Annotated in this window: 47 protein-coding genes (2 of these 47 only partly in view); 42 read left to right on the top strand and 5 right to left on the bottom strand. The window is 68.3% G+C overall.

Annotation, left to right across the window (positions count from 1 at the left end; translation table 11 throughout):
* The 5 genes from KUG41_RS03990 to glf all read left to right on the top strand — a co-directional run.
* Positions 1–94 carry the end of a cobyric acid synthase gene (locus tag KUG41_RS03990; protein ID WP_216901338.1) on the top strand. It extends 1,418 nt beyond the left edge of the window, so only the last 94 of its 1,512 coding nucleotides appear in the window; the start codon falls outside the window, past its left edge; the stop codon is at positions 92–94.
* 87 nt (positions 95–181) lie between these two features.
* The gene (locus KUG41_RS03985) at positions 182–373 is read left to right on the top strand and encodes a 2Fe-2S iron-sulfur cluster binding domain-containing protein (RefSeq protein WP_371734021.1); all 192 of its coding nucleotides are present in this window, start codon (positions 182–184) and stop codon (positions 371–373) included.
* Between the two features lie 5 nt (positions 374–378).
* Complete coding sequence (locus KUG41_RS03980; RefSeq protein WP_216901310.1) at positions 379–1,410, top strand: hypothetical protein; 1,032 nt, start codon at positions 379–381, stop codon at positions 1,408–1,410.
* 71 nt (positions 1,411–1,481) lie between these two features.
* Complete coding sequence (locus tag KUG41_RS03975; protein ID WP_216901308.1) at positions 1,482–2,603, top strand: radical SAM protein; 1,122 nt, start codon at positions 1,482–1,484, stop codon at positions 2,601–2,603.
* 77 nt (positions 2,604–2,680) lie between these two features.
* The gene (gene glf / locus KUG41_RS03970; protein ID WP_254216803.1) at positions 2,681–3,856 is read left to right on the top strand and encodes a UDP-galactopyranose mutase; all 1,176 of its coding nucleotides are present in this window, start codon (positions 2,681–2,683) and stop codon (positions 3,854–3,856) included.
* Here glf and mnmA read toward each other — a convergent pair.
* A complete protein-coding gene (gene mnmA, locus KUG41_RS03965) occupies positions 3,841–4,974 on the bottom strand; it encodes a tRNA 2-thiouridine(34) synthase MnmA (RefSeq protein WP_254216818.1) in 1,134 nt (377 codons plus the stop codon). The two genes, glf and mnmA, sit on opposite strands and share 16 nt — an antisense overlap.
* A gap of 161 nt (positions 4,975–5,135) precedes the next feature.
* On the opposite strand from mnmA, the gene KUG41_RS03960 reads away from it, so the two are divergent.
* The gene (locus tag KUG41_RS03960; RefSeq protein WP_216901304.1) at positions 5,136–6,761 is read left to right on the top strand and encodes an NAD(P)H-hydrate epimerase; all 1,626 of its coding nucleotides are present in this window, start codon (positions 5,136–5,138) and stop codon (positions 6,759–6,761) included.
* Between the two features lie 296 nt (positions 6,762–7,057).
* On the top strand, positions 7,058–7,984 hold the full coding sequence (locus KUG41_RS03955) for a sigma-70 family RNA polymerase sigma factor (protein WP_216901302.1): 927 nt from the start codon (positions 7,058–7,060) through the stop codon (positions 7,982–7,984).
* Between the two features lie 12 nt (positions 7,985–7,996).
* Here the strand turns inward: KUG41_RS03955 and KUG41_RS03950 are convergent, their stop codons facing one another.
* Both KUG41_RS03950 and pdhA read right to left on the bottom strand, forming a co-directional pair.
* Positions 7,997–8,875: a hypothetical protein gene (locus KUG41_RS03950; protein ID WP_216901300.1), complete on the bottom strand. Its 879-nt coding sequence runs from the start codon at positions 8,873–8,875 to the stop codon at positions 7,997–7,999.
* A 158-nt stretch (positions 8,876–9,033) separates the two neighbouring features.
* On the bottom strand, positions 9,034–10,119 hold the full coding sequence (pdhA, locus tag KUG41_RS03945) for a pyruvate dehydrogenase (acetyl-transferring) E1 component subunit alpha (RefSeq protein WP_216901299.1): 1,086 nt from the start codon (positions 10,117–10,119) through the stop codon (positions 9,034–9,036).
* A 108-nt stretch (positions 10,120–10,227) separates the two neighbouring features.
* Between pdhA and KUG41_RS03940 the strand changes: the two genes are divergently transcribed.
* From KUG41_RS03940 to galE, 8 genes are all read left to right on the top strand, one after another.
* On the top strand, positions 10,228–12,195 hold the full coding sequence (locus KUG41_RS03940; RefSeq protein ID WP_216901298.1) for an IMS domain-containing protein: 1,968 nt from the start codon (positions 10,228–10,230) through the stop codon (positions 12,193–12,195).
* On the top strand, positions 12,195–13,682 hold the full coding sequence (gene ffh, locus KUG41_RS03935) for a signal recognition particle protein (protein WP_216901297.1): 1,488 nt from the start codon (positions 12,195–12,197) through the stop codon (positions 13,680–13,682). Before KUG41_RS03940 ends, ffh begins: the two co-directional genes overlap by 1 nt.
* An 81-nt stretch (positions 13,683–13,763) precedes the next feature.
* Positions 13,764–14,183: a 30S ribosomal protein S16 gene (gene rpsP, locus KUG41_RS03930; protein ID WP_216901296.1), complete on the top strand. Its 420-nt coding sequence runs from the start codon at positions 13,764–13,766 to the stop codon at positions 14,181–14,183.
* The gene (locus KUG41_RS03925; RefSeq protein ID WP_216901332.1) at positions 14,180–15,154 is read left to right on the top strand and encodes a PhoH family protein; all 975 of its coding nucleotides are present in this window, start codon (positions 14,180–14,182) and stop codon (positions 15,152–15,154) included. The genes rpsP and KUG41_RS03925 overlap by 4 nt, the downstream gene beginning before the upstream one ends.
* 99 nt (positions 15,155–15,253) lie before the next feature.
* Positions 15,254–15,991 (top strand): Bax inhibitor-1 family protein, encoded by a 738-nt coding sequence (locus tag KUG41_RS03920; RefSeq protein ID WP_216901295.1) that lies wholly within the window; start codon positions 15,254–15,256, stop codon positions 15,989–15,991.
* A gap of 294 nt (positions 15,992–16,285) precedes the next feature.
* Positions 16,286–17,410, top strand: a complete 1,125-nt coding sequence (gmd, locus tag KUG41_RS03915; protein WP_216901294.1) for a GDP-mannose 4,6-dehydratase — start codon at positions 16,286–16,288, stop codon at positions 17,408–17,410.
* Positions 17,411–17,459: 49 nt separating this feature from the next.
* On the top strand, positions 17,460–18,428 hold the full coding sequence (locus KUG41_RS03910) for a GDP-L-fucose synthase (protein WP_216901292.1): 969 nt from the start codon (positions 17,460–17,462) through the stop codon (positions 18,426–18,428).
* Entirely contained in the window at positions 18,425–19,471 is a 1,047-nt protein-coding gene (gene galE, locus KUG41_RS03905) for a UDP-glucose 4-epimerase GalE (protein WP_216901290.1), read from the top strand. The genes KUG41_RS03910 and galE overlap by 4 nt, the downstream gene beginning before the upstream one ends.
* On the opposite strand, the gene KUG41_RS03900 is transcribed toward galE, so the two are convergent.
* Entirely contained in the window at positions 19,425–20,546 is a 1,122-nt protein-coding gene (locus KUG41_RS03900; protein WP_254216802.1) for a TIGR03790 family protein, read from the bottom strand. The two genes, galE and KUG41_RS03900, sit on opposite strands and share 47 nt — an antisense overlap.
* Positions 20,547–20,867: 321 nt before the next feature.
* Between KUG41_RS03900 and KUG41_RS03895 the strand changes: the two genes are divergently transcribed.
* From KUG41_RS03895 to KUG41_RS03765, 27 genes are all read left to right on the top strand, one after another.
* Positions 20,868–22,787, top strand: a complete 1,920-nt coding sequence (locus tag KUG41_RS03895; protein ID WP_216901286.1) for an ABC transporter ATP-binding protein — start codon at positions 20,868–20,870, stop codon at positions 22,785–22,787.
* Between the two features lie 100 nt (positions 22,788–22,887).
* On the top strand, positions 22,888–23,808 hold the full coding sequence (locus tag KUG41_RS03890) for a glycosyltransferase family 8 protein (RefSeq protein WP_216901284.1): 921 nt from the start codon (positions 22,888–22,890) through the stop codon (positions 23,806–23,808).
* A gap of 6 nt (positions 23,809–23,814) precedes the next feature.
* Positions 23,815–25,365 carry an asparagine synthase C-terminal domain-containing protein gene (locus KUG41_RS03885; RefSeq protein ID WP_216901282.1) on the top strand — a complete coding sequence of 517 codons (1,551 nt, stop codon included), beginning with the start codon at positions 23,815–23,817 and terminating at the stop codon, positions 25,363–25,365.
* Positions 25,362–26,570 carry a glycosyltransferase gene (locus tag KUG41_RS03880; protein WP_216901280.1) on the top strand — a complete coding sequence of 403 codons (1,209 nt, stop codon included), beginning with the start codon at positions 25,362–25,364 and terminating at the stop codon, positions 26,568–26,570. Before KUG41_RS03885 ends, KUG41_RS03880 begins: the two co-directional genes overlap by 4 nt.
* Positions 26,563–27,471, top strand: coding sequence for a glycosyltransferase family 2 protein (locus KUG41_RS03875; RefSeq protein WP_216901278.1), 909 nt, complete (start codon positions 26,563–26,565; stop codon positions 27,469–27,471). The genes KUG41_RS03880 and KUG41_RS03875 overlap by 8 nt, the downstream gene beginning before the upstream one ends.
* A complete protein-coding gene (locus KUG41_RS03870; RefSeq protein WP_216901276.1) occupies positions 27,468–28,352 on the top strand; it encodes a glycosyltransferase in 885 nt (294 codons plus the stop codon). Before KUG41_RS03875 ends, KUG41_RS03870 begins: the two co-directional genes overlap by 4 nt.
* A gap of 16 nt (positions 28,353–28,368) precedes the next feature.
* On the top strand, positions 28,369–29,490 hold the full coding sequence (locus KUG41_RS03865; RefSeq protein ID WP_216901274.1) for a hypothetical protein: 1,122 nt from the start codon (positions 28,369–28,371) through the stop codon (positions 29,488–29,490).
* Between the two features lie 21 nt (positions 29,491–29,511).
* Complete coding sequence (locus KUG41_RS03860) at positions 29,512–30,396, top strand: glycosyltransferase family 2 protein (protein WP_216901272.1); 885 nt, start codon at positions 29,512–29,514, stop codon at positions 30,394–30,396.
* Complete coding sequence (locus KUG41_RS03855) at positions 30,393–33,737, top strand: glycosyltransferase (RefSeq protein ID WP_216901270.1); 3,345 nt, start codon at positions 30,393–30,395, stop codon at positions 33,735–33,737. The genes KUG41_RS03860 and KUG41_RS03855 overlap by 4 nt, the downstream gene beginning before the upstream one ends.
* Positions 33,734–34,681 carry a glycosyltransferase family A protein gene (locus KUG41_RS03850; RefSeq protein ID WP_216901268.1) on the top strand — a complete coding sequence of 316 codons (948 nt, stop codon included), beginning with the start codon at positions 33,734–33,736 and terminating at the stop codon, positions 34,679–34,681. The genes KUG41_RS03855 and KUG41_RS03850 overlap by 4 nt, the downstream gene beginning before the upstream one ends.
* Positions 34,678–36,741: a glycosyltransferase gene (locus KUG41_RS03845; protein WP_216901267.1), complete on the top strand. Its 2,064-nt coding sequence runs from the start codon at positions 34,678–34,680 to the stop codon at positions 36,739–36,741. Before KUG41_RS03850 ends, KUG41_RS03845 begins: the two co-directional genes overlap by 4 nt.
* A gap of 1 nt (position 36,742) precedes the next feature.
* Positions 36,743–38,032: a hypothetical protein gene (locus KUG41_RS03840; RefSeq protein WP_216901266.1), complete on the top strand. Its 1,290-nt coding sequence runs from the start codon at positions 36,743–36,745 to the stop codon at positions 38,030–38,032.
* On the top strand, positions 38,029–39,213 hold the full coding sequence (locus tag KUG41_RS03835) for a glycosyltransferase (RefSeq protein WP_216901265.1): 1,185 nt from the start codon (positions 38,029–38,031) through the stop codon (positions 39,211–39,213). Before KUG41_RS03840 ends, KUG41_RS03835 begins: the two co-directional genes overlap by 4 nt.
* Entirely contained in the window at positions 39,210–40,661 is a 1,452-nt protein-coding gene (locus tag KUG41_RS03830) for a hypothetical protein (RefSeq protein ID WP_216901264.1), read from the top strand. The genes KUG41_RS03835 and KUG41_RS03830 overlap by 4 nt, the downstream gene beginning before the upstream one ends.
* Positions 40,658–41,476: a glycosyltransferase family 2 protein gene (locus tag KUG41_RS03825; protein ID WP_216901263.1), complete on the top strand. Its 819-nt coding sequence runs from the start codon at positions 40,658–40,660 to the stop codon at positions 41,474–41,476. Before KUG41_RS03830 ends, KUG41_RS03825 begins: the two co-directional genes overlap by 4 nt.
* Before the next feature lie 135 nt (positions 41,477–41,611).
* Positions 41,612–42,706, top strand: coding sequence for an NAD-dependent epimerase/dehydratase family protein (locus tag KUG41_RS03820; RefSeq protein WP_254216801.1), 1,095 nt, complete (start codon positions 41,612–41,614; stop codon positions 42,704–42,706).
* On the top strand, positions 42,703–43,923 hold the full coding sequence (locus tag KUG41_RS03815; protein WP_216901262.1) for a glycosyltransferase family 4 protein: 1,221 nt from the start codon (positions 42,703–42,705) through the stop codon (positions 43,921–43,923). The genes KUG41_RS03820 and KUG41_RS03815 overlap by 4 nt, the downstream gene beginning before the upstream one ends.
* A gap of 4 nt (positions 43,924–43,927) precedes the next feature.
* The gene (gene asnB, locus KUG41_RS03810) at positions 43,928–45,739 is read left to right on the top strand and encodes an asparagine synthase (glutamine-hydrolyzing) (protein ID WP_216901261.1); all 1,812 of its coding nucleotides are present in this window, start codon (positions 43,928–43,930) and stop codon (positions 45,737–45,739) included.
* Between the two features lie 249 nt (positions 45,740–45,988).
* Positions 45,989–47,740 (top strand): carbamoyltransferase C-terminal domain-containing protein, encoded by a 1,752-nt coding sequence (locus KUG41_RS03805; RefSeq protein ID WP_216901260.1) that lies wholly within the window; start codon positions 45,989–45,991, stop codon positions 47,738–47,740.
* Positions 47,737–48,612, top strand: coding sequence for a glycosyltransferase (locus KUG41_RS03800; RefSeq protein WP_216901258.1), 876 nt, complete (start codon positions 47,737–47,739; stop codon positions 48,610–48,612). The genes KUG41_RS03805 and KUG41_RS03800 overlap by 4 nt, the downstream gene beginning before the upstream one ends.
* Before the next feature lie 92 nt (positions 48,613–48,704).
* Positions 48,705–49,370 (top strand): hypothetical protein, encoded by a 666-nt coding sequence (locus KUG41_RS03795; protein ID WP_216901256.1) that lies wholly within the window; start codon positions 48,705–48,707, stop codon positions 49,368–49,370.
* Between the two features lie 16 nt (positions 49,371–49,386).
* On the top strand, positions 49,387–50,331 hold the full coding sequence (locus tag KUG41_RS03790) for a hypothetical protein (protein WP_216901254.1): 945 nt from the start codon (positions 49,387–49,389) through the stop codon (positions 50,329–50,331).
* On the top strand, positions 50,328–51,266 hold the full coding sequence (locus KUG41_RS03785) for a glycosyltransferase family 4 protein (RefSeq protein WP_216901252.1): 939 nt from the start codon (positions 50,328–50,330) through the stop codon (positions 51,264–51,266). Before KUG41_RS03790 ends, KUG41_RS03785 begins: the two co-directional genes overlap by 4 nt.
* Positions 51,267–51,537: 271 nt before the next feature.
* Positions 51,538–53,475 carry a nucleoside-diphosphate sugar epimerase/dehydratase gene (locus KUG41_RS03780; RefSeq protein ID WP_216901250.1) on the top strand — a complete coding sequence of 646 codons (1,938 nt, stop codon included), beginning with the start codon at positions 51,538–51,540 and terminating at the stop codon, positions 53,473–53,475.
* Positions 53,472–54,410, top strand: coding sequence for an archaeosortase/exosortase family protein (locus KUG41_RS03775; protein WP_216901248.1), 939 nt, complete (start codon positions 53,472–53,474; stop codon positions 54,408–54,410). The genes KUG41_RS03780 and KUG41_RS03775 overlap by 4 nt, the downstream gene beginning before the upstream one ends.
* Positions 54,407–55,075 carry a hypothetical protein gene (locus KUG41_RS03770; protein ID WP_216901246.1) on the top strand — a complete coding sequence of 223 codons (669 nt, stop codon included), beginning with the start codon at positions 54,407–54,409 and terminating at the stop codon, positions 55,073–55,075. The genes KUG41_RS03775 and KUG41_RS03770 overlap by 4 nt, the downstream gene beginning before the upstream one ends.
* A 197-nt stretch (positions 55,076–55,272) precedes the next feature.
* On the top strand, positions 55,273–55,824 hold the full coding sequence (locus tag KUG41_RS03765) for a hypothetical protein (protein ID WP_216901244.1): 552 nt from the start codon (positions 55,273–55,275) through the stop codon (positions 55,822–55,824).
* On the opposite strand, the gene KUG41_RS16060 is transcribed toward KUG41_RS03765, so the two are convergent.
* Positions 55,815–57,671: the 3' portion of a polysaccharide biosynthesis tyrosine autokinase gene (locus tag KUG41_RS16060; protein WP_216901242.1), read on the bottom strand. Its footprint extends 558 nt past the window's final position; the window shows 1,857 of its 2,415 coding nt (coding positions 559–2,415); its start codon lies beyond the right edge, outside the window; the stop codon is at positions 55,815–55,817. The genes KUG41_RS03765 and KUG41_RS16060 overlap by 10 nt on opposite strands.

Raw genomic sequence — 57,671 nt, 5'->3', positions numbered from 1 at the left:
CCTGCTGGATCGGCTGGCCGATGCCTTCGAAGCCCACATCGATCTGGCGCCCCTGCTGAGCGGGGATCCCCCTGGAACGGCACCCAGCCCTTAGATTCCGGCCAGCATCAGGAATCAGCTCATCGGACGGCCCCGACCCGCCATCACCATCGCGTGGCCGGACGGGTCGACCACCTCGGCCATTCCTGGGCAGGACTGGCTGGAGGCCGCCCGGCAGGCGGCGGTGTCCATTCCCACCGGCTGCCTGGGGGGCAGCTGTGGCGCCTGTGAGATCGAGGTCAACGGGCGCATGGTGCGGGCCTGCGTGGCGACGGTGCCGGCCTGCCCGGGCGGCCGGCTCACGGTGACCCTGGCCTGTGATCCCCACTGGTAGTTCGCGTGCCACTCCCCCCGCAGTGCCACATCCTGTCGATCGATTTCCAGGATCTCGATGTGATCTGGAATGTGACGCTCTTCTATGAGGCCACCGGTTTCACCGTCAGCCGCCGTCGCCCCCCCTGCGGCAGGCCGCTCGACCTGCTGGTGATCCTGCGGGGAGATCCCGGAGAGACCCATCGCGAGCACCGGGGCGACGTCCACATCTACGACTACGTCAAGGAACTCCAGGTGGACTGGCGGCGATGCTTTCCCCACGCCCGCCGGATCCGGCTGATCTCTCTGTTCAGACCGGCATCCCTGGCACCGGGGGTCCACTGGGTGGAGGGCTATCTGCCCGTGATTCCGGCGTTCTGGCAACGATCGCCCTTCCGCAAGCGGCTGACCAGGCCCCTGCACATCGCCAACTTCAAGCCCATCGGCGATGACCCCTTCCAACGGGATCTGGCCGAGCTCGCCCGCAGGGACCTGATCCAGGTCCACGGCCGCCACTGGGAGCGGCTGGGCCTGCACACCCAGGGTCTCAGTTACCTGGAGGCGAACCGGCTGCTGGCTCGCAGCTGGTGCTGCTACGGACTCATGTACCCCTATCAGCGGGGCACCACCCTCTCCGGCCGCATGTGGCAGGCGCCCCTGCATGGATGCCTGGTGATCAGCGAGCGGGGGACCAATCCCCTCGGGCTTCCCGGTGTCCGGGAGGTGGAGACCTTCGGGCCGGACACGCTGCTCAGCGTCCGCTCCATCCGGGAATGCGCCCAGATCCGCAACGCCGCCACCAGCCACTGGCGCCAGGCCACCGAACGGCTGGCCCAGCAACTGGAACTGCCGCCCTGCGGTGACCCCTCGGCCGCCCGGCTGGCCGCCTGCCGGCGAGCGATGCTGGCCCAGCATCTTCAGGTGGTCTGGAACCGCCGGCTGCAGCGTGCCGCCCGGTGGCTGGCACCTCCGCCCATCAGCTGCTGGCTGCGCCGCCGCCAGCGGACCCTGCAGGGGGTCGGACGGATCCTGCATGGCACGGCCCGGCGGACGAGATAGAAAAGCCCCAGACCAGCAGCCGCGTTCCCTCAGCGCACGTCCCATCCCCCTGTGCATCTGGGGGAACAACCATGGTGACTTCGTTGTCAGCAGACCCGAGCTACGATGCCGAAACGCATGACATCTGGGAACAGATCAAGATGGCCTTACCCACGGTTTTGAAGCGCGCTGTTCCCTCCACCGTGCAAACCGCCGTCAGGAATTTTCTCTGGCCCGACTATTCCCCTGAACCGCCCGGTCAGAAAGTGATCGAATTCTGGGTGGATGTGGTGAGCGGCTGCAATCTTCGCTGCACGGCCTGCCCTGTCGGCATGCCGGAATACACCAACAGCATCGGCCAGAAGCTGACGGAGATGCCGATCGAATTGTTCGAGAAGATCTGTCTGAAAGCGAAGGAAGACACGAATGGAAACTGCCGCTTCGGCCTGTACAACTGGACGGAACCCACCCTTCATTCCCGGCTGCATGAGCTGATCGCCTGCGCCGAAAGCCATGGCGTCCCCTGCGGAATTTCGTCCAACCTCAATTACGACTACGACTGGTCGCTGCTGAAGCCTCTGCGTCTCTGGAATTTCACGATCACCGTTTCAGGCTTCACCCAGCGCACTTACCAGATCAACCATAAGGGTGGTCGCATCGAGCCCGTTCTGGCAAACATGATCCGTATCTCCGAGACCCTGGGCGACTGGGAGTGCTTCAAGAATATCGACGTTCGCTACCTGGTCCACAAACAGAACCAGCATGAAGTCGGTCTGTTCAAGCATTTCTGCGAGAAGCTGGGAATGAAGTTCACCCCCTATCACGCCTACTACATGCCCATCGACAAGATGTTCGATGGACTGGAAGCGATCCCTCCGGAGCTGGAATACATCTACTACAGCCCCCAGCTGGTCCAGCAGGCCATCGGCGAGCACCGTTCCCAGAACTGCTTCATGCGGGAATCCCAGGTCTGCCTCGACCATGAGGGCAATTTCTCCGTCTGCTGCGTCCAGTCTCCAACGGCACCCTCGATCGCCAACTACCTGGACACCCCTTTCCAGGCGATGCAGGCCAAGCGCTACGGCAGTGATCTCTGCAAACAATGCACCAACAGCGGCATCAACATCTTCGCCACCTATGGCATGCAGGAGCCGCAGGAAATCCAGCAAAAGATCGAAGACCTTCTGCCCGTTGACCTGAAGAGCTTCGACTGAGGGGTCATCATTTTTCCAGGATTTCTGCCTGTGCCAGCCATTCACTCCAAGCGTCCTCGCCGTGCGCCTGACTTCCCATGACGGATGACGGTTCAGCTGGCGGCCTCAGGATGGCCGCCATACCCAGCACCGCCAGCCGGCAGGAGGTCCTTGGCTACGACTACCTGATCGTGGGCTGCGGGCTGTTCGGAGCCACCTTTGCCCGCCTGGCCACCGATGCAGGCAAGCGCTGCCTCATCCTCGACCGCAGGCCGCACATCGGCGGGAATTGCTATACCGAGAATCTTGCTGGGATCAACGTCCATCGCTACGGCGCCCATATCTTTCACACCAGCAACAAAGCCGTCTGGAGCTTTGTTCATCGGTTTGCAGAGTTCAATAACTACGTCAACTCGCCCAAGGCCATCTCCGGGGACAGGCTTTATTCCCTTCCCTTCAACATGAACACGTTCTATGAGCTCTGGCGAACACGCACCCCGTCAGAAGCTCGTCAGAAGATTGAATCCCAGCGTTTTCTCGGTGAACCAGCCAATCTGGAGGAACAGGCCCTTTCCCTGGTGGGACAAGACATTTACGACACCCTGATCCGTGACTACACCCGAAAACAATGGGGCAAGAATCCTCGGGAGTTACCAGCCTTCATCATCAAGCGCCTGCCATTGCGCTTCACCTACAACAACAACTACTTCACGGATCGCTATCAGGGTATTCCCATCGGAGGCTATACAGCCCTGTTCGAAGCGATGCTTGAAGGCATCGAAGTACGGTTGAATGTCGATTTTTTCGACAACCGGTCCCAGCTCTCTGGCCTGGCCGGGAAGGTGGTCTACACCGGCTGCATCGATCAGTATTTCGACTACAGCTTCGGCCGTCTGGAGTATCGCTCTCTCGATTTCCACAACGAGGTGCTGGACATCGAGAATTTCCAGGGGAATGCGGTGATCAACTACTGCGATACCAGTGAACCCTTCACGCGCATCATCGAGCACAAGCACTTCGAAGGTTCATCCTCCGATGTCACAGTGATCACCAGGGAGTACCCGAAAGCCTGCACCGGTGAGGCCATTCCCTACTACCCGGTCAACGACCTGCGCAATCAAGCCATCTATCGCCAGTACCAGGCGCGAGCCCAGGCAACGGAGAACGTGATTTTCGGCGGACGTCTCTCCGAATACAAGTACATGGACATGCATGTGGTGATCGAATCGGCGATGAACCGGATCCGCAGCGAACTGCGTCAGGCGTCGGCCTGAATCAGGCCACCCCCGAGCACCGCCTCGCCCGCATAGAACACGGCCGCCTGTCCGGGAGCCACGGAGAACTGGGGTTCGGCGAAATCCAGACGCGCCCGGTGGGGACGCTCCGCGGCACGATCGGCCTCCGTTGCCGGCAGGGGTGTCAGCAGGGCCCGCTCCGGTGTGCTGCGGTAGCGCACCTGAACCTCCACGTCGATCGCCTCCCCAGGGGGGGCCATGGACACCCAGTTGATCGCCCCCACCTCACAGGCCCGCCGCGTGGCCTCCCGCCTGGGCGCCACCACCACCCGGTTCATGGCCCCATCGAGCCGCACCACGTGCAGCGGCTCGTTCCAGGCCACCCCCAGTCCCTTGCGCTGGCCGATGGTGAAATGTTCGAGGCCGTCGTGGTCGCCCAGCACGGTGCCGTCGACCAGCACGATCTCCCCCTGGCGCGGTGGCAGGTAGGCATCCAGGAACTGCCGCATCGAGCCGTGGTGCTCGGCCAGGCAGAGGTCCTGACTTTCCGGCTTCTCGGCGGTGCGCAGGCCGAGGCGGGCCGCCTCGGCGCGGGTGGCCTCCTTGGTGAGTTCCCCCAGCGGGAAGACCAGCCGGCCCAGTACGGCCTGGGGCAGGTCGTAGAGGAAATAGCTCTGATCCTTGTGGCCATCCAGCCCGCGCAGCAGCTGATGGCGCCCTGCCCCGTCTCCGGGCAGCGGCAGGGACTGGGCGGCGTCGGCCGGCCGCACCCGGGCGTAGTGGCCGGTGGCGATGCGGCCGATGCCCCGCTCCGCCTCGGCCCAGTCGAGCATCGGAGCGAACTTCACGGCCCGGTTGCAACGGGAACAGGGCAGCGGCGTGATGCCGTCGCGGTAGCCCTCCACGAGGAAATCGACGATCTGCTCCTGGAAACGGGCCCGGGAATCGACCACATGGTGGGGCACCCCCAGCTGCTCGCAGATGCCGGCCGCATCCACCAGACCCTCGGCGCAGCAGGAGCCCTTGCCGCTCATCAGCCACAGGGTGAGGCCCTCCACCTGCCAGCCGGCGGCCACCAGCAAAGCCGCGGTGAGCGAACTGTCCACACCGCCGGACAGCCCCACCGCCACCCGTCGCTCCCCGGGCCAGTCGCGCAGCCGCTGCACCACCGCCGCGACCGGGGGGGCGACGGGGCTGGCGGGGCCGGCCTGGAGGTGAGTGGCTGGAGCGGGAGCGACCAAGGGAACGGGTGGGACGAGCCGTTGCGGACCTCCATCATGGGAGAACGCTGCTCCGGCCCGCTCCGGGTCTTCGGCCGATGCCCACCCCCAGGCCACCGAAGCCCGTCTGCTGGCCGCCGCTGGATGCCGATCACCTGCTGGTGAACAGCGCCACCATGGCCGCCATCGAGCAGGAGCTGTTCAGCAGCGGCCTGCCGGTGGAGGCCCTGATGGAGAAAGCCGGCCTGGCCGTGAGCCGGCGGCTGCTGACCCGAGCGGGGTCTGCGACCAGCTCTGGGTTGCTGGTGCTGGTGGGGCCGGGACACAACGGCGGCGACGGCCTGGTGGTGGCCCGGGAATGGCATCTGGCCGGACGTCCGGTACGGCTCTGGTGCCCGTTCGAGCGCCGTCGCCCCCTCACCGACGCCCATCTGCGCCATGCCCGCTGGCTGGGCATTCCCCTGCTGGACACGGCCCCCGACCCCGCCGATCCGGCCCTCTGGGTCGACGCCCTCTTCGGCCTCGCTCAGACGCGCCCCGCCGGCGACGCGATCGAGACCCTGCTGGGCGAGCGCCAGCGGCAACGGCCCGGAGCCCTGGTGGCCATCGACGTCCCCACCGGCCTCGGCTCCGATGACGGGGAGCAGCTCGGCACGGTGGCCGCCACCGCCGCCACCACCTACACCATCGGCCTGATCAAGCGCGGCCTTGTGCAGGACAGCGCCCTGCGCTGGGTCGGCCGGCTGGAGCGGATCGACCTCGGCCTGGGCCCCTGCCTGCAGCGCCAGTCCCCCGCCGATCCGCTGCTGGGCCTGTTGGCGGCCGACCAGACCGGAGCCCCCTGGCCCGCCCTGGATCCGGCCGCAGGGAAGTACGCCCGCGGGCGCCTGCTGGTCCTGGCCGGCAGCGCCCGTTTCCGGGGCGCTGCCCATCTGGCCCTGGCCGGGGCCTCGGCCTCCGGCTGCGGCAGCCTGCGAATGGCGCCGGCCCAGGAGCTCGCCGCCGACCTCTGGCAGGTCCATCCCCATGTGGTGCTGGAGCCGGGGCTGGGGGCGACTCCGGCGGGTGGGCTGGCCCTGGCCGGCCTGCCCGAAGGCTGGCTGGAGCGGCTGGATGCGGTGCTGGTGGGACCGGGACTGGGGGGGCTCGGCAGCGGCGATCCACCCACCCAGGCGGCGATCGCAGCAGCGGAAGCCCGGCGATGGGGGGAACTGGTCGATTTCGAGGGGCTGCTGGTGCTCGATGCCGATGGGCTCAACCGGCTGGCGGCGATGGGGGCCGACTGGCTCCAGCGGCGCCGGGGACCCACCTGGATCACCCCCCACGCGGAGGAGTTCCGGCGGCTGTTTCCCGATCTGGCGGCCCTGCCCCGGCCGGAGGCCGCCGCAGCCGCCGCCCGTCGCAGCGGTGCCGGCGTGCTGCTGAAGGGGGCGCGGACCGTGGTGGCCTCACCCGACGGACGCCGCTGGCAACTGCTGACGGCCTGCCCGCAGGCGGCCAGGGCCGGGCTGGGGGACGTGCTGGCCGGCTATGCGGCGGGCCGCGGAGCCATGGCCCAGGCCGCCGTGGGCCCGGAGGGGGGAGCCGCCGGTGATGCGTCCTGGCTGGCCGCCGCCGCCCTCGACCATGCCCTCGCCGGCCTCAGCTGCCGGGAGCGGAGGGGAGCCGGTGGCGTCAGCCCGCTGGCGATCGCCGAGGCCCTGGCCCTCGGGGCGGGCGACTGAGATGGGGCAGGGAAGGCACCGGAGTCGGGAGCCGGAAACCGGGAACAAGGCTGCGGGATTCAGGAGCCGACCGACGGTCACTTTGACAACCGGAAGAAGGATCCAATCCGACAATCAAAACGTAAATTTAGCCCTTTACTCATCGAAAGGAAGTCCTTTACCAAAGAAACCAATCATGTGTGGTTTCGCTAGCAAATCCTTAAAAGTTGTGCCAGGCACTTTCTGCACTTGCCAGTGGGTGGATAATCCGTTAGCTCATGCACTCGCGCCACTTTGCGCGCCCCGATGCCCCTCCTATGACTGTTTCTGCCGTCGCGTCGAGGGAGGGCTCCAGCCGAAGGGGGAGCGATTCCATCACCTGGTATCTGACTTCGATCGGTCGTGAGCCTCTGCTGACCCCTGCCGAAGAGATCGAGCTGGGCAACCAGGTTCAGGCGATGATGCACCTGGTGGAAGCGCCGAAAGACGATCACTCGGTGCACGAGAAGAAGATCATCAAAGTCGGGCGGCGTTCCAAGGAACGCATGATGCGCGCAAACCTCCGGCTGGTGGTGAGCGTGGCGAAGAAATATCAGGGCAAGGGTCTGGAGTTGCTCGATCTGATCCAGGAAGGTTCCCTGGGCCTTGAGCGTGCCGTCGAGAAGTTTGATCCCACCCGGGGTTACAAGTTCTCCACCTATGCCTTCTGGTGGATCCGCCAGAGCATGACCCGGGCCATCGCCTGTCAGTCCCGGGCCATCCGACTGCCGGTCCATCTCAGCGAACGACTCACCACGATCCGCAAGGTGAGCCTCGAGCTGGCCCACAAGCTCGGTGCCATGCCCAGCCGTCAGGAGATCTCCGAGGCCCTGTCCATGCCCGTCGAAGAGCTCGACTCCCTGCTGCGCCAGGCCCTCACCATCTCCAGCCTGGACGCCCCCATCCACGCGGAGGACGGTCGCAGCTTCCTGGGCGATCTGATCGCCGATGTCTCGGCCGAGGAGCCCCTCGACCGGGTGGAGCGGGGCATGCACCAGGAACAGCTGGTCCACCTGCTGGGCCATCTCTCCGCCCAGGAACGGGAGGTGCTGGGTCTGCGTTTCGGATTGGATGGCGTGGAGCGCCACACCCTCGCCGAGATCGGCCGTCAGCTGGATGTCTCCCGGGAAAGGGTGCGCCAGATCGAGCTCAAGGCCCTGCGCAAACTGCGCAGCCTGTCGAGCCGCTCCGCCCCCCTCACCTGAGCCGGGGCCCTTTCAACCCTCTCGCCATCCATCCAGCAGCCGCTTGATCCTGCCTTTGGCCTTCAGGGTGGCGATCTTGAGGCGGCTTTCTCCCTTCAGGCCCCGGTCCCGGCGGATCTGGATCGGCGAATCCCGCACCATCTCCCAGTCCGGCATCCAGCAGTCATTCACCTGGGGGAACCAGAACTCGAACACGGAGATCGTCGAGATGGGCAGCAGCTTGCCGAGAATCGAGTAGATCGACTGGTCATGGCGATGTTCCCGGAAACCCTCGAGATTGGGGGAACGGGACGGACGGTCATCGATCAATGAAAAATCTTCGGAGAACACCCGGATCCAGTGGCGGATGAAGTCCATGGAGGCGGGGCATTTCCTCAGGAAGAAAGTGGTGGCCCCCAGCTGCTGGGTGCCGGTGATCTCCGGCCTGTCGCGGACGCTGAGCTGGTCGAGCAGGTCGCCCTTCGTCCAGTGGGCTTCCCCCTGGTCAGGGAACTGACGGCCGCGATACAGCAGGGATCCGTTGGGAGGCAGGCAGGCGAAACCCTGGATGCCCGAAGGCGCCTCCTCGGCCATGGTGAAGAACTCCCGCAGCCGCTGCCTCCCGACCGGGTTGAGATGGCATCCCGAATCGATCCAGTGCAGCAGGTCACCGTCGTTGAGCCGCTCCAGGGTCTGAAGCACGATCTGGGGTTTCCACGCGTAGTAGCCGAAGCCTCGGTGCTCGGGGGTGAGATAGGCCTGGAAACGCTGACGGAAGGCGAGGTCGAGATCCTTCTGTGATGCTCCGACGATCTCCGTGTAGACCTCCATCTCCTTCGCCTGGCGACACAGCCGGCGGCGCGCCGCCTTCATGCGCTGGTCGGTGAACGTGACGAGAACACGCTGGGCCATCAGGCTTGCTGCTCGGGCATCAGGCTTGCTGCGGGGGCATCGAAGGGTGTGTTCTCGACATCAGTGTGGTCTCGACATCAGAAGGTCCGGCGTGGATCGGGTCCCTCCCACCATGGGCAGCCCTCTTGAGCCGGAACCGCGAACGGGGTTCGGCAGGTTCAGTCGTCCGCCCAGATGTAGCGGGTGAGCTCACTGCCATCGGGCTCGGGAGCCGCCAGGGCGAATTCCACGCAATCGGCCACTTCCGCATCGATCTCCTTCTCGATTCCCCTGAGCTCCTCAGCACTGGCCAGGCCCATCTCGACCAGGCGAGCCGCCAGTTGCTTGATGGGATCCCGCTTGGCCCAGAACTCCTTCTCGGCCGCCTCCCGCAGCTCATCGGGATCTGCCAGGGAATGGCCCCGGAAGCGATAGGTGAGGCACTCCAGCAGGGTCGGCCCTTCGCCGGCCCGGGCCCGCACAAGGGCGCGCTGGGCGGCGGCCCGCACGGCCAGCACATCCATCCCGTCGACTTCCTCCCCGACCATGCCGAAGCCGGCCGCCTTGCGCCAGATCTCCGGCTCGCTGGTGGCCCGGTTGTGATCCATACCGATGGCCCAGCGGTTGTTCTCGACCACGAAGAGGATCGGCAGCTTCCAGAGGGTCGCCATGTTCAGGCATTCGTAGAACTGGCCGATGTTGCAGGTTCCGTCACCGAAGAAGGCGGCGGTGACCGCGTCACTGTCGGCCTGCCCGAGGGCATCGCGCTTGTAGCGGCTGGTGAAGGCCGCGCCCAGGGCCACCGGGATGCCCTCGCCGATGAAGGCATACCCCCCCAGCAGATGGTGTTCCCGGGAGAAGAGGTGCATGGAGCCGCCGCGACCCTTGCTGCAACCGGTGGCTTTCCCGAAGAGCTCGCTCATCACCTCCCGGGCCGGCACTCCGCAGCTCAGGGCATGGACGTGGTCGCGGTAGGTGCTGCAGAACCAGTCGTGCTGCAGACGCATCGCCCGGATCACTCCGGTGGAGACGGCTTCCTGACCGTTGTAGAGGTGCACGAAGCCGAACATCTTGCCGCGGTAGTACATCTCGGCGCACTTGTCCTCAAAGCGGCGCCCCAGGGTCATGTCGCGGTAGAGCATCAGTCCCTCCTCCCGGCTGACACCGGCCCTCTCGGCCGGGTACAGACCCTCGAGCCTCACCGCGTGACTGCCCGCTTCCGTGGCGGGGGCGGCTGCCCGCGGCGCGGTCAGTTCCTGGGTCATGGCAGGAAAACGATGCGATTCTTGGCCCCGACTGTACGGGGTCCGTCCCCTGGAGACAGTCAAAACCACTGCCTCTGACTACAGTCACGCCCCAGAGACAGCGACGGATTGGACCTGCCGATCGATCATTTCCGGCTGCTGGGCGTCTCTCCGTCCACCGATGCCCAGGGGGTGCTGCGCACGCTCCAGCTGCGGCTCGACCGGCTGCCCCATGGGGGCTTCACCGCGGAAACCCTGCAGGCCAGAGCCGAGCTGCTGCGGGCCAGCGCCGATGTCCTCAGCGATGCCGATCGGCGCGCCGCCTACGAGGCGGAGCTCACCAGCCTCACCGACGCCGGGACCAGCCTGGTGCCGGCCCTGGACATCACCAGCAGCCGGCAGTTGGGCGGGCTGCTTCTGCTGCTGGAGGGTGGACAGCCGTTCGAGGCCTTCGAGCTGGCCTGCCGTTGCCTGCAGCAACCCCAGTCCCCCACCCTGGGCAGTGGCCGGGAAGCCGATCTCACCCTGCTGGCGGGCCTGGCCTGCCTGGCCGCCGCCAGGGAACTGGAGGAGCAGCGACGCTTTGAGGCGGCCGCCCGCACCCTGCAGCAGGGGTTGCAACTGCTGCAGCGGCTCGGCAAGCGCCCCGACCTGCGGGAAACCATGCATGGCCAGCTGGAGCGCCTCACCCCCTACCGGGTCCTCGACCTGCTCAGCCGCGATCTGGTGGCCAGCAGCGAACGGCGGGAGGGACTGGCGCTGCTGGAGCAACTGGTGCAACGGCGCGGGGGCCTGGAAGGCGACGACGATCCCCACTTCCCCAGCGAGGACTTCCAGTCCTTCTTCCACCAGATCAGGTGCTTCCTCACCGTTCAGGAACAGGTTGACCTGTTCAGCCGCTGGGCAGATGAAGGCTCCGACGCCGCTGACTTCCTCGCCACCATCGCCCTGACCGCCTCCGGTTTCGCCCAGCGCAAACCCGAGCGGATCGCCGAGGCCCGGGACCGGCTGCTGAGAAGCGGGCGGGAGGGCATCGACCCTCTCCTGGCCAATCTCCACCTGCTGCTGGGGGAAGCGGACACGGCCCGGTCCTGCTTCGATCGGGGCGCCAGCCAGGAGCTGCGCGAGTGGGTGACCGCCAAGAGCGCCGACCCCCTCGGCCAGCTCTGTGCCTACTGCAGCGACTGGCTGGTGCGGGACGTGCTGCCGGGCTACCGGGACCTGGAGGCCGAGCCCGATCTGGTGGCCTACTTCAGCGACCGCGATGTGGTGACCTACGTGGAGCGGGAGGACCTGCGACGCGGCCGGGCCTATCTCTCCGCCTCCCCTGCCCTGGAGGGCCTGGCCACCCCTTCCCTGACCGCTTTCGATGATTTCACCTTCCCTGGTCCCCTGACGCCCTCCTCCCTCGACGCGGGCGGCAGGGGAAGCATTGTGCCCGGCACGGATCCCGCAGCTCAGGCGGACAGCGAGGAAGAGGACGACGAGGAGATCGTCCCGGGCTGGTCATGGCCCCACCGGAACTGGCTGGTGGCAGGTGGCGTCGCCCTGGCGCTGCTGCTGGCCGCCGCCTGGCTGGTGCGACCAAAACAGCCGGCACCGACGCCGGCGACAGCTCCCCCCCCTCCAACGGCGACCCAGGGCCCATCCGGCACCCCCCCCAGCCCTCCGCCGCCGGTGGATGACGGTCTGGCCATCGCTCCACTCACCGTCGCCAATCCCGATGGGGCCCAGATCCGCGCGCTGCTGGCCAACTGGCTCGCCGTGAAGACCGCCGTGCTGGCGGGGAAACCCCTCCCCGGGGACCTGAACCGCATCGCCAGGGAGGGGCCGATGGCCCTGCTCGCCAGAGAGCGGCGCAGCGATGCCGCCCTGGGCCAGACCCAGCTCCTGGAGGTGCGGATCACTGACCTCAGCTTTGCCGAGAGGTCCCCGCGCCGCATCGTGGCGGAGGTCCGCCTGCGCTACAGCGACCGGCGGCTCGATGCCGCCGGCAAGGTGGTGGAGCGCACCGCGCCGATGGAGCTGCGCAATGGTTATGTATTCGGGCGCGACGGCGACAGCTGGCGCCTGGCGGCCACCCGATCCCTCAACTGATGTTCGACGAACTCTCCCAGCGCTTCGAAGACGCCGTCAAGGGCCTGCGCGGCCAGGCGGCCATCTCGGAAACGAATGTCGAGGGGGCCCTCAAGGAGGTGAGGCGGGCCCTGCTGGAGGCCGATGTGAGCCTGCCGGTGGTGAAGGAGTTCGTCGAGGAGGTGCGCCGCAAGGCCGTCGGCGCCGAGGTGGTGCGTGGGGTGAGCCCTGATCAGAAGTTCATCCAGCTGGTGCACGAGCAGCTGGTGGACACCATGGGCGGCGCCAATGCCCCCCTGGCCCGGGCTGCGAACGGTCCCACCGTGATCCTGATGGCCGGTCTGCAGGGGGCCGGCAAGACCACCGCCACCGCGAAGCTGGGCCTCCACCTCAAGGAGCAGGGGCGGCGCCCCCTGCTGGTGGCCGCTGACGTCTACCGGCCGGCGGCCATCGACCAGCTGCAGACCCTGGGCCGCCAGATCGGCGTCGAGGTGTTCAGCCTCGGCAGCGGGGAAACGCCGGAGGCGATCGCTGCGGCGGGCGTGGCCCGGGGCCGGGAGGGGGGCTTCGACACCGTGCTGGTGGACACCGCCGGCCGGCTCCAGATCGACGCTTCGATGATGGAGGAGATGGTGCGGATCCGGGAGGCGGCGACCCCCGACGAGGTGCTGCTGGTGGTGGATTCGATGATCGGCCAGGAGGCGGCCGACCTCACCCGGGCCTTCCATGAGCAGGTGGGCATCACCGGTGCCGTGCTCACCAAGCTGGATGGCGATTCCCGCGGCGGCGCTGCACTGTCGATCCGCAAGGTGAGCGGCGCGCCGATCAAGTTCATCGGCACCGGCGAGAAGGTGGAGGCCCTGCAGCCTTTCCATCCTGAGCGGATGGCCAGCCGCATCCTGGGCATGGGCGACGTGCTCACCCTGGTGGAGAAGGCCACCAGGGAGGTGGAGCTGGCCGATGTGGAGAAGATGCAGCGCAAGCTGCAGGAAGCCAGCTTCGATTTCTCCGATTTCGTGCAGCAGATGCGCCTGATCAAGCGCATGGGCTCCCTGGGCGGGCTGATGAAGCTGATCCCGGGGATGAACAAGATCGACGACGGCATGCTCCGCCAGGGGGAGAGCCAGCTCAAACGCATCGAGGCCATGATCGGCTCGATGACCGAGGCCGAGCGGCGCCAGCCCGAGCTGCTGGCCGCCCAGCCCTCCCGGCGCCGGCGCATCGCCGCCGGCAGCGGCCACAGCCCGGCGGACGTGGACAAGGTGCTGGCCGATTTCCAGAAGATGCGCGGCTTCATGCAGCAGATGAGCCGGGGCGGCATGCCGGGCATGCCCGGGATGCCGGGGATGGGAGGCGGCGGCTTCCCCGGCATGCCGGGGATGGGCGGTGGTCTTCCCGGCATGGGCGGCGGCATGCCGGCGATGGGCGGCCCCGGCGGCCGGGGCAGCGGCCAGCCCCGCAAGCCCCCCAAGCCGGTCAAGAAGCGCAAGGGCTTCGGCCAGCTCTGAGGGGTCCGTGGGGATCCTGCCCCGGGCATCCGGCCCCTTCCCTGTAGGATTGGGGGCTGCATTTCGAAGACCTTTTCCCAGATGATCAAGCTCCGGCTGAAGCGGTTCGGCAAGAAACGGGAAGCGAGTTTCCGTCTGGTGGCCACCAACAGCACCTCCCGCCGCGACGGCCGTCCGCTTGAGGAGCTGGGCTTCTACAACCCACGCACCAAGGAAACCCGGCTCGACACCGAGGCCATCCGGGTGCGCCTCGGCCAGGGGGCCCAGCCCACCGACACGGTGCGCACCCTGCTGGAGAAAGGCGGCCTGATCGAGAAGACCACCCGGCCGGCAGAAACCGTCGGCAAGCTCAAGCAGGCCGCAGCCCGTGACGCTGCCGCCGCTGCCGCTGTCAAGGAAGCGGCGGCGGCCAGCAAGGCCGAAGCTGAAGCCGCGGCTGCCGCTGCAGCAGAGGCCGCCAGCTCAGAAGCTGCCGCCGAACCTGCCGCCGCCGAGGCCTGAGCGAGCTCGCCTCCACGTTCGCCCTGCCGGATCCCTCCGCCGCCCTTGCCCTGGCCGGCGACGGTGGTGCAGCCCTGCGGAGGCTTGAAGCCCTGACGGGCACCAGGATCGTGCTGCGCGGGCTGGATCTGCAGATCAGTGGTCGCGACGCCCAGGTGGAACGCGTTCACGCCCTTGTCCAGCTGCTCGCACCCCTGTGGGAACGGGGCGAGGCGATCGGACAGGTGGACATCCAGTCGGCCCTGACGGCCCTGGACACGGGTCGCGGTGACGAGCACGGCCGCATGGGCCGTCAGGTGCTCGCCACCAGCGTCAGCGGCCGGCCCCTGCGGCCCCGGACCCTGCGCCAGAAGACCTACGTGGAGGCGATCGAGCGCCACGACCTGACCCTGGCGATCGGGCCTGCTGGCACGGGCAAGACCTTCCTGGCCACCATTCAGGCGGTGCGCATGCTCCAGGAGCGCAGGGTGGAGCGCCTGGTGCTCACCCGGCCGGCGGTGGAAGCCGGAGAGCGGCTGGGCTTCCTGCCCGGCGACCTGCAGCAGAAGGTGGATCCCTACCTGCGACCCCTCTACGACGCCCTGCATGGCCTGCTGGGCAACGAACGCACGACCCAGCTGCTGGAAAAGGGCGTGATCGAGGTGGCGCCTCTGGCCTTCATGCGCGGCCGCACTCTGGCCGACGCCTTCGTGATCCTCGATGAGGCCCAGAACACCACCTGCGCCCAGATGCGCATGGTGCTCACCCGGCTGGGGGAGAACTCCCGCATGGTGGTGACCGGGGACACCACCCAGATCGATCTGCCTCCGGGCCAGCTGAGCGGCCTGGTGGAGGCCGCCCAGGTGCTGCAGGGGGTGGAGGGGGTGGCCATCTGCCACTTCTCTGACGCCGACGTGGTGCGCCATCCCATGGTCCAGCGGCTGGTGCAGGCCTATGCCCGCCGCGATGCGGCCCTTCATCAGGGGCGCTGACCAGGGCAGCGTTCAGCCGATAGGGAGATCCGCACAGGCGTTTCGGCCAGCCACTGGCCCCCGCTGGCAGGATGGATGGAGTTCGATACCACCTGAGCCATGCCGGCCAGCAGCAATTTCCAGGAAGCGATCCGCGAGGCCCAGTCCGGCGCTCTCGTCGGGCCCAACGTGGTCAACCGCGCCCTTCCCTATGTCGGCGGTGGCATGGTGCTCACAGCCGCCGGAGTACTGGGCGGCATGTCGCTGATGGTCAGCGCACCTGCCCTGTTCATGCCCCTGTTCTGGGTGGCCCTGATCGGCAACTTCATCCTCTTCTTCGTGGCCCAGAACGCCGCCGTGAAAGGGAACACGGGCACTGCCCTGCCGATCCTGACCGCCTACAGCCTGATCACCGGCTTCACCCTCAGCGGCATCGTCAGCTACGCGATCGCGGCCGCCGGAGTCGGCGCCATCGGCACGGCCGCCCTGGCCACGGGCATCACCTTCGTGGTCGCTTCCTTCTTCGGAAGCCGCATGAGTGACAGCGTCGGCCAGTCGCTCACTGCCGTGGTGGGCCTGGGGATCATCGGCCTGGTGATCGCCATGGTGGTGCAGCTGGTGGGGAGCTTCTTCGCCCCCGGCATGTTCACCACCGGTGGCTTCGAGCTGATGATCGCCGGCTTCGGCACCGTGATCTTCGTGGGGGCTGCCTTCGTCGACTTCTACACCATGCCCCGCACCTATCGGGACGACCAGTACCTGGCTGGTGCCCTGGGCATGTATCTCACCTACATCAACCTGTTCATCTTCATCCTGCGCCTGATCATCGCTCTTCAGGGAGGCGGTCGCCGCGACTGAGCCTGTCGCTGCACCAACAGGGCCTCTGCCTCAACAGGCTTTCCATTCCTCCTTCTTTCCCGGCGTCCCTGAGGTCGCCGGGATTTTTGTCGCCGGCCTGAGCTCCCGCTAGTCTCCTGTGGTCCCCCCAGACGAGGGCATGCATCGGCAAGCTGGGGAACAGCCCGCAGGGAAAGGGAATCGGCGCAGGCCTTCCATTCCGACCCCAGGAGACCTCGCGATGCATCCGTCGCCCTTGCGGCTCCAACGGCAGCGGCCATGGCCGCTCGCCCCTTCGATCCCTGTGCAAACCCCATGACCAAGACGGCGCTGATCACCGGCATCACCGGCCAGGATGGCTCCTATCTCGCGGAACTGCTGCTGGAGAAAGGCTATGTGGTGCACGGCATCAAGCGACGGGCCAGCAGCTTCAACACCGACCGGATCGATCACCTCTACCAGGATCCCCATGAGAAGGATCCTCAGCTCGTTCTCCATTACGGCGATCTGACCGACTCCACGAACCTGATCCGGATCGTGCAGCAGATCCAGCCCGACGAGATCTACAACCTCGGGGCCCAGAGCCATGTGGCGGTGAGTTTCGAGAGTCCTGAATACACCGCCAATTCCGACGCTCTCGGTACCCTGCGGATTCTGGAGGCTGTGCGCATCCTCGGGCTGACGGGCAAGACCCGCATCTACCAGGCCAGCACCAGCGAACTGTATGGCCTGGTGCAGGAAATCCCGCAGAAGGAAACCACTCCTTTTTATCCCCGCAGTCCCTACGGCGTCGCCAAGCTCTACGCCTACTGGATCACGGTCAACTACAGGGAGTCCTACGGGATGTACGCCTGCAACGGAATTCTCTTCAATCACGAGAGTCCCCGGCGTGGCGAAACCTTCGTGACCCGCAAGATCACCCGGGGGCTGGCGCGAATCGATGCCGGTCTGGATCAGAGCCTGTTCATGGGCAATCTCGATTCCCTGCGCGACTGGGGTCACGCCAGGGATTATGTGGAGATGCAGTGGCGGATGCTGCAGCAGGAGAAGCCGGAGGATTTCGTGATCGCCACCGGCCGGCAGGAGTCGGTGCGGCGCTTCATTGAACTCACGGCCGAGCAACTGGGCTGGGGCGGCATCGTCTGGAGCGGCACCGGGATCGAGGAAACGGGCGCGCGCCGCGACACCGGCGCCACCGTGGTGCGCATCGATCGGCGTTACTTCCGGCCGGCGGAAGTGGAAACCCTGCTCGGCGACCCGACCCGCGCCCGGGAACGGCTGGGGTGGACCCCCACCACCACCCTCGAGGAGCTGGTGGCGGAGATGGTCAGCGCCGATAAGCAGGAGGCCGCCAAGGAGGCGATGCTGCGCCGGGAGGGATTTGCCGTGGTGGGCTCCATGGAGAATCCTCCCCAGGTGGGTCTGACGACCGTGCCGTGACCATCCCCCTCAACCGCTCCAGGCTGAGCTGGGTCCTGAATCCTTCCCCATGCTGATCTCGCCCTCCGATCGCATCTTCATCGCGGGCCACCGCGGCATGGCCGGATCGGCCATCGTCCGCCGGCTGCAGGCCACAGGGCACGACCAGCTGCTCACCGCCGGCCGCTCGGAACTGGACCTGCTCGACGGCAACGCCGTGGCGGCCTGGTTTGCCGATCAGCGGCCGGATGTGGTGGTGCTCGCCGCCGCCAGGGTGGGGGGAATCCTGGCCAACGCCACCTACCCGGCGGATTTCCTGCTCGATAACCTCAAGATTCAGCAGCATGTGATCGAGAGTGCCTGGCGCCAGGGCAGCCGCCGCCTGCTGTTCCTCGGCAGCAGCTGCATCTATCCGAAGCTCGCCGAGCAGCCGATCCGGGAGGAGGCCCTGCTCGGCGGGCCCCTCGAGCCCACCAACGAGTGGTACGCGATCGCCAAGATCACGGGCATCCAGCTCTGTCGGGCTCTACGCCGACAGCATGGCTTTGATGCCATCAGCCTGATGCCCACCAACCTCTACGGCCCCGGGGACAATTACCACCCCACCAACAGCCATGTGCTGCCTGGTCAGATCCGCCGCTTCCAGGAAGCCCGCGAAGCAGCTGCTCCCGAAGTGATCTGCTGGGGAAGCGGGCGCCCGCGGCGGGAGTTCCTCCACGTCGACGATCTGGCGGACGCCGCCCTGTTCTGTCTGCGCCACTGGCAACCGGGCCCCGAGGATCTGCAGCACATCAATGTGGGAACGGGAACCGACGTGAGCATCCAGGAGCTGGCCACGATGGTGGCCGACGCCGTGGGCTACCGGGGAAGGATCGGCTGGGACAGCACCAAACCGGACGGCACCCCTCGCAAGCTGCTGGATGTGAGTCGTCTGGCCGCCCTGGGCTGGCGGGCCACCATTCCCCTGCAGGACGGGCTCCGGCGCACCGTGGCGGAGTACGTTGCCGACCGCGCGAGTGGTGCCGAGGTGAGGCTGTGAGGATTCTGGTCACCGGCGGGGCGGGCTACATCGGCAGCCACGCGGTACGGGCCCTGACCAGGGCCGGCCATCAGCCGGTGGTGCTCGACAACCTGGTCTACGGCCATGCGGACATCGTCGAGCAGACCCTCAAAGCGCCTCTGGTGCTCGGCCAGGTGGGCGACCGGGAAGTGCTGGAGCCCCTGCTGCGGGGCCGTCATCCGGCCCTCGAGGGCACACCCCTGGAGGGCAAGCCCATCGAGGCGGTGATGCACTTCGCCGCCTACGCCTACGTGGGTGAATCGGTGAACGATCCCGCCAAGTACTACCGCAACAACCTGGGGGACACCCTCACCCTCCTCGAGGCCCTGGTGGCCAGCGAGCGCCCCCTGCCGATCGTCTTCTCCTCCACCTGCGCCACCTACGGCATCCCTCAGCAGGTTCCGATCACCGAGGACCATCCCCAGGCCCCGATCAATCCCTACGGCCGCAGCAAATGGATGGTGGAGCAGCTGCTCACCGACTTCGCGGCCGCCTACGGCCTGCCGAGCGTGATCTTCCGCTACTTCAATGCCGCCGGAGCCGACCCCGACGGGGACCTGGGCGAGGATCACGACCCGGAGACCCACCTGATCCCCAGGGTGCTCGACACAATGAGCGGCCGGGAGCAGTACCTGCAGATCTTCGGCGACGACTATCCCACCCCCGATGGCACCTGCATCCGCGACTACATCCATGTGGCCGACCTGGCCGATGCCCATGTGCTCGGCCTGGAACGGCTGCTCATGCTCCGGGAACGGGAGGAGAGCGTGCGCCGGCCGCTGATCTACAACCTGGGCAACGGCACGGGCTATTCCGTCCGGCAGGTGATCGAGACCGCCAAGGCCGTCACCGGCCGGGGCCTGCTGGCCCACGTGGCCCGGCGACGGGAAGGCGACCCCCCCCAGCTGGTGGCCGGAGCTGAGCGGGCCCACCGGGAACTGGGCTGGCGGCCCCGCTTCCCCGAGCTGGAAACGATCATCGAGCACGCCTGGGCCTGGCACCAGAAACGGCATCAGGCCTGAAGGCATCCTGCGCCGGCCAGGGCCGGGCCAGAGGTTCGCCGATGAACACCCCCTGGCCGGGCATGGCCACGCTGCGCCAGTAGCTCTCGATCAGGGTGTCCCCGCGCAGGTAGTAGCTGAGCAGCAGGCCGGGATCGGAGAACTTCTCAGGGAAGTTGCACGGTTCCACCACGGTGCCGTAACTGCCAGTGGCCCCGGCCTCGAGCCAGCGGAGTGCACTCATCTGGGTGCTGTCGACCAGTCGCCCCCCAAAGGAGGTGAGGTGATCAGCGACGGCTCCCGGCCGGTAGCGGTTGGTGCGGATCCCCGGGGGGAAGGCCAGCCCGGTGAAGTAGGCCATGACGTCATCGGCGCCCACCAGGGCATCGGACCGGAGCAGCCTGACCCGGAAGCGGGAGCCCACGGTCGCCGCCACGCGGCCGTATCCGCTGGCCCGGGTGTTGCGGGCAGCGTCGCTGCTGCTCAGCAGATAGGCGGTTCCCGGGGGCGCTGTGCCGTCCGAGGCCATGCCCCGCTGGATCAGGCTCCTGGCCTTGTCTGGACTGGTGGCCGCCAGCAGCATGCTGGGCCGGAGCCGCAGCTGGTCCCAGGGACGGTTCACGTCGCCGCGGGCGAACAGGGGACTGAGGGCAGTGGTCCGGCAACCGGTCGCGCAGAAACGGTCATCCAGACCGAATGTGAAGGCGCTGGTGACCGACTGGCAGCCGACGCGGTAGGGCGCCGCCCAGGCCAGGGCATAGACCTGAACGTGGGCGGGAGTGAGCCGATCGACCATGCGTTTGACGGATCGAAAGACCTGCGGGCTCAGGTCCGACACACCGGGGGGGAACCGCACCCGGATCACCTGGGCCGCGGGGATGAGACGGGCCGCCTGGTAGGTCCGCCCGATGGTCTCGCTCAGGGGATCGGCGGCATTGATGACGATGGCCAGGTGGCGATGGTCCAGGGGGCCTACCGAGGGGGGGCCGGCAACGGCGTCATGGGGGCCGGAGCGGAAGGCGGCGCTGCCCGGCAGCAGAACCAGCAACAGGGTCGCCAGGGGACCGAGGAGCCGCCGGGCGCGATGCAGAGCCAAGGCTGCTGGCCGCTCACCAACCATGGGAGACCAGCGGGGCAGGATTCAGGCTTTGGCGACAGGACGACCACCGATGCCGGATCCGTCGTAAAAGTGAAGCGATGCCAGGGACCGTCTGAGGCACACCTTCGTCCTGCCTTCCATCGTTGACAATCGTATGTCCAGCCAACCTTCCTGTGGCCCTGCGACCAGGGTTTAAAGTTGAATTCTGATGATGCGCCGTCCGTTGATGTGTCAACCTCCGGTGATCAAATCCTCTGATCATTGGAACGCTTTCCGACGATCTCACGTTTTTTCAACTCACATCCCGCCTCGCCATTGATGCCATCTCTCCATCGCATCAGCCGACGCTTCTCCCTTCCCCTGCTGGCTCCCCTCACCGATCAGAAACCCGCCGCACGTCTGATCAGGCACTCGGTCAAGAAATACTGGAAGCTCCTCTCCCTCAACTTCGGCACCAGCCTGGTGGCCAGCCTGAGCGAAGGCGCCACCCTGGGGGTGATTTTTCTCGCCGTGAGTCTCATGAGCGCTCCCGAGAACGGTGACTGGAGCAACCTCGCCATTCTCGGATCTCTCCGCCACTTCCCCTCACTCCAGTCCTGGTTCGACACGGCACTGAGCACCCAGGCCGGCCGCAACGGGATCTTCATCCTTCTGCTCGCCAGCGCCGTGGGGCTTCAGGCGCTGATGGCGGCCACCGGCTACGTGAACAGCATCAGCACCGCCACCATGGGTGCCCGCCTTGGTTCAGAGATCACGGCCAAGCTGAATGACCGGGTCCTGTCGCTGAGTTTCCCCTGCGCCAGTCGCTACCGCATCGGTGACCTTCTCAATTACGTGGGCTCAGGGGGCAGCACCGTCGGCCAGGAGATCGCGCTGGCCAACGCGATGGTGATGAACGGTCTGCAGCTGCTCATCTATCTGGTCATCCTGGTGGCCATTTCACCCTGGCTGCTGCTGGTCGCCTTCGGCATGGCCGCCGTGATGCAGACCGTTCAGAAGGTTCTGCTGCCGCGCATCCGCACGAATGCCCAGCATCAGCAACGCATCAACGTGGAGCTCTCCAGTCAGCAGACCGAACAGATCCAGGGTCTTCGCCTGCTGCACAGCACCGGCCAGCTGCAGAGGTCCAAACAACGGCTGCTGGGCCTGCTGACGGAAAATCAATACCTCTCGATCCGGCAGAGCAAGCTCACCAACATCGTGCAGCCTATTTCCAACATGCTGCCGATCATCTCGATCGCCCTGATCGCTGCCCTCAGTCTGGTGGTCTTCAAGGACCGCAGCAGCGGCATTCTGCCAAGCCTGGTCACCTTCATCATCGCCCTGCAGAGATTGAATCAGAGGGTCGGCACCCTCACCAGCCTGGCGGCCGGCTACGCCTCCAATGCCGCCCAGGTGGATCGCCTCAACGAGATTCTGCGCAATGACGACAAGCAGTTCGTACGCACGGGAGGCACCCCGTTCACGAGCCTGCGGGACGCCATCCAGCTCGAAGATGTCACCCTTCGCTACGCCCCCGACCTGCCCGCAGCCCTCTCCGGAATTCACCTGCGCATCGCCCGGGGCCAGACTGTCGCCCTTGTGGGCTCCAGCGGCGCAGGGAAAAGCTCGATCGCCGATCTGCTGGTGGGTCTCTACGACCCCAGCGAGGGTTGCATCCTCGTCGACGACCTCGATCTTCGCTGCATCGATCTGGCCAGCTGGCAGCAGCGTCTCGGTGTCGTCAGCCAGGACACCTTCCTGTTCAATGCCAGCATCGCCAGCAACATCGCCTTCGGTGTGCAGGACGCCACGAAGGATCAGATCATGGCGGCCGCCACCAAGGCCCAGGCGGCAGGCTTCATCTCAGACCTGCCCGAAGGCTTCGACACCATGATCGGCGAACGGGGCTATCGCCTCAGCGGCGGCCAGCGCCAGCGGATCTCCCTGGCCCGAGCCATTCTTCGCAATCCCGAACTGCTGATTCTCGACGAAGCCACCAGCGCCCTCGACAGTCAGAGCGAGCGACTGGTGCAACAGGCCATCGAGCAGTTCGAGCGTCAGCACACCGTGCTGGTCATCGCCCATCGTCTCAGCACCATCGTCAACGCCGACCTGATCTGTGTGATGTCGGAGGGCAGGATCGTGGAGCGCGGCCGGCACCATGAACTGCTGGCCCACGACGGGCTCTATGCCCGGTTGTGGAACGACCAGTCCAAACATCCCCAGCAGCCCACTGTGGCGATGTCCCAGGGCTGATGACAACCCACCTTCCTGTCGGGGCACGGAGGATTGATCGCCAGGAGCGAAGGGGCCACCATCCCGGTCCCGGGTTCCATGAACCAACGGATCCTTCCGCATGATCATCGCCTGCACCATCGACAACAACTACATCCGGCACTGTGCCGTGATGCTGAAGTCTCTTCGCCTTGCCAACCCCGAAGAAGCCATCAGCGTCTACATCATGCATGGGGTGATCGATGCTGCTGAAAGGGCTCGCCTGGCTGCCTATCTCGGAGATTTTCTTCCCTCGGTGTCCTTCATCCAACTCGATGAGGAGATGCTCGCGGGATTTCCCGTCTTCGGCCATATCACCCTGGCCACCTATTTCCGGCTGCTGCTGCCTGCCGCACTCCCTCATGCGGTGGAGAAGGTGATCTATCTGGATTCCGATCTGATCGTCGTCGATTCGCTCACTCCGCTGTGGGAGTCGTCACTGGGAGAGAACAGCATCGCTGCGGTCGAAGAGCACAATCAGGAATTCGATCGTCAGAGGCTTGCCCTCGCCGAGGGGTCCCTGGTGTTCAATGCCGGAGCCATGCTCATCAATCTGGCTCGCTGGCGACAGGACAACATTCTGGGCACCGGCCTGGCCTTCGCCCAGGCCCATCCCGAGCGCATCAAGCACTGGGATCAGGATGTGCTCAATTCCCTGCTGGAGGCCCACTGGAGCCCCCTGGACTGGCGCTGGAACGCCCTGCCCCACCTGTGGCTGCATCCGGACTACGCCGATCCCGCCACGTCCCTGGGTCGTCAGGCCGAAGCGGCCAGGGCCCGTCCGGCCGTGATCCATTTCGCCGGATCCGGTGTCGCCAAACCCTGGAACCATCGCTGCAGCCACCCCTGGCGCCAGCGCTACCTCGAGATCCGCCAGCAGACTCCCTGGGCGGGGATGCCCCTGGAGGACGCGCCCGACAGCTCCCTGGGCGAAAGCCTCCGCAAGCTGCGGTTCCGGATCAAGCGCGCCGGAAAGACGATGCTCACCAGCCTGAAATCCTGAATCGCCATGACCATCCAGCTCGGCGATCACCGGCTCACCTGCATCGGCTACTGCGACAGCAGCGAAGCCGACCTGCTCGGTCGTTTTCTGCGGCAGGGGAGCCGGGCCCTCGCCGGCACGGAAGGCGAATACACCCTGGTGATCGAGAGTGGCGGGGGCGACGTGACCGTGATCACATCCCCGGTCGGGGCCACTCACTACTTCTACACCCAGCAGCAGGGTCGCCTCTTCCATGGTGACCGGGTGGCGGACATCCTGCGCCGCAGTGGCCTGGCCTGGCAGTGGAACTGGCAGGCCCTCGGTGATCTCTGCCAGCTCGAGAACCTGACCGACAACCAGACCCTCCACCCGGAGATCCATCGGGTGCCGCCGGGCAGCATTCTCCATGGCAGCGACGGGCGGCTCAGCCTCAGCTCGGTGGCAACGATCGACCGGATTCAGCCCGGCCCTGCCGATCCGGACGCTGCCGTGGATGCTCTCAACAATGCAATGGCGGGACTGGCCGGTGAGACCCCTTACCTCTCCCTCTCGGGTGGATTTGACTCCCGCGTGATCCTGGCCTCCATGCTGCACCTGGGCCTGCGGCCCCATCTCATCACCACAGGACGGGAGGAGGCCACCGACGTGCAGGTGGCCCGCCGCATGGCCCAGCGCTTCGGGCTCCCCCACCAGCTGATCAGCCTGGATCTGGAGGAATTCTTCGCCCACGCCCCCACCATTTCCAGCCTCACCAACGGCACCAAGCCCGCCTGTCACTGGCACACCTATCTCTATCCGCTGAAGGCCGCCATCCCCTCGGATGCCACCTTCTTCGTCGGAACGCTGGGTGAATTCGCCCGTTCCTACTACTTCGACCGGGGCTGGCTGGGCCGGCTGGCGTCCCTGGCCCCCGAAGCCGCCCTGGGCCGGTTCTGGCGGATGAAACTGGCCCGCCACCCGACGTTCCTCGCCGAGGAACTGGGCCACCTGGCTCCCCAGCTGGCCGCCGAGCTGGCCGGGGAGGGCAGCGAACGGCGCGCCGACCGCCTCAGCGGGTTCTGCCACGGAGAGTTTCTGGACGGACTCACCCGCTATTACTTCGAGCAGCGGGTGCCCAACTTCTATGCCAACGGCATCGCCATGTACCGGGCCTCCAGCGCCTGGCGCTCCCCCTTCCACGACCGTCGCTGGATCGAGACGATCTGGAATCTGCCCGATGGCTGGAAGCTGGGCTCCAACTGGCACCGCCACGCCATCGCCCGCAACTGCCCGGAGCTGCTGGCCTTCCCGGAAGAGAACGGCTTCGATCGGCACCGCATGCTGACCAAGGCGCCGCCGCTCTACTGGACGCCCCCCCTGCGGCGGGCCCGTTACGTGAGCTACGACCTCAGCGCCGACTGGTATCGGGATCCCCGCATGCTCGCCTTTCTCAGGCAGCACACAGAGGTGATCGGGGATCTGGTGGACCCGGCCCTGGTGGGCCGGATTCTCGAAGCCCATGCGGCCGGCGGCGACCGCACCAGGAGCCTGGCCTTCCTGCTGACCCTGATCTTCTGGAAGCAGGTGATCACCCCATGAGGGTGCTGTTCGTCTCCCACATGGCCACCCGCAGCGGCGCTCCCCTGCTGCTGCTCTGGTTGCTGCGCTGGCTGATGGAGCACGACGCCGGCATTCAACCCTCCGTGGCGCTGATGGGTGATGGTCCGCTGCGGGAGGAGTTCGAAGCCCTGGCACCCACCACGGCCTGGAGCCGGCCCCTGTTCCAGCCCCTGGGCGAGCGCATCCGAGGCCGACTGGGCAGAGGAGCGGCCGCCAGCCCCGCCGACCTGCTGGCGGCAGCGGTGAAACGCCACAGACCCGAGCTCCTCTACCTCAACACCCTCGTGCTGGGCCGCCATCTCCGCGGCCTGAGCGCGGACCCGAAGCGACCGGCCTGCCTCACCCACGTGCACGAGCTGGACACCACCCTGGCCACCATGAGCACCCCGGACGACGTGGCGCGTCAGCTCGCCCTCTCAAGCGAAGTGGTGGCCTGCGCCGCAGGGGTGCGTCAATCCCTCCATGCCCACCACGGGCTGCCGCTCGAGCGCTGCGCCGTGGTTCCGGGGTTCATTCCCTTCGCCCCCCCCGCAGCGGCGGCAACGGGTGTCCCGGTGGCGCCGATGCCCGAGCATCCATTGCTGGCTCCGCTGGAGCAGGCCCTGGCGGCAGGCACCTTCGTGTTCGGCTTCGCGGGGCAGGCGATCCCTCGCAAGGGGTTCGACCTTTTTCCGCTGCTGGTGAGGGAATGCGTGCGGGTCTTCGCCGGCCAGCCCTTTCTCGCCGTCTGGCTCGGCGCCTCCCCGACCCAGGAGGAGGTGATCGTGACCCGGCGCGACCTGCGCCTGCTGGGTCTGGAGCGGCACGTGCTGCTGCTGCCGCCGATGCCCTCGGGCATGGCCATCATCGGGCGGTATGCCGTCCACGGCCTTCTCTCCCGGGAGGACCCCTATCCGGTGGTGGCCCTGGAGGCGGCGGCCGCGGCCGTACCCACTGTCTGCTTCCGTGACGGGGGCGGCATCGTCGACTTCGTGGCCGACAGCTGTGGCGTTGCGGTGGATTATCTGGATCTGGGGGCCTTCGCCGCGGCGCTCCACAGGCTCAGCACCGACCCGGACACCCGCCGGCAACTTGGGGAGCGCAGCCGGGCCAGGGTGCTGCGCGAATCCTGCATCGATGACGTGGCGCCCCGGCTGCTGGCGTGCATGCAACGGGCCGTCGCGGCCGGAGCCCACCATGGTTGAGCTGCCGCTGCCCAGCTCCCGGCCCCTCTACGGCTGGTCCAAGAGCCCGGACCCCGCCGTGCCCTTGAGCTTCCGCACCGATCCGGCCCGGCCGCTCTTCTCGATCGTGATCCCCACCCTCAACCAGGGGCCCTACATCGAGGACACCCTGCTCTCGATCCTCTGGCAGGGCTACGACAACGTCGAAATCATTGTGGTCGATGGCGGCAGCACCGACGAGACACCGGCGGTGCTGGAGCGCTACCGGCCCTGGATCCGGGTGCTGATCTCAGAACCGGACCGGGGCCAGTCCGACGCCATCAACAAGGGCTTCCGCCGGGCCAGCGGATCGATCCTGGCCTGGCTCAACTCCGACGACTTCTACCTGCCGGGGGCCTTCCGCACCGTGCTCGAGTGCTTCACGGCCCATCCCGCGGGCCGCTGGGTGATCGGCAGCGGCGACATCATCAGCTCCGACCAGCACTTCCTGCGCCATGTGCCCGCCAGGGAGGGTTCCAGGGACACCCTGCAGGCCATCGAGAACGACTGCTTCCTGCTGCAGCAGAGCTGCTTCTGGAGTGCCTCCCTCTGGCAGGAGGCCGGCGGGGTCGACGAGAGCCTCAGCCTGCTGATGGACTACGACCTGTGGTGGCGCTTCTCGCAACGCTGCAGCGGCATCGCCACCCAGGAGAAACTGGGGGCCATGCGCTACTACGCCACCGTCAAGACCCGGCGCCAGGGGGAACGCTTTCCCGCCGAGCTGGCCACCATCTACGCCCGATACGGCGCCAGCGAGCAGCTGGATGGACTGGTTCGCAGGCTGCTGGACGAGAAGTCCGCCCTCGGGGAGCGGCTCCAAGGCCTCGAAGGGCAGTTGCCTGTACGGCTGCTGCGTCGGTTGCGACTGCTGCCCAGGCCATGAGCACACCCGAACTCTTCGTCGGCGTCACCAGCTGGAACAGCGAACTGTTCCTGCCCCACTGCCTGGAGGCCCTGCAGGCCACCACCAGGGGCACCCCTACCCGGCTCTGCGTGCTGGACAACGGCTCCACCGACCGCTCTGTGGCCATCGCCCGGGATCGGGGCGCCGAGGTGGTCGTGCGCCGCTGCAGCCAGCCCGACGCTCTCAACACCCTGCTGCGCCGGTCCCGCTCTCCCTTCACCCTGCTGATCCACGCGGATGTGATCCTGCTGGACCCGCACTGGTTCCCCCTGTGCCGCTCGCGGCTCACCGATGGGGTGGCGCTGGTGTCCCCCCAGGACATCGGCTGCGGCCCCCTCACCCGGCCCTTCGGAGCCGGCATGCCGGAGAGTTCCTTCCTGCTGATGCACACCGAACGCTTCCGCCGCTGCCTGCGGCTCCACTGGCGGCGCAGGGGCCGCTGGCCGCGGCCCCACTACGCGATCGACTTCCATGGCCCCCACATCACCCACCACCTGCCGGACGAGCTGAGGCGTCAGCGGCTCAGCTGGGTGCCGATGGAGGTCTACGTGTCCAACCGGGCCAGCGCGCCGCTGTTCACACCGAGCTCCCCCCCCACGGTGTGGAGCGACGAGCTGTCCTACCTGCGCTACGGGCTGGGCAACTTCTACGGCCTTGACGGCACCATCACCCATTACCACAACTGGTACGACCGGATCACCGCCCGGGAGAAGACCGAAACCGCGTCGACCCCGGGCCGAAAGGACTTCCCGGTGGACTTCATCCGCTCCTACACCCACCGCCTGCTGGAGGACTACAGCGCCGGCCGGCTGGACCTGCCCACCGATCTCAGCACCACCCGCACCCCCAGGGCGCTCTGACCGCCGCCTCTCCGCCATGACCGGTTCCCCACCATCACGGCCGATCGCGGCCCACTTCCTGCTGGTGCCTGAGCTGCTCCACTCGCCCCCCAACGAGGCGATCATCTCCGCCCTGCTGGAGACCGGCCACGACGTGCACGTGTTCGCCCCCGGGCCCTGCGGCAGCACGGAGCCCTACGGCGAGCGGGTCACCACCCACCCGGTGGCCTATTCCATGCGCTGGCTGCTGACCCAGGCCTGGCGCCCCCGCTGGCGGCGCTACGCCTGCTTCTCGGGCACGACCGAGGATCCGATCGCCCTGGTGGGCGTGCTGGCCCGGCTGCACCGCCGCCCCTCCTTCGTGCTGGGGGATGAGATCCGCGCCGGCAGCTACCGGGGCCCACGCTCGGAGCGCTGGAAGGGTCTGTGCCTGGGCGCCTATCGCCGGGCCCGCTTCACCATCGTCAACGACACGCACCGGGTGCCCCTGGTGCGCGACTACGCCGGGCTGCCGGCGTCCCAGCCCGTGCTGGTCTACCCCGGCTGCTTCCGCCAGCCCCCGCCGCGGGATCCCGAGCTACGCCGCGAGCTGCGCCGGAGCTGGGGGATCGGGCCGGACGCCCTCACTCTGGCCATCTCGGGGGGATTCAATCTCACCGCCGGAGCCCACTGGCTGCTCGATGCCCTGCATGAGGATCCCTCTCTATGTGCGGTGATCCAGCCCCTGGGGGTCGATCCCCTGGCCCTTTACCTGCTGCGCCGCCTGAGCCTGGGCGGCCGGCTCCACATCGAGACGGGCCGGCTGTCCTGGCAGGAGGCCTGGCGATCGGCCGTCGGTTACGACATCGGCCTGGCGGTGTACACCAATCCGGCTCCCCAGTTCCAGAGCATGGGCATCAGCTCCAACCGACTCTGCATGTACCTGGCCATGGGCGTACCGGTGATCTGCAGCCGCCAGAGGAGTTTCCAGTTCGTCGAGGACTTCGGCTGCGGCGTGATGGTCGACGACGGCGCCGGTTTCCTGGCGGCGGCCCATCACCTGGGGACCGACCTGGAGGCCCGGCGGCAGGACTGTGACCGCTGCTTCCACGACCACATCCGCCCCCGGGAGCGCTACCGCGCCCTGGTGGAGGCGATCGACGCCCTGGCTCAGCACTGAGGCGAACCCGACACCGAAGCCATGGACCGCGCCTCTCTCAATCTGCGCCTCTACCTCGCCGCCCGGGGGGTGCTGCACGGCAGCCGCCGGCGCATCCCGAGGGTCCTGCTGCCCCCGAAACAGCCCCTCGGCCATCGTTTCTCGATCGCCATCACCACCTTCGAAGCCCGCTACGAGAGCTACTTCCGCCCCCTGTACCGTTCGTTGCGGCGCACCTTCCCGGAGGTGCCGATCCTGGTGGCCGTCAACGGTCACGGCGATCCCGCCAGCCACAGTCGCTACCTGGATCGCCTCTGCCGGGAGCTGGCCAGCGGCGAGCCGCCCCATTGCCGCTTCCTGCTTCACGATCGGGTGGTGGGCCTCTGCCAGCTCTGGAACGAACTGCTCCAGATCAGCCCCACGGCCACCACCCTGGTGCTCAACGACGACCTGCGCATCGACCCCTGGCTGCGGCGCTGGGCCGAGGCCATGCAATGGGAGGGGGTGGAGCTCACCCTGCTCAACAACACCTGGTCCCATTTCGCCATCGGCCGGCAGTGCTGGGAGACGGTGGGCGCCTTCGACCAGAGCTTCAGCGGCATCGGCTTCGAGGACATGGACTACACCGCCCGCGCCAGCCTCGCCGGGGTCACGATCCAGGGTGTGTCCTGCCCCTACCTGCACCATGCGAACGACCAGCCTGCCAGCACCTCCTTCGACGGCCAGTCGGAGCGGGTCTGGGGGAAGTACACCTCCGCCAACCAGGAGAGCTTCTTCAGCAAGTGGCAGCCCTGCCCGGCGCCGGAGGGCATCTACATCCGCCAGCTTGGCGGCCACGTGAGGGCCATGGCTCCCCTGCCCCATCTGCCCGTGCCGGCGCCGCAGGTGTCCGGAGCAGGGATCCTCTACCCGGACCGGACACCATGAAGCTGCTGGTTCTCGCTCCTTCGGCCTACCTGCTGGGCGGCGTCCAGGACTGGCTGGCGAATCTGGTGCCGGGCCTGCGGACCGGGGGCCTGGAGGTGACGGTGGCGGTGCCCGAGGGGGATCATCACCGCCACGGCCCCTATGCCCGCGCCTATCCGGCCCTGGCGGCACGGGCGATCCGCAACCCCAGCGGCAGCGCCGAAGGTCGGATCCGGGCCATCGCCGCCCTGCTGGAGGAGCTTGACCCGGAGCTCGTGCTCGGGGTCAATCTGGTGGACCTCTACCCGGCGGCGCGGAGGGCCCGCCGCCAGGGCCGCTTCCGGGGAAGGGTCGTGATGACGCTGCACGCGCTTCAGGCCGACTATTTCGATGACCTGCGGCACCACGGCGCCGGCATCGATGCGGTGATCGCCACCAACCGGCTGGCCTGCCGGCTGGCGAGCGAGAGGGGCGGGATCGAGCCGGCACGGGTGCTGTACGCCCCCTACGGCGTGCCGGTGCGGCCCTGGCAGGCCCCGGCCGGTGATCCCGCCTCCAGCCTGCGGTTGGCCTGGGTGGGCCGGCTGGAGCAGGCCCAGAAACGGGTGCATGATCTGCCGCCGCTGCTGACGGCGCTCCGGGCGCGCGGCATCGACCTGCAGCTCAGCATCGCCGGCGACGGCGAGGAGCGGCCCGCCCTGGAGGCGGCCCTAAGGCCGTGGATCGAGCAGGGCAGCGTGCGGATGCTGGGCCACGTCGACCAGGAGCGACTGGCGGATCGGATCTACGGCCATCACCATGCCCTGGTGATCACCTCCGCCTGGGAGACGGGCCCGATCGTGGCCTGGCAGGCCATGGCCAGCGGCATGGCGGTGGTCAGCAGCCGCTATGTGGGGTCGGGACTGGAGGGAGCCCTTCACCATGACGACACGGCCCTGCTGTTCCCCTGCGGGGATGTCACAGCCGCCGCCGAGCTGCTGGGGCGGCTGCGGCGGCCGGCCCTGCTGGAGCGGCTCTCCCGTGCCGGCCATGCCCTGGTGGCGGAGCGCTACAGCGAGGCGGCCTCCCTGGCGGCCTGGCAGCGGGCGCTCCACGCCGTGACGGCGCTGCCCCCCCGGCCCCACCGGAACCGGCAGCGGCCCCTGCCGGCCTGCTGGATCGCTGGCTCGGCAGCGGCCGGGGCGAAGATCTGCGGCGCCTGCTGGGACGACGCTTCCGCCATGGCAGCGCCGGCAGCGAATGGCCCCACAGCCTCAGCGCCGGCGCGGATGATGGGGATCTGCTGGACGCGGCCGCCCGCCTGGACCATCCCCGCGATCACCCAACCGAGCCCCATGGCTGAAGCAGCGGGACCGTCCAGGAAGGAGCGACTGGGGGTGTGGCTGAAGGAGCGCCTCCGCTACGAGCACCTGCTGCGCGCCGGCGCGCCGGCCCATCTGCGGATCGCCAACCGGAATGAGCGGCTGGAGACCGCCCCTGATGGCCGCGGGCAGGCCTGTCTGTGGCGCTACACCTCCCGGCTGCATGCCCCCGGGGTCGCGCCCCGGTTGGGGAGACGCCTGCTGGAGCGCTGCCTGGAGGAGGCGCCGATCCGGCGACGGCGCACGCCCCTGTGGGAGGAGGGACCGCCGGACCTGAGCGTGCTGATCGGTCACCGGGGCAGCGAACGGCTGCCCCTGCTGCTGGCCACCCTGGAATCCCTCGCCGCCCAGGAGGACGTGCGCCTGGAATGTCTGGTGATCGAGCAGGACAGCGAGCCCCGCATCGCCAGCCGACTGCCCCCCTGGGTGCGCCACGTGCATGGCCCCCTGGCCGACCCTGAGGCCCCCTACAACCGCTCCCACAGCTTCAATCTCGGAGCCAGGGAAGCCCGGGCGCCCGTGCTGCTGCTGCACGACAACGACATGCTCGTGCCGGCCGGCTACAGCCGCCGGCTCCTCGATCGGATCGGCCGCGGCTATGCGGTGGTGAACCCGAAGCGCTTCGTCTTCTATCTGGATGAAGCCCACAGCGAGCGGGTCCTGGCCGGTTCCCAGGACTACGGGGCCCGGCCGGCGGAGGCGATCGTCCAGAACCTGGAGGCCGGCGGATCGATGGCGATCACCGCCGCCGCCTACGCCGCCATCGGCGGCATGGACGAGGGTTTCGTGGGCTGGGGAGGCGAGGACAACGAGTTCTGGGACCGCTGCCTCACCCGGCCCGCCTGGATCTGGGGGTATGAACCGATCGTGCACCTCTGGCACCGGGGCCAGCCCCTCAAGCACCGCCGCGACAACCCCAACCTGGAGCGGGCCCGGGCCGTGATGCAGCGGCCCGCCCTGGAGCGCATCGCCGCCCTGCGCCCGGCGCCCGTGGCCGGCCTGGTGAGCACGATCATCCCGGTGCACAACCGCTCCGCCCTGCTGCGAGAGGCGGTGGACAGTGTGCTGGCTCAGGATCACCGGCCGATCGAGATCGTGATCGTCGACGACGGCTCCAGCGACGACACCGGAGCGGTGGCCGACGGGCTGGCCGCCAGCCATCCCGGGACGATCCGGGTGCTGCACCAGCCCAACGGCGGCCCCGGCGCCGCCCGCCAGGCCGGACTGGAGCACTGCCGCGGTGAATTCATCCAGTTCCTCGACAGCGACGACCTGCTGCTGAGCGGTAAGTTCCGCGCCCAGGTGGGGGCCCTGCTCCGTGACCCCGAGGCCCGGATCGCCTACGGCCCCAGCCTGGAGGAGGACCATTCGCGGCGGCCCGTGCAGCGCCGGGGTCCGATGCGCGCCACCGGCACCCGGCTGGAGCGGCTGTTCCCCAGGCTGCTGCTGGAGCGCTGGTGGACCACCAGCTCTCCGCTCTACCGCCGCGACCTGCTGGACCGCATCGGCCCCTGGCAGCCCTGGGTCAACGAGGAGGACTGGGAATACGACGGCAGGGCCGGCGCCACCGGGGCTCCCCTGGTGTGGGTGCCGGGGGAGGTCTCCGTGCGCCGCATCCACATGGACGAGGACCATCTCAGTGATCGGGGCCACCTGGACCCCCGCAAGCTGGCCGACCGGGCCCGGGCGCAGGCCTCCCTGCTGGACAGCGCCCTGGCCGCCGGCGTCGACCGCCACGGTCCGGAAATGGCCCGCTTCGCCCGCTCCGCCTTCCTGCTCAGCCGCCAGTGCGGTGCGGCCGGAGCGGAGCAGGCCTCCCGGCAGCTGTTCCGGCTGGCCCGGCGCACGGGCTCGGGCCAACTGCCGCGGCGACTGGAATTTCTCCTCTATGGCCTGCTGGCCGTCAGCCTCGGCTGGGGCCGGGCCGCCCGGCTGACCATGGCGTTCCGGACACGGCTGCGGCCGGAACGCCGCCCCAGGGGGGAACATGGCCTGAAGTGACCCTGGAGCCTGTGGAGCACGAACCCGGCCCGGCCCCGACGGTGTCGGTGGTGATGGGGGTGCGCAACGGCGCGGACAGCCTGGCGGCCACCCTCGATTCCCTCATGGGTCAGGAGGGGGTGGCCCTGGAGATCGTGGTGGTCAATGACGGGTCGACCGACGGGACGAGCGCGATCCTGGCGGCGCGCGCCGCCGCCGACCCGCGGCTGCGGGTGCTCGAGCGTCAGGGCCGGGGGCTCACACGCGCCCTGATCGAAGGCTGCCAGGCGGCCCGGGGCCAGTTCATCGCCCGCCAGGATGCGGGCGACGTCTCCCTGCCGGACCGGCTGCAGCGCCAGCTCCGCTGCCTGGAGGAGCACCCCGAGGCCAGCCTCTGCTCCAGCCACGTGCGCCTGGTGGTGCCCGAAGGCGCCACCGTGCGGGTCAACGCGCCGGAGGCCGCGGCCCTGGCCGATGGCCTCACCGGCCCCGGCTGCCACGGTTCGGTGATGCTGCGACGCAGCACCTACGAGCAAGCCGGCGGCTACCGGCCGATGTTCTACTTCGCCCAGGACATCGACCTCTGGAGTCGCATGGTGGAGCACGGTGCCCATCTGGTGGTTCCCGAGGTGCTCTACGAGGCCACCCTGTCCCCCGGTTCGATCAGCGGCTCCCACCGCCCGGAGCAGGAGGCCTTCTATGGCCTGATCGTGGCGGCCACCCGGGCCCGGCGAGAGAGCCGGGACGAAGCCCCCTGGCTGAAGCAGGCCGAAGCCCTTGCGGAACGCTGCCGAGGCGGTCGCTCCGGCCGCGCCGCCCCCCGCCGTCAGGCCGATGGGGCCTACTTCATCGGCGCCTGTCTGGCGAACGCCCATCCCGAGGTGGCGCGCCTCTACCTGCGGCGGACCCTTGCACTCAACCCCCTGCACCTCAAGGCCCGGCTGAAGCTGGCGACCCTGCCATGACCCTCAGCGTCGCCATTCCCACCTACGGCCGCGATCAGGTGCTGGTCGACAGCGTCACCGCCCTGCTGGGCCTCGACCCGCCGCCCTTCGAATTGCTGGTGGTCGACCAGACCCCCCACCATGATCCGGACTGTGAAGCGCAGCTGGCGGCCTGGCAGGAGGAGGGCCGGATCCGCTGGCTGCGGCTGCCGGTCCCTTCGATCACCGGGGCCATGAACCGGGCCCTGCTCGAAGCCCAGGGCGACCGGGTGCTGTTCCTTGACGACGACATCCTCCCCGACCCTCAACTGCTCACAGCCCACCGGAGGGCGGGCGCGGAGGACGACCGGGCCATGCTCGCGGGCCGGGTGCTCCAGCCATGGCACAACGGCCGCAGCGATCCGGAGGACGGTCCTTTCCTGTTCAACAGCCTCAGATCCCAGCCCGTGGAGGCCTTCATGGGGGGCAACGTGGCCATCCCCCGAAAGCAGGCCCTGGCGCTGGGAGGCTTCGACCAGAACTTCGTCAAGGTGGCCTACCGGTTCGAGGCCGAATTCGCCCACCGCTGGCGCCAGGCCGGCCATCCGATCCAGTACGTCCCCGAGGCCCTGATCCACCATCTCAGGGCCGAGCGGGGCGGCACCCGCAGCTACGGCAAGCACCTCACCACGGTGAAACCCGACCACGCCGTGGGGCGCTACTACTTCCAGCTGCGCACCCGGCCCCTGCCTGTGGCCTTGGCGGAGTGCCTCCGTGGCTGGCTGGCGTCAGTGCGCAGCCGCCACCATCTGCGCCACCCCTGGTGGATTCCCCCCACCCTGCTGGCCGAAAGCCTCGGCCTGCTCTGGGCTCTGCGCCTTCAGGCAAGAGGACCGGCCCTGCTGCCCACCCGACAACCTCGGCTGCTGATCGCGGGGAGCCATCCGATCCAGTACCAGACACCACTGTTCCAGGCCCTCGCCGCCGCCTCCGGGGTGAGCAGCGAGGTGCTCTACCTCACCCTGCCGGACGCGGAGACCCAGGGGCTGGGATTCGGCGTCACCTTCCGCTGGGACGTGCCGCTGCTGGATGGCTACCAGTGGCACGAAGCCGCCAGCGGGCGAGGCCAAGGCATCAACGCCGGCTATCGGGGTGTGCGGCTGGCGCGACCCCTGGCAGAGCTTGGTTTCGGGCCCGGCCGGCAGCGGCCCGATGCCCTGCTGCTGACCGGCTGGCACTTCCTCGGCATGGTGCAGCTCTTCCTCGCGGCGCGCCTCCAGGGCCTGCCGGTGCTGCTGCGGATGGATTCCAATGCCTTCCGTCCCAGACCCTGGCCCCTGTCCCTTGCCTACTGGTTCCTGTTCCGGGGGGTCTCGGTGGGCCTTCCCGTGGGTTCAGCCAATGGCCGCTGGTACCGCCAGTACGGCGTGCCTCAGGAACGCCTGGTGCTCTCGCCCCATTTCGTGGACAACGCCTATTTCGGCGATCACTCCGACTCCCTGCGCCGGCGGCGCCACGAGCTGCGCACCCGCTGGGGGATCACACCGGAGGCCTTCTGCTTTCTTTTCGCCGGCAAGCTCCAGCCCAAGAAGCGGCCGCTCGATCTACTCGAGGCTTTGCGAATGCTCCTGGCCCAACAACGGACCCCGGCGGTGCATCTGCTGCTGGTGGGCACCGGGCCGCTAGAGGAGGACTGCAGGGCCATGGCGAAGCGGCACGGCCTGCCGGTGAGTTTCGCCGGTTTCCTCAACCAGTCCGAGATGCCCTCGGCCTACGCGGCGTCCGACACCCTCGTGCTCCCCTCGGACCACGGTGAGACCTGGGGTCTGGTGGTGAATGAGGCCATGGCCTGCGGGCTGCCGGCGATCGTCAGCGACCTGGTGGGCTGCGCCGAGGATCTGGTGCTGAACAATTGCACAGGTCTGGTGACCCCATTCGGCCAGCCAGCGGCACTGGCCGCGGCCATGGGGCGGATGGCAGCCGATCCCATCGCCGCCGCCCGGATGGGGGCCGCCGCCCGGGCGCGGGTCAACGAGCACTTCGGGGTACAGAACGCCGCCGCCGGCATCCTGGCGGGGCTGGCCCTGCTGAGGCCCCGCTGACATGCGCCGCGCCCTGATCCTTTCCCTGCAACCCCCCGGCAGCGGCGGTGTCCAGGCCCGCCGCTACGGCAAGCTGCTGCCCCACCTGGGGGCAGCGGACTGGGAATTCCACGTCGTGGGCCCCGATCCCATGCTGGACGCCCTGATCCCGGAGCCTTCGCCGGAGCATGGCCGCTACTGCCACTACAGCCGGCAGGTTTCCCTCTCCCGCGTCTGCGCGATCCGGAAGAACCGCCACCGGCGGGGCTCTCCGCCGCACCTCTGGTACAGCCTTCGCCAGCTGGTGCACCGGTGGCTGGAGCGGCGGCTGCACCACGATGGTGAGGCCCGTGTGCTGGAGGGGATCGAAGCGAAGGCCCTGGCCACGGAGGCGACGATCCCTTTCGATGTGGTGGCGGGGATCTGTCCGGACTTCAGGGTGCTGGAGACGGCACGACGGCTGGCCGGGCGGCTCGACAAACCCTGGATCGCCATCTACGACGATCCCTTCGGCCACCGGGAGAAAGGGGCCTTCCACCCCGCCGATCCCGAGCGGCAACGGGCCCTGCTGGAGTCCGCCGCAGGGGTGGTCTTCGCCTCACCGCTCACCCTGCGGCGCTACCGGGAGCAGGGACTGCTCGGGAGCACTCCCGCCACCTTCCTGCCGGACTGCTTCGACCCCGCCTTCAGCCCCCCGGCGGCGCGGGCTGAAGGCGGGACCCTGACCCTGTTCCACCCCGGCAACCTGGGACCCTGGCGTCCGCTCGGTCCACTGCTGGATGCGGTGCAGCGCTGGCAGCGGGAGGGTCGGGGTCCGCTGCGGATCGATCTCTACGGCTACGTCTACCCCGAAGCCCGAAACCGGATCGAGGCCGACCCCAGCCTGCGGCGCTGCGTGGGCATCCACCCGGCCGTCAGCAACGCTGACTCCCATGCCCTGGCCGAACGCGCCGACGCCCTGCTCGTTCTGATTGGTCCGCGCCACACCGACAACCTGCCGTCGAAGTTCTTCGAGTACCTCCCCCACGCCACACCGGTGCTAGCGGCCGGGCCGGCAGGCAACCCCCTGGAGAAGCTCCTGGCCACCTTGCAGAAGGGGATCTACTGCGACATCGAGGACAGCGAGGCGATCTTCGCCGCCATTGAGGCCCTGCAGCTCGATGGGGGCCAGCACCGGCTGCGCCATGGCGACAACCGGGAGGCCATCGCCGCCTATGCCGCGCCCACCGTGGCCAGGGCCTGGGGGTCGGCCTTCGATCGGTTCCTGGCCCGGAGGGAGGGGCAGGAGCCCGTTCCACCTTCCCGGACATGAAGGTCCTGCACGTGGTTCCCTCGATCAGCCCCCTGCGGGGCGGCCCCAGCCGCGCCGTGATCGACATGGTCAGCGCCCTGCGGGATCAGGGGGTGGACGCGGCGATCCTCACCACCAATGACCACGGCCCGGGCCTGCACCCTGATCTGATCACGGGGCGCTGGCAGCGCCATCAGGGGGTGCCGGTGCTGGCCTTCCCCCGCTGGAGCCCCCCCATCGCCCCCCTGCGGGAGTTCGCCTTCAGCCCCGGCCTGAGTCTCTGGCTCGCCCGGCACCTGCGCCGCTACCAGCTGCTCCACATTCATGCCCTCTTCTCCTACCCCTCCACCAGCGCCATGGCCCAGGCCCGCTGGGCCGGGGTCCCCTACCTGCTGCGCAGCATCGGCCAGCTCAGCCCCTGGAGCCTGTCCCAGAGTCGGGGCCGCAAACGCTGGCTGCTGCGGCTGATCGAACGGCGCAACCTGGAGGGGGCGGCCGCCGTCCACTTCACCACCCCCGCCGAGCGCGACGAGGCCGCCGCCCTGGGGCTGCGCAGCCCCAGCCTGGTGCTGCCGCTGGGGGTGCGCAGCCCGCAGCCTCCTGGTCAGCGGCCTGCCGAAGAGGGCGGGGGCGGGGGCGGGCCGGTGCGATTCCTGTTCCTGTCGCGGCTGCACCCGAAAAAGCAGCTCGAGAACCTGCTCGACGCCCTCGCCCTGCTGCAACGGCGGCACCCCGAGGCGTCGTGGGAACTGGCGATCGCCGGCGATGGGGAGAGCCCCTACGTGGCAGCCCTGCAGCAGCGCACCCGGACCAACGGCATCGAGGGGCGCTGCCGCTGGCTGGGCTTCGTCCAGGGACCGGCGAAATGGCAGGCCCTGGAGCAGGCCGACTGGTATGTGCTGCCCTCCGCGGCCGAGAACTTCGGCATCGCCGCAGTGGAGGCGCTGGCCGCGGGCACCCCCGTGATCCTCTCCCCCGAGGTGGCCGTTGCCGCCGACGTCGCCCGCTCCGGAGCGGGGCTCGTCAGCGCCAGCAACCCCGAAACCCTCGCCGGTACGCTCGCCGCCGCCCTGGGGGGACCGTCCCTGTCAATGCGGGCAGCCGCCCTTAACCTGGCAGCAACGGATTTTTCCTGGAGCACAATCGCCCTTCAGTTGCGTGACGCCTACCGCCAGGTGCTGACCTCCTCCGCCGGCCGATGACCACCCTGCTGCTGATCGTGCTCTTCGGCGTCCTGGCCGCCGTGCTGCTGGACGGCGACTGGGGCACCGGCCTGATGGTCACCCTGGTGATCGGCTTCCTGCAGGATCCCCTGCGCAAGATCACCCCGGGGCAGCCCGGCTACTTTGTGGGTCTGGTGCTGATCGGTTTCGCCCTCTGCGGTGTGGTGCTCTACGAGCGAACCGGACGCTTCAACCTGAGGGCCATGTTCTGGACCGTGCCGCGCTTCGACGAGTGGGTCACGATCTACTTCGCCCTGATCGCCCTGCAGGCCATCAACGGCTTCGCCCGCTTCTCCGACATCCGCCTGACCATCATCGGCGCCGCGTTCTACCTGGCGCCGGCTTTCGGCATGTGGATCGGCTTCCAGGTGGGCTGCAATCTGCCGTTGCTGAAACGCCTTCTGGCGCTCTACCTGATCGGGTCGGCGGTGACAGGCATCAGCGTGTTCCTCAGTTTCCAGGGGGTCGATCACCCCACCCTGAAGGAAGTGGGCCAGGGCCTGGTGATCACCTTCCGGTACGGGTTCGAGGCCCAGGGTGCTTCAGGGTTCTGGCGCACCAGTGAAATCGCCTCCTGGCAACTCTCCGCCGCGGCCTGCATCGCCGCCACGATGGGCATCGCCAGCCAGAAGCCGTCGAGCCAGATCGGCCTGCTGCTGCTGGCGGTCAGCTTCGCCTTCCTGACGATCCTCACCGGTCGCCGCAAGGCCCAGGTGCTGATCCTGGCCTTCGTCGCCATCTACCTGCTGCTGTTCAGCCGCCGGGCCAGCCCCGCCTCGAAGGAACGGGTGATCACAAGCGTGCTGGGCGTGGCCGGGATCGCCTACCCCCTCTATGCCTTCGTACTGGCGGGGAATCTGGGCGAAAACTTCCAGGAATTCGCCAACCGCTCCCTCACCTCCCAGGGGGATCTGGCTGAACGGGTCGAGACCCAGGGCATCGGTGCCACCCTGCGGGCAATCCAGGTGTCCGACGGCATCGGCATGGGTGTGGGCGCCGGGGCCAGCACCGGGGGAAACGTCCAGAACGCCGCCCGGGATGCCATCCAGAGCGTCGGCTTCGTGTCCGAGGGGGGCGGCGGCCGCCTGATCCTGGAACTGGGGGTGCCTGGGATGGCCATCCTGGCCGTGATCCTGCTGCTGCTTGGCCTGGTCCTGCTGCGCAACTTCCGCCTGCTCAAGCACTTTCCCCAGCCCACCTCCGCCCTTCTGATGGGACTGGTCTCGTTCACGCTGGCCAATGTGCCCGCCTTCTACTCGGCGGCCCAGCTCTACGGTGACCCCTTCGTGCTGATTGTGATGAGCCTCTGCATGGGCTCCTTCCTGGCCATTCCCACCCTCCTGGCCCAGCAGCAGGAGCAGTGGGCCCAGTGGCAGCAGCAGCAACGCCTGGCCCTGGTGGGTCAAGGCTCCCGCCCGATGGCATGAGCACGACCAACGAGCCCGGGCGGACGACCGGCTCAGGTCCCCTGCTGACGGCTCTGATCCTCACCCATAACGAAGAGGCCAACATCGGCCGCACGCTCGATCATCTGCGCTGGGTGGAATCGATTCTGGTGATCGACAGCGGCAGCAGTGATGGCACCCTGGCCATCCTCTCCGGCCATCCGACGGTGCGGGTGCTGCAGCGCCCCTTCGACAGCTTCGCCGATCAGTGCAACTTCGGCCTGGACCAGATCGCCACACCGTGGGTGCTGAGCCTCGATGCCGACTACCGCATTCCCCCGACCCTCGCCGCCGAGATCCGCACGGTGCTGGCCGGGCCCGACAGCGCGGCGGTGGCGGGTTTCGCCATCCCCTTCCGGTACTGCGTCGCCGGCCGGCCCCTGCGCAGCGGTCTGATGCCCCCCCGGGTGAGCCTCTATCGCCACGGCATGGGCCGCTATCGCAACGACGGTCATGGGCACCGGATCGTTCTGTCCGGTCCGGTTCAACGCCTGCGCCAGCCGATCTTCCACGACGACCGCAAGCCCCTGCAACGCTGGCTGGCCTCCCAGGGGCGGTACCAGGCGATCGAAGCGGCCAAGCTGCGCTCCACCCCCTCCGACCGGCTGTCCCTGGCAGACCGGCTGCGCAAGCACACGCCCCTGGCTCCGTTCGCCGCCCTCCTGTTCTGTCTGTTCTGGAAAGGAGGCCTGCTGGATGGCTGGCGCGGCTGGGCCTATGCCCAGCAGCGGATGTATGCGGAGCTGCTGCTCAATCTGATGCTGATCGAGAGCCGGAACACCTCCACGCCCCCGTGAGGGTGCGAGGAGCGGGTGGCCTGCCGGAAGCCCCTTTCTCTTCTCTGTTCCGGACACGATTTCTCCGGATCGGGAGGTTCGATTAAGGTCCGGCCGATAAGGTCTACCCACACCTCTCAGGGCCGGCGAACGCCGATGACCGTCACCAGGTCGGCATTCCCCTGTCCCGTCGATTTCTCCGCCTCGCTCTCCTCGATGCCTTCGATCCTGATCACCGGCGGCGCCGGTTTCATCGGCGTCAACGCCGCCCAGCACTTCGCCTCTCTGGGCTGGGACGTGCAGATTCTTGACAACCTCTCCAGACGCGGCACCGAGGACAATCTCCGCTGGCTGCTGGACCAGCATCCCGGCATCACGTTCCATCGGGTGGACATTCGCCAGGCCGACGCCCTGGCCGAGGTGGTGGCTTCGGTAAGGCCCTCGATGCTGCTGCACCTGGCGGCCCAGGTGGCAGTCACCACCTCCTACACCAACCCCAGGGAGGATTTCGAGATCAACGCCGCCGGCAGCTTCAATGTGATGGAGGCCGTGCGACTCCAGTCCCCGGAAAGTTTCGTGCTCTATGCCTCCACCAACAAGGTGTACGGCGGCATGGAAACGGTGCCGGTGGAGCTGACCCCCCACGGCTACCGCTTCCGGGATCTCACCGCCGGGGTGCCGGAGAGTCAGCCCCTGGATTTCCACTCCCCCTACGGCTGCTCCAAGGGGGTCGCTGACCAGTACACGATCGACTACGCCCGCATCTACGACCTGCGCACCTGCGCCTTCCGCCAGTCGTGCATCTACGGAACCCGCCAGTTCGGCATCGAAGACCAGGGCTGGGTGGCCTGGTTCAGCATCGCCGCCCTGCTGGAGCGGCCCATCACCCTCTACGGCGACGGCTGGCAGACCCGCGATGTGCTCGACGTGCGCGACCTGGCCCGGGCCTATGAGGCCGCCTGGCACCACCGTGAGGACATCAGCGGCCAGGCCTTCAACATCGGCGGCGGCCCGGTCAACACCCTCTGCCTGCGGGACCTGCTGGGCTTCCTGGAGGAGGAGCTGGCGATCAGCCTCTCCCCCCTCAGCGGCCAGTCCCGCCCCGGCGACCAGCCGGTGTTCATCTGCGACATCAGCAAGGCCGCCGCGCAGCTGGGCTGGACCCCTCAGGTCCAGGTCAACGACGGCGTGCGCCACCTGATCCGCTGGGTGCGCGACAACCGGGACCTGTTCGGCTGGCTGGCGCCATGATCCGGCCGCGGGCCCTGGTCAGCACCATCGAACCGGTGGATGGGGGTGTGCCCGCCATGACCCGCTGCATCACCGGGATGCTGGAGGAGCTGGACATCGAACCGGTCTTCGCCTGGTACATGCCGTGGAGCAGCCATCCGCGCCTGTCGGTGCCGCTGCATGCCGTGGCCAGCGGCCGCCGGCCAGGCGGGATCAGTCGTCGGGTCTACGGAGACCACGAGGGCCATGGCCTGGGGGCCTGGCTGCCGGAACTGGAATTCACCCACTACCTGCCGCGGCGAGCCTGGCGGGAGTTGACGGCCAGCTGCGACATCCACCTGTCGGTCACCGGCAATCCCCTCTGTGCCACCCCCTTCGCCCGCCTGGGGATTCCCTTCCTCGCCTGGGTGGCCACCCCCTGGGAGGCGGATCGGGTCGACCGGGTCAGGGGCTTCTCGAGGCCCCGGCGTCTGCTGGACCGGGCCCTCAACCGTCCCGTGCTGAAGCGGCTGGAGCGCCAGGTGCTGCGGGCCCCCCGGGGTCGCATCCTGGCGTTGAGTTCCTACACGGCGGCGGCCCTGGAAGCCATCGCCGGCCGGCCCATGGACGGGGTGATGCCCATGCCGGTGAACCCGGAGGTCTTCCGGCCGGCCCCAGGCCGCCTGGTGCCCTGGCGCATCGGCTTCGCCGGACGCTACGGCGACCCCCGCAAACAGATCAGCCTGCTGCTCGACGCCGTGGCCCGCCTCGTCGCCGCCGGACGGCCGGTCCAGCTCGTCCTGGCCGGTGAGCAGAACGTCGATCTGCTCAGCGGACGGCTGGAGGCCATGGGTCTCGGGGAGCGGGTGCGGTGCCATCCCTGCCTGGCCCCCGCCCCCCTGGCGGAGGTGCTGCAGACCCTTGATCTGTTTGTGATCCCCTCTCATCAGGAGGGCCTTTGCATCGCCGCTCTCGAAGCCATGGCCTGCGGGGTGCCGGTGGTCAGCACCCGCTGCGGCGGCCCGGAGGACTACGTGATCGAGGAACGCACGGGCCAGCTGGTGGCCGGCGATCCCGTTGCCATGGCAGCGGCGATCGCGGCGATCTGCGGGGATCGTCGCCGCAGGGAGGCTCTCTCCAGCGGCGCGCTGGCCTGGGTGCGGGAGCAGGCCAGCCCCACCGCGGCCCGACGCACCTTCCAGGCCCACCTGGAGGCGCTCACAGCGGCCGGAACCCTTCCTGCCGCCCGGGGGGCGTAGGGCGATGTGCGGCATCGCGGGGCAGCTGGGCAGGACACCGGGCACCTTCGCCGAACGGGTCGGCCCCCGTCTCGCCCACCGGGGGCCGGATGACGCCGGTGTCTGGCAGGACGCCGACACCTGCCTGGTGCACCGGCGGCTGGCGATTCTGGATCTCTCCCCGCTCGGCCACCAGCCCATGGCCTCCGCCTGCGGCCGCTGGCAGCTGGTCTTCAACGGCGAGATCTACAACCATGCCGAGCTGCGCCGGCAGCTGGAAGCGGAGGGGCACGGCTTCCGGGGCAGCGGCGACACCGAGGTGCTGCTGGCCTGGTTGATCCGGCGGGGTCCTGGCGGGCTGGGGGCCCTGAGGGGCATGTTCGCCTTCTGCCTGTTCGACACCCTGGAGCGCACCGCCCTGCTGGCCCGCGATCCCCACGGCATCAAGCCCCTCTACCTGCGTTCCGGGCCGGACGGCAGCCTGGCCTTCGCCTCCGAGCTGCGTGCCCTGCTGGCAGCCGAGGAGGCTCCTCCCACCCTGGATCGGCGGGCCCTGGGGCGCTATCTGGCCACCGGCTCGGTGCCTGAACCCGCCACCCTGGCGGAGGGCGTGCAGCGTCTGCCCAGCGGCCACGCCGCCACCTGGAGCCGGGGCCGGCTCAGCATCAGTCCCTGGGGGCCCCTGCCGGAGAGCCTCGGGGCCGCCATCCCGGAGACCATGTCGGCGGATGACGCCGTGGCCCTCACCCGCGCCGCATTGGAGGATTCGGTGGCCGCCCACATGGTGAGCGACGTGCCGGTGGGGCTGTTCCTGAGCGCCGGCCTCGACTCCGCCTCCCTGCTCGCCCTCGCCCCCCGGGGACTGCACACCTTCACCATCGGCTTTGAGGAGACGGGAGCGGGCGGCTTCGACGAATCCGCACCGGCGGCACAGATCGCCGCCCACTTCGGCAGCCACCACACGCCTCTGAACCTCACGGCAGACCAGGCCCGGCAGTGGCTGCCCAGCTTCCTGGCCAGCCAGGACCAACCCTCCATCGATGGTTACAACACCTGGTGCGTGGCCCGGCTGGCCCGCGAGCACGGGCTGAAGGTGGCCCTCTCCGGACTCGGCGGCGACGAGCTGTTCGGGGGCTATCCCAGCTTCCGCATGGTGCCCAAGCTGTGCCGCTGGCGGGGACGCCTCGGGCCGGCCGGCCCGCTGGCCGCGGGCCTGCTGCGGCGACTGCCGAAAGGCCGACGGGCCCGGCAGCAGCGGCTGGCGGGACTGCTGGAAAACCCGGCCTCCCTCCATCAGGCCTACGCCTGCTTCCGGGGGCTCTTCTCCCCAGCCGAGACCCACCGCCTGCTGGCCCACTGGGAACTCGTGCCTGACGGTCCGGCGGCTCCCCCTGACGGGGGAACGGGGGAACGGGACGGCAGCGAAGCGGTGGCCTGGCTGGAGGGAACCCGTTATCTGCGCAACCAGCTGCTGCCGGACAGCGACGTGATGGCCATGGCCGCCGGTCTGGAACTGCGCCTGCCCCTGGTGGACGCCCAGCTGCAGCGCCGGCTGGCGCCGATCCCCGCCGCCCTGCGGCTGGCCAGAGGCAAGCAGCTGCTGGAGGCCAGCATGCCGGAGCTGCCCGAATGGTTCCTGAACCGCCCCAAACAGGGGTTCCGCTTCCCCTTCCAGCTCTGGCTGGACGATCCGGCCTCCCCCCTGGCCCTGCGGCTGCCATCAACACCGCCCGGGATCGACCTGACGCCCTGGTACCGCCGCTGGAGCCTGATGGTGCTGCAGCACTGGCTCGAGGCCCACCTCGGCCTCAGCCTGCCCATGGAGCCGGGCTCCTGAGGCCCCCCCGGGAGCTGCGATCACGGGCGACCCAGCCGTCCATGAAAGTTCCCCTAGGATTCCGCCGCAGGTTGCATCAGCCAGGGCTTCGGATCCGCCCTTCCGCCGAGGGAGGCCGAGGTCGACCGGATGGTGCCGACCATCGGGCCGACCGGGGGTTCACTCCGGGAGAATGACCCCTCAGACCCTTCCGAGAGCCGCTGCCGCCATCGGCTCCTGCCGCCACCCGTCATCCGGTTCAGCAGCTTCATGACGCTCATCCTGGGCATCAACGCCTTTCACGCCGATGCCGCCGCCGCCCTGATCCGCGATGGGGTGATCGTCGCCGCGGCCGAGGAGGAACGCTTCCGCCGCATCAAGCACTGGGCGGGCTTCCCCTCGCAGGCGATGGCCTGGTGCCTCAGCGATGCCGGCGTGGCCCCCGACGAACTCGACCACATCGCGATCAATTCCCTGCCGGGAGCCCACCGCTGGCGCAAGGTGGCCTACACCCTGGGCCACCGTCCCGATCCCCGCTTCCTGATCGACCGCTGGCGCAACAAGCGGGAGCGGGCCGACCTGGGCCAGCAGCTGGCTGCGGCCTTCCCAGGGGCCGAGATCCGGGCCCGGCTGCACTTCGTGGAGCACCACCGGGCCCACCTGGCCTCAGCCTTCTTCGCCTCCCCCTACGAGGAGGCCGCCGTGATCTCGGTGGATGGCTTCGGCGACTTCGCCAGCGGAGCCTGGGGCCACGGCCAGGGCAACCAGCTGAGCCTGGACGGTCAGATCTGGTTTCCCCATTCCCTGGGCGCCTTCTACACCGCCATCACCCAGTACCTGGGCTTCCCGAACTACGGCGATGAATACAAGGTGATGGGCCTGGCCCCCTATGGCCAGCCCACCCGGATGGAGGCCATGCGGCGCATCGTGCGCCTCCAGCCCGATGGCACCTACCGGCTGGACCTGCGCTACTTCCGCCATGCCACCCAGCGGCTGCCGCACCAGTGGAGCCATGGCGCGCCGGTGGTGGGCAGCCACTGGAGCCCGGAGCTGGAAGCCCTGCTCGGCCCCGCCCGCGCAGCCGACGAGCCCCTTGCCCAGCACCACATGGACATCGCCCGTTCGGCCCAGGCCATGTACGAGGAAGCCTTCTTCCACCTGCTCCGGGCCCTGCACCGCAGCCATCCCAGCGACCAGCTGTGCATCGCCGGCGGCTGCGGCGCCAATTCCGTGGCCAACGGCAAGGTGACTCTGGAAACCCCTTTTCGCCACGTCTACGTGCAGGCGGCGGCCGGCGATGCCGGCGGCGCTCTGGGGGCGGCGCTGGAGGTGTGGCACGGGCTGGGACAGCCCCGCTCGGCCGCCATGCGCCACGCCTACCTGGGCAGCCGCCCGGCCCCCGGGGAAATCGAGGAGCTGCTCAGCGGAGAGGCCACCCGCACAGCCCTGGAGCAGGCCCATTGCCGCCTGGCGCGGCCGGAGGACGGGGAGCTCTGCGGCCAGGTGGCCGAGGCGATCGCTCAGGGGCTGGTGGTGGGCTGGTTCGAGGGCCGGATGGAATGGGGTCCGAGGGCCCTGGGCCACCGCTCGATCCTCGGTGACCCGCGCCGGGCCGACATGAAGGACATCCTCAACCTGAAGATCAAGCGCAGGGAATCGTTCCGGCCCTTCGCGCCTTCGGTGCTGGAAGAGGCGGTGGGGGAATGGTTCGCTCTGGAGGGAGAGGTGCCCTTCATGATGCAGGTGTATCCGATCCGTGAAGAGCAGCGGTCCCGCATTCCCGCCGTCACCCACGTGGACGGCAGTGGCAGGCTCCAGACCGTGAACGCCACGGACAACGGGCGCTACTACCGGCTGATCCGGGCCTTCGCCGACCGCACCGGTGTGCCGATGGTGCTCAACACCTCCTTCAATGAGAACGAACCCATCGTCTGCACCCCTGCCCAGGCGCTCGACTGCTTCCTGCGCACCCGGATGGACCTGCTGGTTCTGGGCGACGTGCTGATCCGCCGGCAGGGGTGAGAAGTTTCTCCGCCGCCGGGGTCGGGGCGGTTTCGGACGGACCCGGAACCGGGCTCACCCTGATCGTTCCCACCCTCGATTCCCACCCCCTGCTGCCGCGCCTGGTCACCTCCCTGCAGCGCCAGAGCTGGCCCCACTGGCGCGTGCTGTTCGTCGATGGCCCCAGCGGTCCGGAGCATCGAACCTGGCTGGAAGCGCTCTGTCACCGCGACAGACGCTTCGCCTGGGAGCCCCAGGATCCTGCCCTTCCCGGCATTTTCGGTGCCATGAACCAGGGCTTTCGCGCCGTGCCGGCCGATCACTGGCTGCTGTTCTGGGGGAGTGACGACTGGGCGGCGGGCGCCACCGTGCTGGAGGACGTGATCGCCGCGACCCGGCCGCCCCTTGCCGGGGGCACACCTCCGGATCTGGTGGTCTGCAGGGGGCGTTACGCGGGGGCGGGGCCGGATGGGGCGGTCCGGCTGGGGCGCCCCACGGGCTTCTGCGGCCAACCGAGCTATCGCCTCGGCCTGTTCCTGGGCTCCACCCCACCCCACCAGGCCACCCTGATCGGCCCGGGGGCCCGCCGGCACCTTGATCACTACGCCGAACCCTTCCGGCTCTCCGCCGACCTCGACTACTTCCTGCGGCTGGGAGCCGTTCCGGGCCTCAGGGCGCGGACCCTGCCGCTGGAACTGGTTCACATGGGCTCCGCCGGGGCCAGCGGCCAGCAGACCCGGAGGCGGCTGGAGGAGGTGCGGCTGGCCTACTGGCGCGCCTTCGGCCTCTTCTGGTGGTTTCCATTCAGCCTCCGGTACGTCCGTCGACTCTGGAGCCGCCTTCTGCCCGTCCGGTACGCCCCAAGGGCCGGCCACCGAGGGCCGATAAGCTGATGCCCCGTCCGACCGCTCCGGTGCCCTTGCCGCCACAGGACAGGCCGGACGCGACAGAGGGGCGGGAGACGCCAGATCGCAATCGCGTCCGGGTGCGACGGCTGACGCCGTCGCACGCCGGCACCGGGTCCCGAAGGATCCGGGGCGTTCCCCGCCGTCGCCTTGTTCTGCTGACCCTGGCCGGGATCGCCGGCCTCGGCTGGTTCTTCGCACCCCTGCTGCCCTCTGCGGCACCTCCGTCCCCTGCCGCACCGGACCCGGCCTCTACGGGGGCCAGCACCGGACCCTGGGTGATTTCGGCGCTGGTCGACGATCCCTGGCGAGGCCATTCAGCCCTGCTGCTCTGGCAGCAGTACCCGGGCTCCATCCTGGTGTTCCAGGGCAACGCCGAGTATCAGGCCATCACCCGCCAGCACCTGCTGAATCGTGGCCTGTGGCCCCAGGACACCTCAAAGCTGATCCGGCTGCTGCCCGGCTGCGACACGGTCGGGCAGGTGACAGCCCTGGCCCGTCGGCTGGAAACCTGGCCGAGACCCGGGCGCCTCACGATCGTGACCGCCGAGACCCACATGGCCCGCACCCTGGCCATCGCCCGGATCATCTATGCCGGCAGCGGCTGGCAGGTGGACGGATTCGATGCCGACACGGGCGATCTGCGGCCCGAATCCCAACTGCGCCTCTGGCGCGACCAGCTGCGCTCCTCCCTCTGGCGCCTCACCGGCTGGGACGGCCGGCTCGACAGCAATGACTGCCGCTGACAGCCTTGCCACCCCGATGACCGCCGTTGATCCTTCCCTGACCGGCCCCGCCCCGGCTCCCATCACCCTCTTCGGAGCCTCCACCCCGAGCGGGCAGGCCCTGATCGGCCTGGCGGGCGATCGGCCCCTGACCGTGGCTGGACGCCGCCCACCCCCTTGTCCCACCGCGAACGGTGAGCCGCTGCCGTTCCTGCGCTGCGATCTGGACGACCACGGCGTTCCCGTCCAGACGCCGGCAGGACGGCTGCTGAGCTTTGCGCCGATCTGGTCCTTCGCACCCTGGCTGGCCCGCTGGGCCAGCCAGGAGCCGGAAAGCTTCGCCGATCTGCAGGGGGTGGTGGCCTGCTCCTCCTCCTCGGTGATCACCAAGCGTTTCGCCGCCAATCGCTTCGACCGGGATCTGGTCCGGCGGCTGCGGCAGGCCCAGGACCTGCTGACGAGCACCTGCACCGCCCACCGGGTGCCCCTGCGGATCCTTGCGCCCACACTGATCTACGGCCAGGCGGGCCCGCTCGGGGACCGCAACCTCAGCCAGCTGCGGAGCCTGCTGCGCCGCCTGCCCCTGCTGCCCCTGCCCGACCGGGGGGGTCTGAGGCAACCGATCCACTGCCGCCAGCTGGCTGCCGTGGCCCTGCATCTGGCCGACCGGCTCAGCGCCGGCGGGCCGGACCCGTCCGAGCCGGTGCTGTTACCCCTGGGCGGCGATGACACCCTCTCCTACGCCGCCATGCTCCAGCGCCTCCAGGGTGCGACGGTGCCGGGGGATCCGGCCCGCCGCTGCCGACTGGTGGCCCTGCCGCCACGACTGTTCCAGCTGCTGGCCACCCCACTGCTGCTCCTGTCGCCGAAAGGCTTCGAGGCCGTGCAGCGGATCGGCTCCGACCTGGCCGGGTTCACCCCGGCGCACAGCATCCTGGGGGGGGCCCCGGAGGCGTTCCCCGTGCATCCCCTGGTGCCATGACCACGCCGGCCGGGCTGGCCGTCCTGCTGCTGGGCGGCGGTGGCGGTGCCCTGTTGTTGCAGCTCCTGCTTCCCTGGCTGCGCCGGAGGCTGGTGGATCAGCCCAACGCCCGCAGCTCCCACCGGCAGCCCACACCCCGGGGCGGAGGGCTGGCCTTCGTGATCACTGCCACCGTGCTCGCCCCGGTGGCCGGCAGCGGCTGGCTGGCCTGGATTCCCCTGCTCTGTCTGCCCCTGGCCCTGGTGGGCCTGCTGGATGACCGCCTCAATCTGCCGGCCGCGGGCCGCTACGGGATCCAGATCGTCACGGCGCTGCTGCTGGTGGCGATCAGCCCCCTGGGGCTGCCCTGGTGGCTGGGGCCGCTGGCGGTGGTCGCCGTCACGGCAGTGATCAATTTCGTCAACTTCTGCGATGGGCTCGATGGACTCGTCGCCGGTTGCGCCGCGGTCCTGCTCGGGGTCGCGGCCCTGGAGATGGCGCCCGCTGCCGGCCTCGCCCTGTTGCCCCTGATCGGGGCCCTGTTGAGTTTCCTGGTCTGGAACTGGAGTCCGGCCAGGGTGTTCATGGGCGATGTGGGCAGCACGTTCCTCGGGGCGGTGATCGCCGGGGTGGTCCTGCAGCAGGCCTCTCCGGCGAGGGCCCTGGGTCTGCTGCTGGTGGGATTTCCGCTGCTGGGGGATGCCTGCCTGTGTGTGCTGCGTCGCTGGCGAGCCGGCCAGCCGATCTTCCAGGCCCATCGGCTGCACCTGTACCAGCGTCTGCAGCAGGCCGGCTGGTCCCATGGTCGGGTGTCCCTGCTTTACATCACCGCCACCGGCCTGCTGGGCTGGGCCCTGCTCAGCCATGGTCTGGCGCTGGAGCTCGCCCTGCTGCTGGTGGAACTGGCGCTGGGCCTCTGGCTGGATCGGCACCGGGCCGTGCCGTTCTCCCCCTGAAGGCGCACTAACATCAACGTCGCGAGGTGTTGTTCAGCACATGGGCCTTACAGGATGGCAAGGCCCTGACATTGGATCAAGAATCACTCCTCTATCATATTGTCAGTCAGAAATGTCACTCAGAAACCAATGTTGTACGCCTACTCCAGACGTCCACTTGCGAGCCATGAATAGCTGTTCTCTCCACTGAATCTCATCTCTTTTTTCCATCTTCTCCTTGAATTCTAAGTCATCTCTTTCCTGATCGCTCGCTTCCCTCTGATCTGAACGGTTGATTTTTCGACTCTCATTTCTCCGCTATGTGCACAAGCAGCTGCTGGCCCGCAGGCTGCTGCTGGTCGTCTTCGACGGTCTGCTGATCATGGGCGCCTATCTCGGCGCATTCTTTCTGCGGCTTCCGGACACCGCCACGCTTCAGGGCTTTCTTCCCTCCACCATCCGCCTGCTGCCCCTGGCCGTGATCACGGGTCTGCCCGTGCTCGTGCTCTCGGGATGGTATCGGGGCCTGACCCGCTACGCCGGCAGCCATTCGCTCTATGGGCTGGTGCCCCGGGCCGGCGTGATGGTGCTGATCCTGCTGCTGATCAGCACCCTGCTGGGCGGCCCCCAGCCGCCCCGTTCCTTCTGGATCCTCTACTGGCTGCTGTTCACCGGTGGGGCCATCGCCAGCCGCATCGTGCTGCGGGATGTCCTGATCCATCATCTGGATCAGCGCGAGAACCACGGCCGCGGCATCGCCAAGGGCGATGGCACCGTGATCTACGGCGCCGGGTCCTCCGGCATGGGTCTGCTGCTGGCCCTGCGCAACGACCCCCGCTTCCGCGTCGTCGGATTCCTGGACGACGACGAGAACCTCCAGGGGCGCACCCTCCAGAACCTCGCCATCGACACACCCCTGAGGCTGCCCCGGCTGATCGAACGGCACCGGGTACGCAGGGTCCTGCTGGCCATGCCCACCATCTCCCGACACCGGAAGCGGCTGCTGGTCGACCAGCTCACCCGTCTGGGCCTGGAGGTGCTGTCGATTCCCTCCCTGGCCCAGATGGCCAGTGGTCAGCGCATCGTCTCCGACCTCCAGCCGGTGGCCATCGAGGACCTGCTGGGCCGGGAACCCTCCAACCCGGATCCGCTGCTGCTGAAGGCCGGGGTTGAGGCCAAGGTGGTGCTGGTCACCGGCGCCGGGGGCTCGATCGGCAGCGAACTCTGTCGTCAGATCGTCACCCTCGGTGCCAGCCGACTGCTGATGGTGGAGCGCAACGAATTCGCCCTCTACGCCATCGAACGGGAACTGCGTTCCCGCCCCGCCGGCACCGAACTGCATGCGGTGCTGGGCGACGCCTGCGACGCCGATCGCCTCACCAGGCTGTGCCTCCACCATGGAGTGGCCACGATCTTCCATGCCGCCGCCTACAAGCACGTTCCCCTGGTGGAAGCCAACCTCTGCGCCGGCATCGCCAACAACATCCGGGCGACCGAAGCGGTGATCGCGGCCACCCGCGGCTCCGGGGTGGAGCGGCTGACCCTGATCTCCACCGACAAGGCCGTGCGGCCCACCAATGTGATGGGAGCCAGCAAACGCATCTGCGAGCTGCTGATCCAGGCCGCCGCCGATGACGTCGAGCCCGGCGGACCGATCCTGTCCATGGTGCGGTTCGGCAACGTGCTGGGCTCCTCGGGATCCGTGATCCCGCTCTTTCACCAGCAGATCTCCGAGGGTGGCCCCGTCACCGTCACCCACCCCGCGATCACCCGCTACTTCATGACCATCCCGGAGGCCGTTCAACTGGTGCTGCAGTCGACCGGGATGGCCATCGGCGGCGACCTCTTCCTGCTGGACATGGGCGAACCGGTCCGCATCGCCGACCTTGCCCGGCAGATGATCGAGCTCTCCGGTCTCCGGGTCCGTGACGAGCACAACAGCGAGGGCGACATCGCGATCCATTACTCCGGTCTGAGGCCCGGGGAAAAGCTCTACGAGGAGCTGCTGATCAGTCCCCAGGATCAGCCGACACGCCACCCCCTGATCCGGCGAGCCACGGAGCCGCACCGGCACAGCGATCAGCTGGCCCCCCTGATCCACCAGCTGCACGACGCCCTCGCCAGCTGGGACGAGGAAGGAGCCGGTCAGCTGCTGCGACGTCTCGTACCCGAATACGATCCGGGCGACGGTCACCCGGCCACGCCCCTGGTCGATGCCCTGATCCGATGAATCATCTCGTCCATCGCCTCTCCAGCGGACTGCTGCAGAGAATTCCCCAGGCCTGGAGGGATGCCGTCCCCGCCATTCCCCCGGCCACGCCCCGAAATCTCTGGCTGGCCCTGGCCGCGGCGGTGGCGATCCAGAACATCGCCGTCTTTCAGAGCAGCCAGACGGAGCACACCACCGTCTTCGCCCTGCTGGTGTGGGGAGGCGCGGTGATCTGCATGGAGGATCAGTTCGAAGACCTGAGGCCGCAGCCCTCCGGCCCTGGGCTGGTCGTGGGGAGTCTGCTGCTGCTGTGGGTCCTGACCCGCTCCGCCCTGATCCTGCACTGGGACGGCCTGCTGTTCGCCCTCGCACCGATCGGCGGCCTGGCCCTGGGCCTGATGGGGGAGAAGCCCGGCGGCCTGGGACGCTTCCGCGATCCCTTTCTCTGCCTGATGTCCCTGCCGGCCTTCGCCCTGCTGATGCGTGCCTTGCCGGAGGCTCCAATCAGTCTGGTCACCGCCCGATTGTCGGGGGTCTGGCTGAGTGTGCTCGGTCTCGACGTGGTGGTCAATGCCAGAAATGTGCTTCTCCCCGGCGGCGGGGTTCAGGTGCTCGGTCCCTGTAACGGGCTGGACATGATGGCCCAGATCCTCTGTGTGGGAGTGATCTTTCTTCTGGCCTTCCCGATCCGGTCCTGGACCAGCCGCTGCCTGGTGCTGCTCATCGCGCCCCTGATCGGGCTGATCTGCAACACGTTCCGCATTGCCCTGCTCGCCCTCTGTGCCGGCTACGGCCACTCGAAAGGGAGCTGGTTGTTCGATTTCTTCCACGAGAGCACCGGATCCCTGGTCTTTTCCGGGGTGGCGGTCCTGTTGTTCGGCATGGCCTACATGCGGTTGCTGGAAAGGGAACTGCCCCCCCTGCCATCGCCAACCGGGCGGGAGGAGCGGCCATGATCGGCGCCCCTCTGCTGGTCCGCTGGTACGGCACCGTGGCCGCCATCGCCGCCCTGCTGGCGGCCCAGGCCATCGTCCTCCCCCGCTGGCCATCGGCTCCGTCGCCGCTGCCGCGTCAGCCCCTGGAGGCGGCCCTCAGGCGGGAAGGCCTCCTCGCGCCGGACGATCCCCCGTCCGCCGTTCCTGCCTGGCCTGCCAGCCGTGGCTTCGAACTCTCCACCTCGGCGCCGGTGGTGTTCCCTCTGACCAGGGGCCTGACGCTCACCCTGATGGCAGGTTCCGTGCGGCAGCGCCTGAATCTGCAGGCCGCCTTCATCGGCCGGGATCAGCCCAGCCTCAGCCTCGAGCAGCGACGCGAGATCAGGACACCGACCCCCAGTGCCGCAGGACGGATCCAGAAGGACGCCGCCCTCCAGACCTGTCTGGTGCGTGGCAGGGGTCTGGTCGATGGCTACGGCGTGACCTGGGAAGAGCTGGGGCCCTTCACCGATCGGCTGGCCAGCGGCTGGGTTGCCGGCCTGGAGCGGATCGCCGGCCTGCAGCCCAACCGGGATTACGGCTGCACCCTCATCAGCCTGCGGGGAGCCAGGGGCACACCGCCGTCACCGGAAACCTGGGAACAGGTTCTGAGCACGGTGGAGCCCGTGCTGCGAACACCTGATTAGGTCGGCACCTCCATCACCGAACCAGCCTCGGCCTCTCCCGCTCCCCCCGGCCTCGCCTTCCTTCCCATGCAAATGACGGCTTCCTCGCGTCTCCCCCATGAAGCCTGCGCGGCCATGGCGGTACCTGCTGGGGTCCGTTGGTGATCGGTGCCCTGCTGCGGTTGCTGCAACCCCGGCCCCGTCTCCCCCCAGCTGGGATGGCTGCCGGGTCCCTGTCCTTCAGCTGGGTGCTGACGAACCAGCTGGCCATCGGTCCCCTGCCACGCAGCGACAGCCACTGGCTCCAACTGGAGGAAGCAGGCTTCAGCAGCCGGTTCAGCTGCTGCTATCCGGAAGAGGAGCAGGGAATCAACCTCCCGGAGGGCTGGAGGAGCGACCGCATCAGCCTTCCCGACCATCGGGAACAGGAAGCCATGCGCACCGAGGCGCTGGTCCTGGCGATCACCCGGGCCCAGGCGCTGCTGCAGGAGGCCCCGCCCCTCTATCTCCACTGCATGGCGGGGCGCGAGCGCTCCCCCCTGCTGGCGGTGGGGTTGACGGCGCGCCTGCGGGGCATCGACCTGCTGGAAGCCCTGGCCTGGGTGCGCCGCTGCCATCCCATGGCGATGCCGATCTATCCCCACCTGGTGATGCTCGACAGCCTGATCAGCGAGGGCTTCGGGACCCCTGGTGCCGGGGCCGACAAGCCGATGGGGGGGAGGGTGAGGGGCCGCGGAACGGTCGGCCGCTCTCCCGACATTCAACCCTGATTCCTGCCGCCGAAGCGGCGACGCAACCAGGCCAGAGGACCACCACCGGACCGGCGCACAGATGAGCTGCGCTCAGAGCGGGGAAGGTAACTGCCGTTGCCCCGATCAGGGGACAAGGACGGACCGGACGAGGCAGCAGAGTCGGCTGACGGGGGAGGGGCGTCGACGCCAGCCTGAAAATAGGTCTTGACGTCGGATTCACCTTCGTTGTGACGGGAGTTGGTCGGGGCGCCCTTCATATAGCTGTCCCGGTAGCGCTTGACATAGTTGCCGAAACCTCCATACCCCTGGCCCTGGGAAGCGCTCTTGGCGTAACCGGAGGCCGATGCGTAGGCATAGTGGTAGTAGTAGCCATATTCATAGCCGTAGTCATTGAGCCGGCTCGGGAAGTTCACCTGGTTGCAGATGATGCCCAGCACATCGACACCGGTGGCTCTGATGCGGCGGCTCGCCTGGGGCGCCAACTCCCGGCTGACCTTGCCCAGACCCACAAGGAAGAGAATGCCATCGAGCTTCTCACCCAGCAGGATCGGGTCGGCCAGCATCAGGCAGGGGGGCGCATCCACGATGACGATGTCGTAGCCGGGAAGGGCACGGATCTCCTCCATGATTTCCTTGCAGCGGCTGGAATTCAGCAGTTTTGCAGGATCGGGAGGCTTCGGACCGGCAGGCAGCACATCCATGTTTTCGGCGATGGTGTGGATCAGATCCGTGGTGTTGCGACTGGAATCGGAGAGCAGGGTGGAGAGGCCATCGCCCTGCTCCACACCCAGATATCGGGCCTGCATGGGCAGGCGCATGTCCGAATCCACAATCAGAACCTTCAGGCCGAGATCGGCGAGGGTGCTGGCAAAAACGGTGACTGCGGTGGATTTGCCTTCCCCCTGGGTGGAGGAAGTGATCCCCACCATGCGGATGTTGTTGTCGGCGCGCAGCAGCCGGAAGGTGGTGAAAAGGCTCCGCAGGGATTCCTTGATGGCGAACCGTTCGCTCGACGACATCTTGGAGATGCTGGTGGCGATGTCGACACCGGGCTCCAGAGGCAGATAGGGAATCAGGCCGAGAACAGGCAACTGGAGTTCCTTCTCCACTTCCATCGGCGTATGGAAGACATTGTCGGTTCGCTCCCGCAGGATCGCGGCACCAAGCCCGGCCAGCAGGCCGATCATGATGGCCCTCAGCAGGTTGCGCTGGATGTTGGGTTCCACGGGGCTTTCGCCGAAATCCGGGGGACCGATCACTTCCCAGGGGGTGATCGAGCGGGCCATCTCAAGCCGGTAACGCTCCCTGGCCTGGATGTAGGAGGAATACTGCTCGCGCGCGATGGAGAGTCGTTGGTTGATGTTCTCGAACTCCGACATCTTCTGGGGATTGTTCCGGAAGTTTTCGGTGAGAAGCAGAATCTGACGATTGATCTCATCCTGCTGGGCCAGATTGGACAGCAATCGAGCCCTGACAGCGTCGGCGGCCTGGCGTTGCACCACGGGCAGCAGCTGATTGCGGCGGGCCAGCAGCGACTGAACGATGGGGGAATTCTCCTTGTAGGTGCCCTTGGCGGTGGCCAGTTCCTGCTCGAACTGGTTCAGCAGATCGAGGGGGGTGGGGGTTCCCTTGGCCGCAGCGGCATCGGCAGCGGTGCCACCGCGACCAGGCACCAGAACGGTGTTGCGGCCAAGCTGTTCCAGGGCCGATGGGGCTCCGCTGGGGGTGAACTGCAGCTTGCCGGTCTGAATCGACTTCAGCTGGCTGTCCAACTGGACCTGATCGTTCTGAAGGACGCGAAGCTGACTGACCAGGCCCTCGCGGGCCCCGAGGATCTGGCCGGCCGCCGTGACCGGATCGACGAA

The organism is Synechococcus sp. CCY 9618, assembly GCF_019038415.1.
GTDB lineage: Bacteria > Cyanobacteriota > Cyanobacteriia > PCC-6307 > Cyanobiaceae > Cyanobium.
The sequence above is the reverse complement of the archived record's forward strand: the minus strand, read 5'-3'. Positions and strand labels throughout refer to the sequence as shown.

Coding starts and splice junctions, on each gene's coding strand:
- pdhA (WP_216901299.1), bottom strand. CDS start 10,119: ATGACCCAGGAACTGACCGCGCCGCGGGCAGCCGCCCCCGCCACGGAA.
- asnB (WP_216901261.1), top strand. CDS start 43,928: ATGTGCGGCATCGCGGGGCAGCTGGGCAGGACACCGGGCACCTTCGCC.
- KUG41_RS03960 (WP_216901304.1), top strand. CDS start 5,136: ATGCCCACCCCCAGGCCACCGAAGCCCGTCTGCTGGCCGCCGCTGGAT.
- KUG41_RS03880 (WP_216901280.1), top strand. CDS start 25,362: ATGAGGGTGCTGTTCGTCTCCCACATGGCCACCCGCAGCGGCGCTCCC.
- KUG41_RS03765 (WP_216901244.1), top strand. CDS start 55,273: ATGGCTGCCGGGTCCCTGTCCTTCAGCTGGGTGCTGACGAACCAGCTG.
- KUG41_RS03860 (WP_216901272.1), top strand. CDS start 29,512: ATGGACCGCGCCTCTCTCAATCTGCGCCTCTACCTCGCCGCCCGGGGG.
- KUG41_RS03955 (WP_216901302.1), top strand. CDS start 7,058: ATGACTGTTTCTGCCGTCGCGTCGAGGGAGGGCTCCAGCCGAAGGGGG.
- KUG41_RS03865 (WP_216901274.1), top strand. CDS start 28,369: ATGACCGGTTCCCCACCATCACGGCCGATCGCGGCCCACTTCCTGCTG.
- glf (WP_254216803.1), top strand. CDS start 2,681: ATGACGGATGACGGTTCAGCTGGCGGCCTCAGGATGGCCGCCATACCC.
- rpsP (WP_216901296.1), top strand. CDS start 13,764: ATGATCAAGCTCCGGCTGAAGCGGTTCGGCAAGAAACGGGAAGCGAGT.
- KUG41_RS03830 (WP_216901264.1), top strand. CDS start 39,210: ATGACCACCCTGCTGCTGATCGTGCTCTTCGGCGTCCTGGCCGCCGTG.
- KUG41_RS03870 (WP_216901276.1), top strand. CDS start 27,468: ATGAGCACACCCGAACTCTTCGTCGGCGTCACCAGCTGGAACAGCGAA.
- KUG41_RS03840 (WP_216901266.1), top strand. CDS start 36,743: ATGCGCCGCGCCCTGATCCTTTCCCTGCAACCCCCCGGCAGCGGCGGT.
- KUG41_RS03815 (WP_216901262.1), top strand. CDS start 42,703: ATGATCCGGCCGCGGGCCCTGGTCAGCACCATCGAACCGGTGGATGGG.
- KUG41_RS03855 (WP_216901270.1), top strand. CDS start 30,393: ATGAAGCTGCTGGTTCTCGCTCCTTCGGCCTACCTGCTGGGCGGCGTC.
- KUG41_RS03910 (WP_216901292.1), top strand. CDS start 17,460: ATGCTGATCTCGCCCTCCGATCGCATCTTCATCGCGGGCCACCGCGGC.
- KUG41_RS03975 (WP_216901308.1), top strand. CDS start 1,482: ATGGTGACTTCGTTGTCAGCAGACCCGAGCTACGATGCCGAAACGCAT.
- KUG41_RS03950 (WP_216901300.1), bottom strand. CDS start 8,875: ATGGCCCAGCGTGTTCTCGTCACGTTCACCGACCAGCGCATGAAGGCG.
- KUG41_RS03920 (WP_216901295.1), top strand. CDS start 15,254: ATGCCGGCCAGCAGCAATTTCCAGGAAGCGATCCGCGAGGCCCAGTCC.
- KUG41_RS03790 (WP_216901254.1), top strand. CDS start 49,387: ATGACCGCCGTTGATCCTTCCCTGACCGGCCCCGCCCCGGCTCCCATC.
- KUG41_RS03770 (WP_216901246.1), top strand. CDS start 54,407: ATGATCGGCGCCCCTCTGCTGGTCCGCTGGTACGGCACCGTGGCCGCC.
- KUG41_RS03785 (WP_216901252.1), top strand. CDS start 50,328: ATGACCACGCCGGCCGGGCTGGCCGTCCTGCTGCTGGGCGGCGGTGGC.
- KUG41_RS03825 (WP_216901263.1), top strand. CDS start 40,658: ATGAGCACGACCAACGAGCCCGGGCGGACGACCGGCTCAGGTCCCCTG.
- KUG41_RS03890 (WP_216901284.1), top strand. CDS start 22,888: ATGATCATCGCCTGCACCATCGACAACAACTACATCCGGCACTGTGCC.
- KUG41_RS03805 (WP_216901260.1), top strand. CDS start 45,989: ATGACGCTCATCCTGGGCATCAACGCCTTTCACGCCGATGCCGCCGCC.
- KUG41_RS03835 (WP_216901265.1), top strand. CDS start 38,029: ATGAAGGTCCTGCACGTGGTTCCCTCGATCAGCCCCCTGCGGGGCGGC.
- KUG41_RS03885 (WP_216901282.1), top strand. CDS start 23,815: ATGACCATCCAGCTCGGCGATCACCGGCTCACCTGCATCGGCTACTGC.
- KUG41_RS03845 (WP_216901267.1), top strand. CDS start 34,678: ATGACCCTCAGCGTCGCCATTCCCACCTACGGCCGCGATCAGGTGCTG.
- ffh (WP_216901297.1), top strand. CDS start 12,195: ATGTTCGACGAACTCTCCCAGCGCTTCGAAGACGCCGTCAAGGGCCTG.
- KUG41_RS03875 (WP_216901278.1), top strand. CDS start 26,563: ATGGTTGAGCTGCCGCTGCCCAGCTCCCGGCCCCTCTACGGCTGGTCC.
- KUG41_RS03820 (WP_254216801.1), top strand. CDS start 41,612: ATGACCGTCACCAGGTCGGCATTCCCCTGTCCCGTCGATTTCTCCGCC.
- KUG41_RS03895 (WP_216901286.1), top strand. CDS start 20,868: ATGCCATCTCTCCATCGCATCAGCCGACGCTTCTCCCTTCCCCTGCTG.
- gmd (WP_216901294.1), top strand. CDS start 16,286: ATGACCAAGACGGCGCTGATCACCGGCATCACCGGCCAGGATGGCTCC.
- KUG41_RS03775 (WP_216901248.1), top strand. CDS start 53,472: ATGAATCATCTCGTCCATCGCCTCTCCAGCGGACTGCTGCAGAGAATT.